Below are 57671 nucleotides of genomic sequence, written 5' to 3'. Positions count from 1 at the left end.
AGAAGGAAGACGCCGAGAAGGCCAAGTCCCAGCTGGAAGAGGCTGGCGCCACCGTCGAGCTCAAGTGATTGTCGCGGCTTGAAGCCGCACATCATCGCTCTACCTAGCGCAGGAAACCCCGCATCCGCTTCGTGCCGATGCGGGGTTTTTAGTTGATTCATGGGTGGATACTGCATCAAATGCGGCAAATGCCGGTGCGGCATGACACAATAAGAAATAGTGTGTGGATGCAGTCCATGCCTGCGCATACCCGTACGTGCCTGCACGAGCGTGCCTGTGGACGTGATTTAGGCGTGTGCGCCAACGCATGTGCCGTGAAGATGCAAGAGGAAAGGAAGGCCGACACCGTGAGTGACCATACGACGAGCCAGTGGCGGGTGAAGGTCAGTGGCGGCACCCAGGTCGGCGTCCGCCCGGGAGAGAGCCTGGAGATCGGCCGTAAGCCGTTGCGTCCGTTGCCGGATACCGGCGTCGCACGCCTTGAGGTGGAGGATTCGGCCAAGTCCATGTCAAAGCGGCACGCGCTGCTCACCGTCACCGCCGAGGGTGACGCGCTGCTGCGCGATCTCAATTCCACGAACGGCTCCTATGTCGTCAACCCCGATGGCGAGCTGATGCGTCTTCCCGCGGGGCGCGACTTCCCGCTGCCGACGTCTCCGATCCGTCTGCAGTTCGGTGACGTGCCGGTCGATTTCGTGCGCGTCGACAAGCCCGAACCCGCGGTCAAGCCGTTCACGCCGCATGTGCCGAATCTGTTCGACTATTCGTCGCCGACGGCCACGCATCAGGAGCCTGATGCGGCCGATATGTCCGTTGCGGACATCCTTGATCTGCGTGCCGGCGAGCCGACCGCGGTGTTCGATGCGCAGTCCGCGCGTCCGGCCGCGCCGCTGACGCCGCTCAAGTCGTTGGCCGGTGTCGGCCCGGAGCATGACGAGCCTGTTCAGCAGGCTCCGTCCGATGCGTCCTCTTCGTCAGCCTCCGATGACGAGCCTGCGTCCGATTTCCATATCGATATCGATTTTCCGACGATCGCGTCCGGTCCGGTGATCGCACCCGCATCCGGTGACGGCGACGCCAGTGACGCCGGTGACGTCGATGCCGCCGCGCCCACGGCCGAGAGTGGCGTCGCGTCCGTCTCCACGTCCGAGACGCCTTCCCTGTCCGATCAGGACGACGACCATGCCTCCGATTCGATGCCGCTGCGGTTGGGCGACGCACACGGCGGATCCGCGCCCCGCGATCTCTTCGCCGATGCCCGCGGCGTGGAACAGACTGTGGAACATGCCGTGGAACAGTCCGCTGAGACTTCGGAGACCTTCACCACACAGGACAACACGATGCCGCTGGTCAATCAGGTGGTGAACCAGAACGTCGTCGCCGACAACGCCTCCACCTTCGAGCCGGAGCCGGGCTCCGTGTTCGAGAAGGTCTCCAACGGCGACTTCGACCGTCCGCAGCCGCGCATCATCGAGGCAGGCGGATACACCTCCGAGGACGCCCGGCACACCACCGACATGACCAAGCAGTTCGAGATGGCCCGTCACCGTGAACTGCTGCCGTTCCTTGCGATGAACCCCGCCCTCTACGACGACCTGTACGCATGGCTTGCGGCGCAAGGCAACGCCGACATCGACGAGGCGCTCGCGCACAACGCGGGCTACCAGGATTACCGTGAAGCGGTAGGAAAGTGAGCGCACGATGAGCACACAGCTGACGCTTGACCGTCTGCAGGAGTGGCACGACAAATACCGTGCCTCCCTGGTGCCCTCCCCGCTGGAGAACATCAACCAGCTCGCGGCGCAGCTCGACCTGACCCATGCGCATCCCTCCGGCATCGCGCAGCTGTTCGCGTCCGGACATGTCACGCTCGAATCGCTGTTCCGCGACAACGGCATGCTGCGCGCCGCCGAGCGTCGTCTCGGTCGCGTGCTCGACGATCGCGCCGCGAAGAAGCGCGTCAGCGGCGTCGCCGAACTCTCGCTCGTCGTCGGTGTGGCCACGTGGAAGGGCAACGCCCTGCCAGTGCTGCTCTACCCGGTCTCCGCCGAGGCCAGCGATACGCTCGGCCATTCGTCGATCACCTTCACCGGCAACGTCGCGCTCAACGCGTCGTTCGTCTCCGTCATGCATTCGATCGGCGTCGATCTCGACGAGGACTATCTGTTCGACGGCTCCCACTACGCGTCCGGCACGCCGGAGACGTCGGCCGTGTTCGCCGCGATCACGAGCCAGATCAAGTCGCGTATCGCCGACTTCTCGATCGAACGCCACATCATCCTCGGCTGCTTCATGGAGCCCGCCGCGCAGATCCTCACCGAGACCCAGCACATCATCGACGATCTCGGCGACGGCCCCAGCGGCAATACGCTGCTCGACGCGATCGCCGGCGACGAGGACGCCGCCAAGACGCTGCGCAATGCCGCCATCCCCGAATACAGTCCGTTCGATGCCGATCCGCACACCGAATACGAGATCGGCGACGTCGACAACACCGTGCGCTATGCCGCGCAATTGGCCGCATCCGGCCATTCGATCAGCGTGGATGGCGCGCTCGGGCGCGACACCGCGGAGCAGGCGGCCGCCATCGCCTCCCGTTGCGTGATGAACGGACGCTCCGTGCTGTACGTGCCGGGCGTCGCCGAGCAGAAGCGCCGCTTCACGCAGGTGATCCGATCGAACGAGATGCAGGGCATGCTGCTCGACATCGCCGACGAGAACGCGAACGCAAGCATCGACCGTCAGCTCATCACCGCCGTCGGATTCCAGGAGGGCGTCGCCACCCAGCATTTCGACCAGCTGGCAGACGAGCTGGTCGGCGTGCGATCCCGCCTGACCCGCTATCTGGGCGACCTGCACGGCGTGAGCGACAAATGGGGCGTCTCCGCCTACCAGACCATTCAGAACCTCGCCGCGATCTCCATCGCACCGACCCATCCGGCCACGCGCGTGCGCCTGACCGAGGCGGCCGCGCGCGGCATCAGCGGCCATCTGGATGAGTGGACCGCCAAGCTGCAGCGTGCCGGCGAAGTCGGCGAGTACACGATCGGACCGGACGACACCGCCTGGTACAAGGCGTCCCTCACCAGCGAGAAGGATGCCGTCGCCACCTACCAGCGTGTCATGGATCTGCTGCAGAAGGTGCTGCCGGCCGTGCGCGAGCATGTCGCCTCCACGGTGCAGACCTGCGGATTCCCGGTGCCCGAGACCGCCCGCGACTGGGGTCTGCAGATCATCGTCCTGAAAAACCTGCGCCGTGTGCTCGACGTGTTCCAGCCGGAGATCTTCGAGCGTGACGTCGATTCGATGATCGAGGCCACCAAGTCGAAGGCCGACCGCAAGGCCGAAGGCACCACGATGGGCTTCTGGGAGCGCCGCCGCCATGCGCGCGAGGCCAAGTCCCTGCTACGCGTCGGAGCCCAGGTCGAGGACATGCACGCCGCGCTCGTCATCGTCAAGAAGCAGGCCGAGCAGTGGCATTCCCTGGTGCCGCACGGCGGATGGCCGGTGCTGCCGCCCAAGCTCGATCAGATGATCGCCGCGCAGGAGACCATGGCGCAGGACATGGTCGCGCTCGACGCCGTGCTGAGCACCACGCCGGCCGGCGGCGAACTCGAGACCCGCAACTTCAACGACGTCGAGACGAGACTCAAGGCGCTGCTCGACGATCGCAAGGCGCTGGATACGCTGCCGGAGCGCTGCCGTCTCGAGAACGAGTTCCAGTCCGCGGGGCTCAACGATCTGGTCGCCGACTTCACGAACCGCCACATCTCCGGCGAGGCCGTCGGCGCCGAACTGCAGCTGGCCTGGTGGACCACCGTGTTCGAGGACATCGTGCGTTCCTCGCCGATCATCTCGAACCAGGACGGCTCCGTGCTGGCCAACGCCACCGAGCGGTTCGAGCAGGTCGACGTCGAGCACGTGCGCTCCGTCGGCCCGATGGTCGCCCAGGAGTCGATGCGCAGGCTGTGCGACATGCTGTTCGCCCGCACGCAGGAGGCGAATCTGCTGCACACGCAGCTCGCCGGCCGCGGACACGTCACGCTCGACCACATCCGTCGTGACCATCCGGCGATTCTGGCGGCCGCCAAGCCGATCCTCATGGCGACTCCGGACACGCTCGCCTCGCTCACGCATCCGCATCTGCTCGCCGACGTCGCCATCGTCGACGCCTGCGCGCACATTCCGGCGATCCAGCTGCTGAGCGTGCTGGTGCGCGTCAAGCAGGTCGTCGTCATCGCGCATCGCGGCACCGTCACCTGCCCGAGCCTGAAGCAGCTCATCGACATGCTGCCCGCCGTCGAGGTCGGCTCGCATCCGGTGCGTCGCGCGCCGCGTCTGACCGCGTTCCTCGAGACCGAGGGCTACGGCGCCGTGCGCTACGACGTGACGACCGAAGGCGCGGTCGGACGCGTGGCCTACCACAAGGTCGAGGCCAGCGGCACCCCGGTCTTCGCCAGTGGTCTGGTCGAATCCAGCCAGACGGAGATCGACGAGGTGGTGCGACTCATCACCGAACGTGCCGCCAGCTTCACGATCGTGCCGGCGGGCTACATGCTCACCGTCGTGACGATGACGGAGGGATTCCGCGTCCGTCTCGGCTCCGAGCTGAAGGCCCTGGCCGGCAGGAACAAGTCGATGGGCAGCTTCCTGCGCCACGTGCGCATCGTCGGCATCCGTGAGGTCGCCGGAGCGCAGGCCACCGATGTGATCTTCTCGATGTGCTATGCGAAGACCGCGTACGGCAAGCTGCTGCAGCAGTTCGGCGCCATCGAGGAGCCGGGCGGCAGGAACCTGCTGCTCGACGCGCTGGCCCTCGCCGATCGCAACGTCGACATCGTCTCCGCGTTCACCTCGGACGAGATGCTCGACGAGCGCATCCACTCGGCCGGTCCGCAGCTGCTCAAGACCATGCTCAAATGGGCCGAGCAGCTCACCGACGACAACGTGCGCCCGAGCGAGACCCAGAGCGGCAACAACACGCTGTTCAACGATCTGGCCGATCGCATCCGCTCGCGTGGTCTCAAGGTGGCCATCGACTATGGCTTCGACAAGGGCCTCAAGATCCCGATGGTCGTGGGATTGAAGGACCAGCCGTATGCGCTGGCCGTGCTGACCGACGACGCCGGATACATGTCCATCCAATCCACGAGGGAGCGTCACCGCATGCTCGCGGCCGACCTCATGACCCTCGGCTGGTCGGTTACCACCGTGTGGAGCGTCGGCGCGTTCGTCAACCCGGAGAAGGAAGTCGATCGCATCGTCGCCAAGCTCGGCGAGATCTACCGGGAGATCAAGTGATGGCCGAATATTCCGCGCAGCGACGCACGCCGCGCAAGCACAGGCGCGTCGTGCGGGAGGGCACCGAACGCTTTGACGCCGACGGCGTCAAGCTGGAGTCCTCGGACATGATGACCGAGGGCCAGCGTGACGCCGATGACGACAAGCGGATTCTTGGGGAGCTGCCGCCTCACTGGGCGGTGTTCAACACCAACCAGTGAGGCGGCAGTGAGGAGCCCGTCTCTCGCCGCTTCACTGCTCCACCGCGACGATGGCACCGGCCTCGGCCGATTCCATGATGCGCAGTGCCGCATCCGGTTCCACCGCCACCTCGATCGTCGTGACGCCGGAACTCTCGGTGACGGCCCGTCCCATCACCAGCGCCTGATTCGTCAGCGTGCACAGTTCCGGCTGATCATCGGGCGAATCGAGGATGTCCGACTGTCCGGCGGCACAGCCGACCGCGGACACCAATGAGACCACGTCTCCCGGCAGCAGCATCGACACGTCATTGGAGACCTCCACCTCGAGGGCGCTGCGGCCTCGGGGAATCACCGGGGCGTCGCGGACAAGCGGGGCATACAGCGGCTGATTGGTGCCGATATCGACCTGAGCGACCAGACCGACCGCATCGTCGGTTCTTGTCATCGCATCGGCGAAGGCCTGGGACGCGGGCACTTCGAGTATGGTCACGTCCTTGCGGCCGATGACGCTGCCGCGTTCGATCGATCGGGACGCCACGACCACGGAGACGGTGACGGTGACGGCCTTGAACGCGGACAGCGTGACGAACACGGCAAGCCCGACGCACAGCGCCGCGGCGAGCCGCACCAGACGCACGCGAATGCGGCGTCCGTATAGAGTGGGGCGCATAAGCCGCGCCCAAGGCGGGGTGTTCTTCGTCATACCCGCCATCGTCCGAGCGGCGTCGACTCCCCGTCAAGCCGAACGGACGATGTGGACGAAACCCCTCGGAGTCTTCACACAAGGCTTCGCGACAGGCGAAGCGAGGCGGCGATCACTTCTTGCCCGAGTCGGTGCGGTAGAAGCCGCTGCCCTTGAATTCGATCGGCACGGCGGAGAAGATCTTGCGCACCTGCTCCTCATGGCATTGAGGGCACACGGTGATCGGTGCGTCATCGAACGACTGGTGCTCGGTGAAATCGTATCCGCAGTTCTTGCAACGGTAATGATAGGTAGGCAACGTGATCCTCCTGAATAACTGAAATAGCAGCGTCTGGCATGACGGCGCGGATGGCGTCCGTCGCGTGCGATGGCAACCGTACATATCCTAATCGCCGTCCGGACGCGTCGGGCCCTGCTGTTTCACATCACTCTTCGACTAATGCGTCCATGTCATTTGAAGCGTCTTGAAGTACCTCAATCGAACAGCATGATCCCGCCCGGAGTGAGCGCTCCGTCCACCGGCAGATCATGCGCCTCTCTCGGCAGCGGATCCGCGTCGAGGGCGCGCACCTCCCAATCCCAGCACACCGCAAGCACAGGGCAACCGGGGGAGCGGTATCCGAGCGCCCGGTCGTACCAGCCTCCGCCGCGGCCCAGCCGGGTGCCGCAGCGATCCACCGCCAGCGCCGGAACCAGCACCAGCGAGGCGTCTTCCAGCGACTGCGGCGGCAGCGTCTCCCCCTCGGGCTCGTCGGGGCGATGATGTGTCGGCGAACCCGGCGCGTCCATACGGGCGAGCAGCCCGGTTGCGGCGAGCTCGCCCCAGCCTACGTCGAGCCCCGCGCCCAGTCGCGGCACGAGCACGCGGTATCCGGCCGAGAGCAGCGCGTCGAGCAGCGGCCTCGTCTCGATCTCCGACCCCATCGACACGTATGCGGCCACCGTCACGCGTGTATCCGGCCCCGCAGGTGCCGGCAGCGGCAGCCGGTCGGCCAGTGCGGCGAGCCGTTCGCCCGCCGTCATGCGTGCGGCGGGATCCACCAGCTTGCGACGTGCGATCGCCTCGCGACGCAACGTCCGTTTACTCTCCTCATTCATGCGTCACAGCATACGCATCCGTCGTTGCCCATCGATGTCGGAACGCGCGTCACTGAACGCGCGTCACCCCCGTGCGGTGGCACAATGGATCCGTGTCAGTATTCCAAACGCTCCGTGAAGTCTTCGCCCCGGACGACCCGCACGCGATCCGCACCCCGATCACGCTCAGCGCGCCGATGGGGGCGGTGCCGATCACGCTGCGCACGATGAGCCTGGACGATGCGGACGCATGGAACGAGGTTCGCTGGAGCAACGACGGCTGGCTGCGACCATGGGAATCGGGCGACCCGATGCACGGCCCGGGCATCACATTCAACCAGTGGATAGCGGGCCAGCGGCGCAACGAGCAGCGAGGCGTCGGCATCGTCTTCCTCATCGAGCTCAACATGCGCGTCGTCGGACAGATCTCCCTCGGCGCCATCAGCTACGGGGCGATGCGCACCGGCGTCGTCGGCTACTGGGTGTCGCAGGATCACGCGGGCCGCGGGATCGCCCCCACCGCGCTCGCGATGCTGGCCGACTGGGCGCTCGCCGACCCCACCGGGCCGCGTCTGCACCGTCTGGAGATCGCGATCCTGCCGGAGAACGAACGGTCGCTCGCCGTCGTGCGCAAGGTCGGCGCCCGGCATGAGGGATTGAGGCCGAACTACATGTACGTGGCCGGACGGTGGCGCACGCATGAGACGTTCTGTCTGCTGGCCGAGGATGTGGGTGAGGGGTTCGCCGCGCGACTGGTCTCTCGCCTCTCCCGCAAAGCGGCCTGATTCGTCCCTGATTCGTCCGATGGTGGACAGTCCGATGGTGGTCGGATAATGGTCAGGTTTGGGTGGATTTGGTGATGATCGTGTGATGTCCGTTCGGCGGGGCCGAGGATTCGATGCGAGGCGAGTCGCGGCGTCGCGTCGACCGACACGCCGAATTTCAATCTGGTGAATGTGACGGGCGTCTCCTATTGTATGTGCATATGGGTTACGAGCAGTTGAGCACCGTCATCGTGCTGATCATCGTACTCATAGGAGTCGTGGTCTGGCTGCCCATTCGTACGTCCAACAGCATGCGGCACGTGGAGGAACACCGTGATGATCGGTATTCGACGTCGCTGCATCTGGTCGACGAGCACAGCGGGACTCGATTCAGTGACGACACGACCTTTGCGAAAGGGGTACAGATGCAGCCGAGTGAGAGGCGCGCGAGCAAGCTCACCCCGGAACGTATAGCCGAGGTGCGGCGCTTGCGTCATGCCGCCGTCCGTCGTCGTCAGATGATCGTAGCCGCGTTGCTGGTGATCACCGTCGTCGTGCTGGTGCTTGCCGTCACGCTGCATTTCAGCACGCTGTTCGCATTGATTCCCGCCGCCCTGACCGCCGTTGTGCTGGCGTTGGGCGCGCATGCCGCAAGTCAGGCCCGCGCATGGGAGCGCAAGGTGGCCGAGGCGAAGGCCCGGGAACGCAAATCGAAGGCCGCGCGCGCCAAGGCTCGGAAGGCGGCTCAGGCGCAGGCGGCTCAGGTCGGGTCGTCGCCGAAGGGCGAGTCCGCGGGCGATGCCGCCCCGACCGACGAGATGACCAGCCTTGAGATCCGCAGGGCGTTGCGTCAGGCGCAGATCGAGCAGAAGCGTGCGCTGGCCGAACGCGCCCGCAAGATCGCCGAGGCACAGGCGCGTGTGGAGGCCGAACAGGCCCGTCTGGCCGCGGCGCAGGCCGAGGCCGAGGCCCGCGCGGCCGCGCAGGCTCAGTCTGTTGCGCAAGGTCAGCCCGCTCATGTTGTGCAGGACCAGCAGACGTCTGCCGCTCCGGCTGCATCGGCGGAATCCGCCGCCCCGCAGGCGCAGTCCGTGCCCAACGTCGGTGCCCCCGTCATGGTGGCACCGCAGCAGGCGGTCTCCGGTGCCACCGGTTCCCCGGTCGTCTCGAAGAACACGTCGAAGACGAAGGATGCGGCCGCCGCGCAGCCGGATGCCTCCGATCACACCACCGAACTCGCCGAGGTGCATCCCGCCCGTGCGCTGGACGCCTATGACATGGCCACGAGTCAGGACCTCATCTCCTTCTCGCTGGGCGAGGCGCGTAACGTCGAGGCCGAGCCGGTGGCTCCCGAGAGCCGCGAGATCAAGTCGATGCGTCAGGTCGCCAAGGCTGAGCCGGTCGACGCCGAGCGCGAGCGCGAGCTCGCCGAGGAGGCCAAGGTCGAGACCGCGCCGGCGCGTCAGGCTGATGCCCATGTTGAGCATGAGGGCCAGCAGCCGGCCGAGGAGACTCAGTCGGCCGAACCGGTCGCCGAGACGAACGGCGTCGGCGCGAACGAGTCCGATGCCGGCATGAGCGATGTCGAGGCGTTCCACGAGTCCGAGGAGCAGGCGAAGGTCGCGGTGCCCGCGGCCACCTCCGATTCGCTGGGTAACAACCTCGCCGCCATCCTCGCGCGTCGTGGGGCGTGAGCCGGCGTCGGTGAACCGGTTGGGCCGGTCACGGTCTTTTCTCTCACAGCGTTAGCACTCGAGTTGGCAGAGTGCTAAAAAGCGCGCTACCATGTGAACCAGTGCTTGGGATCGCGCAAGTGATCGTCAGCCTCTTGGGCAGTCCTGGCGCAGAGACATCGAACTACGAGAAATACGAGGTGACCCACAGTGTCGATTAAGCTCACACCGCTGGAAGACAAGATCATCGTCAAGCAGGCCGAGGCCGAGACCCAGACCGCGTCCGGTCTGTACATCCCGGACAACGCCAAGGAGAAGCCGCAGCAGGGCGAAGTCCTGGCCGTCGGCCCGGGCCGTCGTGACGACAAGGGCGAGCGCATCCCGGTCGACGTCAAGGTCGGCGACAAGGTGCTGTACTCCAAGTACGGCGGCACCGAGGTGCACTACGAGGGTGAGGACTACCTCATCATCGGTGCTCGCGATGTCCTCGCCATCCTCGGCTGAAATCCAAACCTCACGGACATATCGGAAACCCCGTACGCCATCAGCGTACGGGGTTTCCCGTCTTTTCCGCTAGACTGTGCGCGTAGAGGGAACTCATCACATTCGTTGAAATGAGGCATCATGGCGATCGCACCCGAGTCCGCAGGCATCGACGAGATCGCGCGCGTCCCCGCCCGCATCGCCGATGAACTGGAACGGGCGCTGTCATGCTCCCGTGAGGTCGTCGACCTCGCCGTCACCACGTTCGCGGCCGGCGGACATCTGCTGCTCGAGGACGTGCCCGGAGTCGGCAAGACCACGCTGGCGCGAGCCCTCGCCCAGGCCGTAGGCGGACAGGTGCGCCGCATCCAGTTCACTCCGGACATGCTGCCCAGCGACCTGACCGGCGTGAACGTTTGGTCTCAGGCCGAGAACCGATTCGTCTTCCATCACGGTCCGCTGTTCGCCAACGTCGTCATCGCCGACGAGATCAATCGCGCGAACCCCAAGACCCAATCCGCCATGCTGGAGGCGATGGGTGAGGGCAGTGTCAGCGTCGACGGCGTCTCCTACGACCTGCCCGACCCGTATTTCGTCGTAGCCACGCAGAACCCGATCGAACTGGAGGGCACGTATCCGCTGCCCGAAGCCCAGCTGGACCGTTTCATGGCGTGCACGAGCTTCGGATACCCCAGTGCCGAGGCCGAGTCCCACATGCTCACCGCGGCGGACTGGTCGCGCCCGTTGGATCGAGTCGAACAGGTCTGCAGCCCGGACATCGCCATCCGCATCCGTGGGGCGGCACGGCACGTCACCATCGCCGAGCCGGTCGCCGACTATATCGTCGCCCTGACCCGCGCCACGCGCGAGCATGACGGCGTGAGGTACGGCGCATCCCCGCGTGCCAGCCTGTTCCTCGGGGCCATGGCGCGTGCCCGAGCGATGTTCGACGGGCGCTCCTACGTGCTGCCGGACGATGTGCAGCAGCTTGCCGTGCCCGTACTCGCGCACCGTCTCGTCCTCGACGATGCAGGCTATGGCAGCGAGACGCTTGCCACGGCCCGTGCGTTGATCGCCGAACTCGTGCGTACCGTTCCCGTGCCCAGGGTGTAGACGCATGGCCGGCGCAACGGGGATGTCGACGAAGACGTCGGCAACGAGGTCTCAATCGACGGCGGCGTCCGCGACGGCGTCGGCCGCCGCGTCGCCGTCACCCCGATTGCGCAGGCACGGGCTGATCCGTCCTGCCCTGCCCATGCTGTGGCTGGTCCTGATCGGCGGCGTCCTGTGCTACATGGGGATGCTGCTCGACGAACGGACCCTGATGGCGGCGACCGTCGCGCTGTGCGCCATGACCGTTGTGTCCCTGATCGGCGCGCTTGCGCAATGGCTGTGGGGATTCCCCACCGGCGAGCGAACCGTCACCGCGCAGTACGAGCGTCTTGATCATCACGGCAATGTGGTCTCTCATGTGATCGGCAAGCTTCCCGACCGGCGCGGTCTCTACCGCACGCACAGCGTCGTCGTGCGCTGGTACTCGCCGTTCGGCCTGTTCGCTGCAAGCAAGGTGGAAAAGGCGGCGGGGGAGACCCTGATCCTGCCCGATGACGAGCGGTCCGTTCCCGCGGACGCGGCACGGGCGATCGGCAGACGCGTGGCGGGGTTGGCGCAATCCGAACAGATGGGTAGCGTGCGCGGCTATACGCCCGGAGATCCGATCAAGCTCATCTCCTGGAAGCACACCGCGCGACGCGGCAAGCTGATGACCCGTGAGACCGGCCGGGATGAGCGTGCCACGCTGCTGCTGGCCGTGAACACGCGCGGTGCCGACGGTCTGGACGCCGAGCGCATGGACAGTGAGGTCGCGGCATTGATGCCGTTCCTTGCAGGTATGGGGCCGGGTATGGTGCCGGGGACGGTGTCCGGTGCCGGCATGCGCGTGGTCGTCACCGACGGCGTCACCTTCCATGAGGGGGAATCCGCGGCAAGACGGTTTCTCGCCGCCGTATGCGCAGATGGCGATGCCGCTTGCGCACCCACCGACACCGCTTGTGCGGCAGGGGTCAGTAGATTCGCCCAGAATCAGAGCGGCCCCGTCACGGTCGTGATCTGCGATGCCAGTGGTTCCAAGGGTTTTGAGCATGCGCTGGAATCCACGCCGATCGCCGATCGGCTGCGGATACTGACCCCCATACGTCAGGCGCCGGAACGATTCGCGCAAACGGTCATCCCCGGCGCGCAGGCGTCCTCGTTGAGTGCGCAGACGGCACCGCGAACCGTGCAAACGCCGGTTCGGATCGCGCAGGCATTCGCCCGGATCGGGCGTCTGGCAGACAAGGTGCGCTCGATGGAGGCCGGCCCGATACTGCCGATCATGACCTGCGCGCTGATGCTGCTCACCGTCTTCGCCCTCACCCTCAAAGGCCTGAGCGGCCTCGTCTCGCCGAGCGGAGCATGGATCTGGTTCGCGGGCGCGCTGCTGGCCGTCGCATCCATCGAGGCGAGCATCCCATGGAGCGCATTGCGGGTACAGCGCACATGGCGCAGCCGCCTCCGTCTCGAGCTGATCCGTATAGGTGCGTACACGCTGCTGACGGCGCTGGTCACCGCGATCCTGCTCGTCGTCCGTCTGCACGATCTCACCGGCGAATGGCCGTTCAGTCGGGAGCAGGGTATCGGCGGCAGCTGGGCGATGGTCAAATACTCCGTCCTCGGAGGATTCAACGAACTGAACCTGCAGCTGCCGCCGCTCAAGGTCAGCATCCTCGGCGACATATTCCTCATCCTCGTCGTGGCCATCTCGGCCATCGTCATCCGCTGCCTGCTGACCGTCAGAGCCCTCATGCCGGCGATGGGCCTGCTGGCCGTCACGGCGCTCGCCGCCGACTATGCGATCGTCGGACACGTGACGCCATGGTGGCAGATCGCCGTGCTCGTCATGGCGTTTGCGATGGGCGTGTGGGCGCTTCGCCCGCGCCGGATGCGTCCGCCTGCGGCGATCGTCGCATCCATCGTGGTCGTCGCCATCACCTTGGCCGGCGGACCGAGCGCCGAGACGCTCGCCTATGACGTGCCATTGTCGATCGGCGAAGGCGGCGGCATGTTCACGTCGAACACCGTCAGCCCGATGATCGACCTCAAACGCAATATCGCGGCCGGCTCCGACACCACCGTGCTGCGCTACCGCTCCTACCGGCGCATGTACCTGCGCATGACCACGCTCGACCAGTTCGACGGCGACACGTGGGGCTACAACAAGGATCTCGCCCTCGACGCGGGACTCTACGGCGCCGGCATCCAGCTCGGGCGGAACGCGTCGGACGATCTGCGCATCGAGCAGCGCCGGGTGAACTCACCGCTGGCCGCATACATGCAGCTGCTCGGCTACTTCGGCTACGACGTGGCCGGCGTCAGCCAGGACACGCTCGAACGGTTCATGGGGTATGCGCGGGTGCGTGTCGACACGCTCAGATCCCGGTTCCTACCGATGCCGGGATTGACCACCGACGTCGACGGACTCGGCTCCGACTGGCTCAAGTATCAGGACGGCAGCGTCTACAACCGGTCCGGATCCACCTCCTCGGACACCGCGTACACCGCATCCGGCTCCTATATCGACCCGATCCGCTCGTCCTCCGGGTTCAGCGAGCTCAACGTCATCGACGACACCGTCGCCAAGCTGAACAGCCAGAACGCGAACGAGGAGGCCAATACGCAGCAGTGGCTTCAGGCGCGCAGCGCCCTGCCGGGAGCCGGTCTGGGCGAGATCCGGCAGGACAGCGTGCTCATCCACGCCACCATCGGCTCCGATGGCGTGGTGCGTGGGCCGAACGACTGGGAGCTCGGCAGGGTGAGCACCTACGACATAGTTTGGGGCGCCGATGCGGGCCCGAACGGTCAGGACGGTCAAAGCGGTCAGGACGGTCAGGACGGCGACGGCCACACCGTCATCGGCGGCGCCGGCCGTCCCAGTGACATCACCTTCAACTCCACCGTCATCGAACAGCTGGGCATCGGCGAGGACGGCGTCATGCTCGGTTTCTCCGACGACGGCAGGAGCGTGACCATCGCCATGCCGATCAAGCCGCTCGATATCGGCACGATATGGAGCGACGAAACCAGCGAATACTATTCCTCGGGCGAGGACGGGCTGTCCCAGTGGATGGGGGAGACCTCCCAGCTGCTGGCGTCGATGGGTCTGAACAACATCAACGGCCGCTCGGAGAGCGGCCGTGCCGACGCCACCAACCGCATGCTCAGGTGGATTCGCGACGCCGTCAAAGAGTCCGATGAGCGGGCGCACTCCTCCCAGTACACTTCGTTGCCGAAGAGTCTGCCCGCCAATGTGAAGGCGATCATCGCTCAGGCGCAGGCCGCCGGAATCCCGATCAAGGGCTCCGGCTACGACAACCAGATTCGCGTCATGCGCTGGCTTGTCGACTACTTCACCAGCGCCGACAACCACTTCACCTACTCGCTCGACGCGCCCGACGGCGACGGCCGGTCGAACATGGAGGTCATCAACGATTTCCTCGACCCGGACTCCGGCCATGCCGGCTACTGCCAGCACTACGCCTCCGCGCTTGCGGTGCTGGCGCGTGCGATGGGCGTGCCCACCCGCATCGTCCTCGGCTACAACTCCGGTTCCGACGACGAGAAGGACGCCGACGGCTATATTGCGGTCAAGTCCCGCCAGCTGCACGCGTGGGTCGAGGCCTACCTTGACGGCGTCGGCTGGGTTCCGTTCGATGTGACGCCAGCCAGCGAGCAGAACGGCACGCTCGGCGATGCGGCGTCCGCGACCACGCAGCAGTCTCAGTCCACCGGTTCCTCCGATCAGGCCACCACCGACACGCAGTCCGATCAGAGTGATGCGAACGATTCCTCCTCCCAGTCGTCCTCCGATGCGTCCTCGTCTGATTCCTCGGAGGAGACCGGTGATCAGGCGGAGGAACAGGCAAGCGGTCGGAAGAAGAAGGCCTCCTCTTCCTCAGCCGCCGAGAGGTCCGTATGGTCGCGGACGTCCGCGTGGTTCGGTTCTCTGCCGATGTGGGGGCGTGCGTTGTTCGGCACAGGTGCCGGCGTGGCGCTGATCGCGCTACTCGTGTTCGCGCCCCGTGGCGTGCGCTGGTGGCGTCGCCGGCGGTGCATCGCTTTGGCGCGCGCGTCCGCTAAGCAACCGGATGACGCGGTGTTGCGCGCCCGCGCGTGGCGTGCGGCGTGGGAGCAGCTCAAACGCGAGGGGCGGCGCCGTGGCGTGCGCTGGTCCCCGTCCGATACGGACATGGCGATCGCCGCCCGCATCGCCGATTCGTATGGGCAGCAGTCCGGTGGGCGACGGTCGGATGGCAGTGCGAATGGCAGCACCTCCGCAGGCGTGACCGGCGATGTGCCTGCCGGTGTCTCAGACGACACGCCGAAGACCGTCCTTCGCGTATCCCGAAACGCCGCCGCGGCCGCTTTCGGCGGTGAGACCGAACACGTCGGGAGGCTCCCGCATGATCTCCGACGCCTGTTCGCGGCACCGCGACACGCCGATGGGCGATGATTCCCGGTCCGATTTCAGCTGCTCATGAGGCGCGCATGAGGCCTCGAAATCCTGTTTTAAGGCCTCGCGACACGCCGATGGACGCTTTTCGCTGAAAATTCATCTTTCGTTGGAATTCCAACGATTTGAGGATGTCAAAATGATGTTTTTGAACCTGATTTGCCGACACCGACTTGCGCGCTGGGAAATCCCATGGCATGATGTTCGAGTTGCCTGACGAGGTCAAAACAAACAAGACCTCCGAGAGTGACGACTGGCGGGTTTCCCAAGCGGTCAAAGGGAGCTGACTGTAAATCAGCCGCTTCGTGCTTCATAGGTTCGAATCCTATACCCGCCACGCCCCGATAGCTCAGTGGTAGAGCACTTCCTTGGTAAGGAAGAGGTCGTGAGTCCAATTCTCACTCGGGGCTCTCTGGCGGGGTAGCTCAGCTGGCTAGAGCGTACGACTCATAATCGTAAGGTCAAGAGTTCGAGCCTCTTCCTCGCTACAAATGCGCCCGTCGGCTGACGGGCGTTCCTTTTAGACTACAGAGGTGAATGAACATGGCTAAGAGCGCCGACATCCGTCCCGGCATCACGCTGGCATGCACCGAGTGCAAGGAGCGTAACTACATTACGACGAAGAACCGTCGTAACACGCCCGATCGCCTCGAGCTGAAGAAGTTCTGCCCGCGCTGCGGCAAGCAGACCGTGCACCGCGAGACCCGCTGAGCACGCTAAGACTTTCCCAAGGAACCCGGCCCCAACAGGCCGGGTTCCTTGCGTTGTATGGGCGGTCGTCTCATTCACGTTCGCAACCAACGAGTGGAAGGGGCGGTCCATGCGGCGCGACCGTAGGCTTGGCCGAACGGCCTTGAGTGTGTCGAGTCGCATGGACCGCCCCTTCCACGGTCCGCGGGGTTGGTCCGTGATTCCCCAGCCACCCCGCGTGTTCACGAAACCATAAGTACGATAGTCAGTTATGACCAGCTTTGCAGAGATCACCACGATCGGAGTGGGCGGGCACATCGCCCGTTTCGTAGAGCCGACCACCCGCGTCGGCGTCATCGAGGCCGTTGAGGAGGCCGATTCCAAGGGACTGCCGCTGTGCGTCATCGGCGGCGGCTCCAACATGCTCGTTTCCGATGAACCGTTCGAAGGCGTCGTCGTGCGCGACGCTCGCCGACGCATCACCGTGCCTGACGAGGCCGCGCCCGTCGAGGGGGAGGACCGCACCGTCCACGTCAACGCGGAAGCCGGTGCCAACTGGGACGATTTCGTGGCGTTCACCGTTTCGCTCGGCCTCGAGGGCGTCGAGGGCCTGTCCGGCATCCCCGGCACGGTCGGCGCCTGCGTGGTGCAGAACATCGGCGCATACGGTCAGGAGGTCGCGACCTGCGTCGAATCGGTCGAGGTGTGGGACCGCGAGACCAAGACCACCTGCGAGCTCACGCCCGAGGACCTTCACTTCGGATACCGCTCCTCGGCGCTCAAGACGAGCATGTATGCCGCTCCGGCGACGCCCGCCGACCGGTTCTTCCCCACGCCACGCTACGTGGTGCTGTCCGTCACGTTCGCGCTCAGGCATTCGGCGAACGGCACGGTCGGTTTCGGACAGCTCGCCAAGGCGCTCGGCGTCGATGTGGGGGCGCGGATGAGGACGACCGCGATCCGCGACGCCGTGCTCGCCGTGCGTGCTTCCAAGGGCATGCTCGAGGATCCGACCCGCTATGTCGAGACGGCCATGATCGGCACCAAACGCGAGGAGAACATCATCGCCGACCTGAGACGTCTCGCCGACGGCGCCGCGTCAGACGGCCATGACGGCCATGACGGTCAGAACGGCCAGAACCACTCCGGACTGCCTGCGGCCGACTACGACCGCCACAGCTGCGGCTCGTTCTTCATGAATCCGATACTGACGCCCGAGGAGGCCGCGAAGCTGCCCGAGGACGCGCCGCGGTTCGCGGCGACGCTGCCCGACGGGGGCGAAGGCGTCAAGACCTCCGCCGCGTGGCTCATCGATCACGCCGGATTCCACAAGGGATTCGCGCTCGCCGGTGCATCCGGGAGGGACGGCGTTTCCGCCAGCCTGTCCACGCGGCACACGCTGGCGCTGACCAATCGTGGTGACGCCTCCTCGGATGACATCGTCGCCCTCGCCAAGGCCGTGCAGGCGGGCGTCAGGGAGCGTTTCGGCGTCGCGCTGGTCCCGGAGCCGGTGTGCGTGGGCATCGATCTGCGCCCGTGACATCGTGATCGTCCGTGGATCGCCCGTGAACGCTCATGGACGATCCACGGCGTCCAGCATCCGGAAGGCTTGACACATTCCCGTAACGTTGTCTTCCGAAATGGACGGTTTTCGGCCTATACTCTCTTCTCGAACAAATTCCGGAGAGCAGAAGGCCATAACCAACATGCAACTATTCCGAACCAAATCCGTCGAGCAGACCATCGCCGAAACCGGCGAGGAGGGTCGTACGCTCAAGCGCAACCTCACGTGGTGGGATCTGTCCATCATGGGCGTCGCCGTCGCCGTCGGCGCCGGCATCTTCTCGGTCGGCGCGCAGGCCGCCGCGTTCCACGCCGGCCCCGCCGTCATCATCAGCTTCCTGATCGCCGGCATCGTGTGCGGCGCGGCCGTCATGTGCTACGCCGAATTCGCCTCGATGATCCCGGTGGCGGGCTCCGCCTACACCTTCACGTACACCACGGTCGGCGAGATCATGGCGTGGATCATCGGCTGGGACCTGATCCTCGAGATGCTCATGGCGGGCTCCGTGATCTCGAAGTACTGGGGCGTCTACCTCAACGACTTCATGCGCCTGATGGGCTGGGACTTCAACACGAACATCGCCATCGGTTCGTTCAACCTCGACATCGCCCCGATCATCATCGTCGCGTTCTTCACCACGCTGCTCGTGTTCGGCACCAAGATCGGCGCCCGCGTCGACGGCGCGATGACCGTGCTCAAGATCGCGATCGTGTTCTTCGTCGTGATCGTCGGCTTCTTCTACGTCAAGGCGTCCAACTTCACGCCGTTCATCCCGCCGAGCGAGCCCGCCTCCAGCGTGCAGAGCTCCGCGGCCGTCGCCGGCGTGATGGGCCAGCCGCTGTGGCAGTGGGCCACCGGCATGACCCCGTCCATCTACGGCGTGCCCGGCATCCTGTCCGGCGCGGCGCTCGTGTTCTTCGCGTTCATCGGCTTCGACGTCGTGGCCACCGCCTCCGAGGAGACGAAGAACCCGCACAGGAACGTGCCGCTCGGCATCGGCGTCGGCATGGCGTTGATCATCGTCATGTACATGCTCGTCGCCGTCGTCACCACCGGCATGGTCTCCTACAAGGATCTCGCCAAGCAGGACAGCCCGTCGCTCGCGACCGCGTTCGAGCTGGTCGGCGCCAACTGGGCCGCCAAGATCATCAGCTTCGGCATCGTGCTGGGGCTCGCCACCGTCGTCATGGTGCTGCTGCTGGGCCTGACCCGCATCGTCTTCGCGATGAGCCGTGACGGCCTGCTGCCGCGTAGCCTGTCCAAGACCGGCAAGCACGGCACCCCGGCCGGCCTGCAGATCGGCGTCGGCGTGGTCGTCGCCCTCGTCGCCGCATGCTTCGACATCGGCGTCCTCTCCGACATGGTGAACATCGGCACGCTTTCCGCGTTCACGCTCGTCGCGATCTCCATCCCGATCATGCGAGCCAAGCGCCCCGACCTGCCGCGCGCCTTCAAGATGCCCGGCAATCCGTGGATCCCGATCCTCATCGGTCTGGCGAACCTGTGGCTCATGCTCAACCTCACGGTCCTGACCTGGATCCGTTTCGTCGTGTGGCTCGTCGTCGGCTTCGCGATCTACTTCGGCTATGGCTACTGGCATGCGCGACTCGGCAAGGGCGACCTGACCGACAAGCTCTCCGCCGAAACCGACAAGGCGGTCAACGGCTGAGTCAACGGCTGACGCGGCAAGGGACGCGGCGAATGCGGCACAGCGAGTCCGCGCGCGAGACTATCCTTAGAGCAGTTTGATCTAAGGAGGATCCGATGCCATACGTTGTCGCCCAGCCTTGCGTTGACGTCAAGGACAAGGCCTGCGTGGACGAGTGCCCGGTCGACTGCATCTACGAGGGCTCCCGCTCGCTGTACATCAACCCGAACGAGTGCGTCGACTGCGGCGCGTGCGAGCCGGTCTGCCCGACCGAGGCCATCTTCTATGAGGATGATCTGCCGGACGAGTGGGCCTGGTACAAGGATGCCGCCGCCAACTTCTTCGCCGAGGTCGGCGATTTCGGCGGCGCCTCCGCACACGGCCCGATCGGCAAGGACCCCGAGCAGGTCGCGGCGCTGCCCCCGCAGAATCAGGACTGATCGCCTCCGATCGCAAGCGGGTACGGGCGTTTCCGTATCGAAATCCTCCCCACCACGGGGAGGATTTTTCGTAAGACGGCTATCCTTGTTGCACAACCGTTCCCGCTTTTCCGGTCCCGGCGCTCCATCGCGAACGCCCGGCAAGCCGGCGAGGCGGGACAAGCAGAGAGAAAGGCTTCACGCCCATGGGCTTCCACGCGTATTCATCGCCGTATGACTGGTCCCGCATCGCGGGCTACAAGAAGACCGCGCAGACGGTCGAAGGCGGCATGATCGACCTGTCCGTCGGCTCCCCGGTCGATCCGGTCCCGGCCTCCGTGCGGGACGCCCTCGCGGGCGGATCCGACGCGGCGAACGCCCACGGATACCCCGTCACCGCAGGCACCGTCGACCTCAAGGGGGCGATCGACTGGTGGTTCCGCCACCTGCGTGGCGTGGACCTGAAGTCGATCAACGCGGCCGTCGTCCCCACCGTCGGCTCCAAGGAGGCCGTCGCGCTGATGGCCTCGCTGCTGCATCTGGACGAGGGCGACGTCGTCGTCCAGCCGAAGGTCTCCTACCCGACGTACGAGATCGGCACCCAGCTGGCCGGGGCGACGGTGCTCAAGGTCGACGACATGGCCGACGTGGAGTCGTGGCGGCACGTGCCGAACGTGAAGGCCGTATGGGTCAACTCGCCGTGCAACCCCACCGGCGAGGTGCTCGGCGCCGACTGGCTCGCCGACATCGTGGCGGCCGCGCGTTCGATCGGCGCGGTCGTCCTGTCCGACGAATGCTATGCGCTCATGGACTGGCGGTCGGCCACGACCGCCTCGATCGCCCCGGCCGCGGAATCGAACGAAACCACTGCGGCCGACGCGTTCAACCTCTCCGCCACGCCCTGCGCGCTGAACCCGCGCGTGTGCGAGAACAGCGCCGACGGCGTGCTCGTCCTCTATTCGCTGTCCAAGCAGAGCAACATGGCCGGCTATCGCACCGCGCTCATCGCCGGCGACTACCGGCTCGTCACGGACATGGCCGAATACCGCAAGCAGATCGGCCAGATCATCCCCGGCCCGGTGCAGGCCGCCATGGCCGCCGGCCTGCGTGACGTCGAATCGGTGCGCGAGCAGTGGCGCCGCTACCATGATCGGCTGATCCGACTCGTCGACGCCCTGCGCGCGCACGGCTACGATGCGACGATGCCGTCCGGCGCGCTGTACGTGTGGGTCAGGGCCATCACCGGCGACTGCTGGGCCGACATGGCAGACCTCGCCCGGATCGGCATCATCGCCAGCCCCGGCGAGTTCTACGGCGCCCCTGCGTACCTGCGTTTCTCCGCCACCGCCACCGACGAGGCGGTCGACGCCGCCTGCGCCCGTCTGCGTTCCGCGTGATTGCCTTGTCTGCTACGCGCCGAACTTGACCGCTTGATTGCCGAACCGCTGCCGCACCGCATCCAGTGCGGCCTCGGCCCGGCGTCTTCGATCGCTCGTCGTGCTCGCATCGGCGCTTTCCGCCTCCTCGATCATGTCGTCCAACGACGGCTGCACCGCCGTCGCAGCCGTGTCCGACAGACCGCTGGCGCTCATCCCCGCCAGCCGGATCAGCTTCGGCAATGGGGTGTCGCCCGCATCCATATCCATCCCCAGCATCTCATGCAGCAGACGCACGCACTGCGGGTACAGCGCGCTCGCCGTATCCACCGGACGCTGCAGCGTCCGAGACCGCGTGCGATAGCTCAGGTCAGCGAACCGCAGCTTCACCGTGACCGTGCGCGCCACGAAGCCTCGGCGGCGCAGCGAGCCGGCCACCTCGTCGCACGCCTCGCGCAGCAGACGGCACACCACACGCTGATCGGTGGTGTCCTCCAACAGCGTCTCCTCCGAGCCGATCGACTTCTCCACGCGAACCGGCGTCACCGTGCGATCATCAAGACCGCGCGACGCCATCCACAGGCCGTGCGCGGCCGCCGGAGAGCCGGTCGCCCGTTGCAGCGTCTCCATGCTCGTCGCCGCCAGATCGGCCACCGAATCGATGCCCCACGAGTTGAGCCGCTTCTCCAGCGACGGACCGATGCCGGGAATGCCGCGCAACGGCATCAGCTGCACGAACTCGGCCGACCGGGCCTTCGGGATCAGCAGCATGCCGTTCGGCTTGGCGTTCGTCGACGCCATCTTCGCGATGAGCTTGTTCGCCGCAACGCCCACAGAACAGGTCACATGGAACCGGCGCCCCACCTCGGCGCGGATCCATGCGCCGATCGCGCTCGGCCGTTTCCAGGCGAGCAGCGCGCCCGAGACGTCCATATACCCTTCATCGACCGACACCTGCTCCACCTGATCGGTGACGGCGTGGAAGACGGTGGTCATGATCTCGCGTGACACCGACCGGTAGTAGCGCATGTCCACCGGCAGGAAGACGCCGTCCGGGCACAGCTGACGGGCGCGGGCCGAAGGCATCGCCGAATTGATGCCGTACCGTCTCGCCTCGTAGCTGGCGGCGGACACCACCGAGCGCGGGCCCGTGCCGATGATCACCGGTCTGCCCTTGAGTTCCGGGTGACGCGCCACCTCGAGCGAGGCGTAGAACGCGTCCATATCGATATGCAGCACGGTGCATCCGGTCTCGTCGTGCCCCCAATCGCGTTTGGCGGCGGCCAGTCTCGGTGCGGTGCTCATATCGCCGATTGTAGCTGTATGCTGAGGCTCCTCTCTTCGGATCTCGGTACCGCGGTCGGCCATGCCGTCCTGTTCACGACACGCTCAAGGCCGCTCGGCCAGGCATACGGTCGTGAACAGGACGGCACGGCCGACCGCTCGTGTGTCTGGATTTTCTACCTTCCTACGTGGTTCGATCGTGGACTTCGTCCACTTTTCTGTCCGTATCATGACTGCGTATCGTGGGGGATCGGTGGTATTAGGCGGGGGAGCGTGGCTCGTGTAGCGTTGACGGGTATGAAGAGAGCTGTGGTCGATGTGCTGAACCGTGTGCCTGTTGTCGTGATCGTCGTATGCGAGGCGATCATCATCTACTCGGCGACCGCCATCGCCAAACTCGCGTTCACGCAGCTCGACCCGCTGTACGCGGTGTGGTATCGCGTCGGATTCATGGCGGTGCTGTTGCTGCTGTGGCGGCGGCCCTGGTCCGCGGCCAAGCGCGCACACCTGTTCCACCGCGATGCGCGCAGCTGGGGCTGGGTGGTGCTGCTCGGCGTGTCGCTCGTACTCATGAACACGATGTTCTACGTCGCGATCAGCAACATGGACATGGGCATCGCCGTCGCGATCGAATTCGTGGGTCCTCTGTCGGTCGCCGTGATCACCGGACACAGCTGGCGCGAACGGGTCGGCATCGCCATCGCGGCAGTCGGCGTCGTCCTGCTCGCGGGCATCTCGCTCGCCAACCCGGACGGCAACGGCAACTTCCTCATCGGCCTGATCGCCATCCTCATCGGCGGATCGATGTGGGGCGTGTACATCGTCACCGGCCGACACATCGCCTCCGGCGGCAACTCGCTCGACAACCTGTGCATCGCGATCGCGATCGGCTGGGCTTTGCAGTCGCTGTTCCTCGGCGTTCCAGCAGTCCGGCATCTGGTACATCCCAAGGCGAGCGCCACGTGGGCGCTCGAACCCGCAGGTCCGCTGAAGCTGTTCGGGCTGCTGTTCGTCGTCTCGCTGCTCGCCTCGTTCTTCCCGTACGTCATCGAACAGGTCACGATGCGTCGCGTGACTCCGGCCGCGTTCTCCGTCATGCAGTCGATCAACCCCGCGGTCGCGATCGCGGTCGGACTGTTCCTCGGCGAGATACCGGGCGTCGCCGAGATGATCGGCGTCGGACTGGTCATCCTCGCCGTGATCGTCACCTTCTCCGGTGACAACACCCCGGCTCCGGGCGACTGATCACATCCTGGGAGATTTCAGGGTCGTCATCCCCTGAAATGAGGGTCGTCATCCTTGGAACGGGGCGGCCATCCGCTCGGACTGGACAACCTGGACAGCAGGGGATCCCGGTGTCCTGAGCGTCACTTATTTCCGAAATACGTCCATTGCTCGGGAATAAGTGACGTTCAGAAATCGCCAGCGTCACATATTCCCGAGCAATGGGGTGATTTCGGAAAAATGTGACGCTGAGGAGTGAGAGAGGTGTGAAGGGAGCGTTATGACGATCGATTGAACCGGTGTCGGTTGGGTTTGACGGGTGTCGGTTGGTTGAAAGGTTGAGCCATGGGAACTTTTGTGGTGCTTTTGGCTCCGTGGCGAGTGCTCGGAAGCCTTGAAACCGTTGGAATACCGCCGTTTTCGGCATGAAAAAAGGGATTCGCGGTTTCCCGTGAATCCCTTGATTGCGGAGTGAGGGGGATTCGAACCCCCGAGCCGCTAACGCAACTAACACCTTAGCAGGGTGCCCCTTTCGGCCACTCAGGCATCACTCCGTGTTGCATCAGACAGGTGTTGTCGCAGTCTGAAGCGCAACAGCATGTAACTATACACCATGATCGAGGTGCGACCCGCCAAATCGAAGAAAAAACAAAAAATCCGTCAGACGAATCAGAAATACATGCGTCTGACGGCGAGCGCCATGAAGCTCTCCGGCACCGCCCTGTGTAAACACGTGTAGGCGGAGCCGGAGGTACGCCATTGTCCGTCCGTCTCCGCGGACTATTCTAGACCTAAACAACCGACGACACCCCCCGAATCGCTGTGATCGTCATGACGCAGTCGCATATCGGAGCGGAGCCGTGAGGGCAGAGAGAGCGGGAGCCAGAATGGTCCGGAACAGTCGCCATAGCGGAAGATACACCGGTCGTCATACCGGTGAATACGGTCGTCACGCCCGCACCGGAGGCGGGAGCAGAGCGGCATCGCGCGCGATCACCATATTGGCGGCCGTGCTCGCCGTCGCGCTTGCGGTCGCGCTCGGCGCCGGGGCGAGGGCGATGATCGAACGCTCCGGAACCGCATCCGCGCCGAGCGCCGCGAACGGGGCTGGATCCTCCGCCGGCACACTCGACCGCACTCAAACCGCGCCCAAGCCGGTCGTCGTCGAACATCACGGCAATTCGCCCGACTGCCCCGATCAGGACTGCATCGCGATGCTCGTCAACGGCGATCTGCTCTTCCATCCCAACCTGTGGAAGCACTTCGCCTCCGCCAACACCGCGGCGACCGACGGTACGGCGTTCGACTTCACCCCGCTGTTCGAGCCGATGCGCAAGTACATCCAGGCCTCCGACATCGCCGTATGCGAGTTCGAGACGCCGATCGCACAGCGCGGCGGCCCCTACACCGGATACCCGGTGTTCAACATCCCGCCCGAAGTGGCCGACGCGGCGAAGCATGTCGGCTACCACGCGTGCACGCATGCGACCAACCACTCCTGGGATCAGGGCGCCGCCGGCATCGACCGGTTGTGGGACACACTTGCGGCGAACGGCATCGCCCAGACCGGCTCCTACAAGACCGAGGAGGACTCCCTCAAACCTCTGGTCATCGACTCGCCGACCGGCGGCGGCAAGCTGGGACTCGTCACCGGCACCGTCTCGCTCAACGGCATGACCGCGGACGCCGATTGGCGCGTGGACCGTCTGCGTCAGAGCGGCGACCCCAACCACGATTCGGACATCCGCCGGCTCGTCGACAAGGCGAACAAGGCGCGCGAACAGGGCGCCGACGTGGTCGCCGTCGCCATGCACTCCCTGCAGGAGTACCTCGACTATGCGGACTCCTACCAGCAGTCCGAGGCGCACGCGCTCGCCGACACCGGCGCGTTCGACGTCATCTACGGCGCAGGATGCCACTGCGCACAGCCGATCGAGCATTACAACGGCACCTGGATCATCTACGGACTGGGCAATGCTGTGAGCGTCGTCAGCACGATCCCCGGCCATGACGTCAACAATCAGGGCGTCACCGCACGCATCCAGTTCGCGGGCCGCAAGGGCGTGAAAGGCTCATGGCGGGTCAATCGCATCGACTGGGTGCCCAGCGTGAGCATGCGTCAGAGCTCCTATGCATGGTGCCCGATATCCTCCGACAAGCCGGACGGCGTATGCAATTCCGAAGCAGCGGACACGGCGCAGCGCCAACGCATCTCCAAGGTGATCTATTCGATGGGCGCCGATCCGAACGTCGTACGCGAATGGCGCCTCACTGACGAAACGTCGCCGACATCGACCAAGTAGTCCAAATAGGCCGGATGAAAATACTAAGGTGGAGACCATGACCGAGAAAACCACGATCACACAGAGCAACGGCATACGGAGCAACGGCATCGGTGGCACCGCAACGGCGTCCGCTCCGAGGGTATTCGAAACGCAACCCGAACGCGACGACCTGCCGCTGGTCGTCATGCCGTCCGCCATCGTCTCGATCATCGCACCGTTCAAGGCAAGACTGGAGGCGCTGCGTGACATCGCCCGGGTGCGTATCTTCGAGGAGTTCACCGAGGACGCCGACACGATCGCGCGACGCGTGGCCGACGCCGACGTGATGATCAACGCCGGTCCGCACATCTCCGACGATCTGCTGCGCCGCATATCGGCAGGCGTCCGCGCAGGCGGCGAGCAGGGCGGCCATGTCAGGTGCATCGTCTTCTCCGGGACCGGCGTCGCCAGCTACATCAACCTCGCGCTCGCCCGCGAACTCGGCGTACGCGTCTGCAACGCCGAACACTACGGCGACAACGCGGTGGCCGAACACACGTTCGCCCTGCTGTTCGAACTGCTACGCCACGTCGGCGAACTCGACGCCCGCATGAAGCGAGGCGGTTGGGGAGGTCCCCACGCCGACGGCCTCCAGCTCGCCGGCCGCAGACTCGCCATCATCGGACTCGGCGGCATCGGCTCCACCGTGGCGCGCATCGCGAAGGCCTTCGGCATGGAGGTCACGGCGTGGAGCAGCGGTCACACGCCCTCCGCCCGGTTCGCCGAACTCGGCGTCACCCCGATCGCGGATATGAACGAGCTCATCGCCGCGGCCGACGTCGTCTCCATCCACCTGCCGCTCATCGACGGCGCCACGCGCGGACTCATCACCGCCGACAATCTCGCGCATCTCAAACCCGGCGCGATGCTCGTCAACACCGCCCGTGCCGAGGTCGTCGAACCCGGCGCGCTCGCGGCCCGTCTCGCACAAGGCGACGTGGCCGCGGCGCTCGACGTGTACGATCAGGAGCCGCTGCCGGCCGACGACCCGCTGCGTGCGATGCCCGGGGTCGTACTCACCCCGCACGTCGCATGGCGCACCGACGGCGCGTTCTCGGACCTCACGCGTCAGATGGTCGAAGCCACGCGCGCCTTCCTCACCGGCGGCGAGGTCAACGTCGTCGTCTCCGAGCGCGACGCAGAGCATGACGCCGTCGAATCCGGCGCACGGCGGAACTGAGCCGGACGATGCAGACGATCCTCGACCCCGTGAACGAACCCGCACATGACGCGTTCGTCGAGAAGAAGTCCGAGTTCATCGGCGACGCCGCGCACGTCGACACGCTCGATGAGGCACTCGCCTTCGTCGAGTCGATCCGCGAGCGCCACCCCAAATCCCGTCACGTCGCCTACGCTGCCGTCACCGGCGGTGCCGACGGGCGTGTGGCCGAGCGCATGAGCGATGACGGCGAACCGTCCGGCACCGCCGGAAAGCCGATCCTCGACGTGCTGCGCGCCAACGACCTGACCGACTGCGTCGTGACCGTCACCCGCTATTTCGGCGGCATTTTGCTCGGCTCCGGCGGACTGATCCGCGCGTACTCGACCGGCGCCTCGATCGCCGTCAAGGCCGCGCGCAAGGCCGCGATCGTGCCGTGCCGACGCTATCTCGTCTCCCTTGAGTACCCGCAGCTCAAGCGATTCGGACAGATCCTCGCCGCCGTCGACGGCACGCAGTCCGACGAGACATACGCGGCCGACGTCACGCTCGTCGCCTCGATGCCGCTCGACAACGCCGCACGCTTCGAGGAACTCGTCACGGAGACCTTCAACGCGACCGTGACCCCGGAGCCGATGGACGTGGTGAACCGTGCGGTCGCCCTCGACTAGGAACTAAGCTGATACCCATGACCGATCAACAAGCCGACCAATCGACCGAGCAGCAGTTCGAACCGCTGACCGTCACCTACGAGCATCTGCGCCATTCCACCGATGCCGTCGAACTATCCGAGTTCGCACGTCGCGACCTGCCGGACCGGGCCGATCAGGCCGCGTTCTCCCGCGCTACCGCACTGCTGGAGGCCGTGGGCGGCAATCCGAACACGCCGGTCGAGGACCGTGTCTTCCTGGCGCAGACCATGCCGTTCCCGAACGTGCTGGTCAAACTGGCGCAGGACCCCGATCCGGCGGTGCGCAAGGCCGTGGCGGGCAATGCCGACGACAAGAACTGGCTGGTCGGACGCCTGACCAAGGACCCGGTGCCCGAAGTGCGCGACACCGCCCTGCGCAACAAGAAGACCTCATGGAAGATGCGTCTCGAAGGCGCGCAGAACCCCGAGGTCGACGCCGCCACGCTCGCCTTCCTCGCCACCCTCGGCACCGAGATCGAGGAGGGGGCGCCCGCGGTGCTCTCCTCGATGGTGCGCCGGGCGGTCGCGCTCAACCCGAACACCACCGACGAGACGCTGAACAAGCTCGCCGACGATCCTTCCGCAGAGGTGCGTCACGCCGTCGCCAAACGACGTAACGCGTGACCGTCTCGCCATAGTGCATCGCCAAGTTTCACGCGGTGTTTCACGCCGGTTCATCTGCCGTCCAGCGGAGTGTTTCCAAGACGTTTCCGAAGGCGTTTCTGCGGTCTTGCACACGGTCGTGGCATAGGGCGTTTTTTCCGTGCGGGCGCTACACTTGGAACCATGACAGAGAGAACGGAAAGTGCGGAACGTCTTGAGCGCCCGCTCATTCAGCTGGCCAAGCTTGTGGGCATCGGCACCAGTTATGTCGGCATGAGCAACGATTACCACGAGATCGATGATGACGTCCTCGTGGCGGTGCTTGCCGCCCTCGGCGTCGACGCCTCCAACGACGAGGCGATCGCGCAGTCGAGCAAGCGCATCCGTGATGCGCGTCGCACCCGACTGGTCGCACCGACGCTGCTGCACACGGTGGGTGAGGAGACCCGCATCCCGGTGAATGTCGGCGTGTTCGACATCCCGTCCGCCAAGATCACCTTGGAAGACGGCACGCGCTACCCCGGCAGGATCGCCTACGGTCCCGGCGACGGCTCCAAGGCCTACGTGCTCAACGACAAGTTCATCACCACCGCGGCGCTTATCATCCCTGCGGACCTGCCCGCCGGATACCACACGCTGCACGTCAGCGTGGCCGGTCGCAAGCAGGACGCCACGCTGATCAGCGCCCCGGCGCGAGTCGAGCTGCTCGACCAGATGAAGTACGGCCACCTGTGGGGATGGATGGCCCAGCTGTACTCGATCCGCTCCGCGAACTCGTGGGGCGTGGGCGACTTCGAGGATCTGTCGAATCTGCTGGTGGACTCCAAGAAGCACACGGGCAGCGACTTCATGCTCATCAACCCGGTGCACGCCGCCGAGCCCGTCTCTCCGCTCACCCCGTCCCCGTACCTGCCGATCTCCCGCGGTCTGGTCAACTTCACCTACATCCGTCCCGAGGCGATCGAGGAATACCGGCTGCTCGGCAAGGAGAGCCTTGACCAGATCAACCAGCTGCACGCCACCGTCGAACCGCTCAACGGCGATTCCCAGCTGATCGATCGCGATGCGATGTGGCGCGCCAAGATGCACGCCCTGTGGATCATCTTCAAGGTCGGCCGCAGCCCGGTGCGTCAGCAGGAGTTCGACGATTTCGTGCACGAGGGCGGCGATACCCTCGAGGGCTACGCCACGTGGTGCCTGTGCTACGACAAGTGGGGCGCACCCAGCCGTGAATCGACGAACTGGGAGCAGCGTCTCGACAAGAACTCCGCCGAGGTGGCCGCGCTGCGCCAGCAGTTCCCCGACACGCTCAACTTCTACCGCTGGCTCGAATGGATCGCCTCCCAGCAGCTTGACCGCGCCCAGAAGCGCGCCCGCGAGAACGGCATGCGCATCGGCATCATGGCTGATATGGCCGTCGGCGTCCACCCGCTCGGCTCCGAGGTGTGGTGGAACCCGGAGAGCTTCGCCAAGGGTGCCACCGTCGGCGCTCCGCCGGACATGTTCAACCAGCAGGGCCAGGACTGGAGCCAGCCTCCGCTCAACCCGATCGTGCTGGAGAACACCGGATTCGCCGCCTACCGCAATCTGGTGCACAACATGTTCTCCCACGCCGGTGCCGTGCGCATCGACCACATCCTCGGCCTGTTCCGCCTGTGGTGGGTCCCGGCCGACAAGAAGCCGATCGACGGCGCATACGTCTACTACAACTCCGACATCATGCTCGGCATCCTCGCGCTCGAAGCGTCCCGTGCCGACGGCGTGGTCGTCGGCGAGGATCTGGGCGTCGTGCCGGATTACGTGTCCGATTCGCTCAAGAAGCACGGTCTGCTCGGTTGCGCGGTCGAATGGTTCGAGCAGTTCAACGGCACCTTCCGTGCCCCGGCCGACTGGCGTCCGTACGCGCTCGCCTCGGTCAACACGCACGATCTGCCGCCGGCAGCCGGCTATCTGGAGTTCGAACACGTCAACATCCGCGAACGCCTCGGTCTGCTGACCGGCCCGAAGGAGGACTTCGAACGTTCCGCCAAGGCCGAGCAGGACGCGATGCTCCGCATGCTCGTCGAACAGGGATATCTTGAGGACGCGCTCGCCGAGGACGTCAAGACCAATGAGGCCGCGGTCATCGAGGCGCAGTACCGTGCGCTCAAGGGCTCGCCGTGCAAGCTGCTCGCCGCCTCCATCACCGACGCGGTGGGTGAGAAGCGTGCGCAGAACCAGCCGGGCACCAACAACGAGTACCCGAACTGGCGTATCCCGCTCGCCGACGGCAACGGCAACGTGGTGCCGGTCGAGGGCCTGTTCGCCCGCGTGTCGGTCCAGCGCATCGCCAACATCATGCGCGACTAGCGTCTGCCCCGCCGTCCGGGCAGCTTCGTCCCGGAGCCAGACGGACAAAGGAAAACGGAAACGGAAAACGTCCGATCCTATAGGGTCGGACGTTTTTCGTTCGTCCGGACTTCTGTCCTGCGTCCGATTCTGCGGTATCGGACGTTTCATGTCACGTGCAGAGCCTCTTTTCGTCCGATTCTGCAGGATCGGACGCGCTTCGGCGTGTGTGGCACGCCTCGACACGCCCGGTGCGATGTCATGCCCGGCGATATACTAGTGGATTGTTGTGTTTCCCTAAGGGGTCCTTCAAAGCGCTTTCCCACTCGCCATCGAGGACTTTCAGGGAGCCCACGGATAAAGAGGTCTGAGGCCTCTCGGGCCGCGCGTCTCCTACACGCACGCCGAGCAGCCGAAGCCCGGAACACAATATAGAAAAGGTAGAACAGTGAAGACTTTCACTCCGAAACCAGCCGATCTGACTCATGACTGGTACGTCGTCGACGCCACCGACGTGGTGCTCGGCCGTCTCGCCTCCCAGGTTGCTACCCTGCTGCGTGGCAAGAACAAGCCGACCTTCGCGCCGCACGCCGATTCTGGCAACTACGTTATCGTGATCAACGCTGACAAGATCGCGCTGACCGGCAACAAGATGGGCAAGGAACTCTACGCGCACTCCGGTCGCCCCGGTGGCCTGCGCCGTGACACCTACGCCCAGCTGCTCGCCAACAAGCCCGAGCGCATCATCACCGCTGCCGTCAAGGGCATGCTGCCGAAGAACCGTCTGTCCAAGGTGCAGCTCACCCGCCTGCGTGTCTTCGCCGGCGCCGAGCACCCGCACACCCCGCAGAAGCCGCAGGTCTTCGAGATCCAGCAGGTTTCTCAGCAGGCTAAGTGAACCGAAGGGAGATAGAGAACATGGCTGAAAACACCAACAACTCCGCGGTTCAGGAAACCGAAGAGGAGCTCACCAGCTACACCACCGAGACCAACGCCGGCGCTGGCACCGGCACCTGCGCGATCGAGCCGGGCTACGGCACCGGTCGTCGCAAGGAGGCTGTCGCCCGCGTCCGTCTGGTTCCGGGCTCCGGCAAGTGGACCATCAACGGCCGCACTCTGGAGGAGTACTTCCCCTCCAAGCTGCTGCAGCGTGAGGTCAACTCCCCGATCGTCCTCCTCAAGCTTGAGGGCAAGTTCGACGCTATCGTCCTCGTCGACGGCGGCGGCACCACCGGTCAGGCCGGCGCCATCCGTCTCGGCGTGGCCCGCGCGCTGAACGCCATCGATCGCGACGCCAACCGCGCCGCGCTGAAGAAGGCCGGCATGCTGACCCGTGACGCTCGCGTCGTCGAGCGCAAGAAGGCCGGTCTGCACAAGGCCCGTCGCGCTCCGCAGTTCTCCAAGCGTTGATTTTCGCGCTTGTCGCTGCACACGATACGAAACCCCGTCACCGTTCGTTCGGTGGCGGGGTTTCGCCGTATCAGGGCCCGCGAGATTCGGCGGGCGGACCCGTCTAGTTCAGAAGCTGCTTCATCAGGGTGATGCTCAACGCCGGGAACGTCCAGACATTGTCGTCGGGAATCTCCTCGGGGACCTCTTCGAGGGACTCCTCGGACGCGGAATGCACACTGAGATCGCCCACAGTGGTGTCGTCGGCTTCGACCGAAGTCTCGTCCGAGGCTTCAGCGGCACTTGCACTCGTGGCTTTCACCGGCGTCATGCCGGCATTGCCGCCAGCATCGACGGCCTCTCCGCGAGCCGCCGTCTCGGAACGTTCACCCGATTCATCGTCCGATTCATCGCCCGCAAGCGTGGCGTTTGCGTTCTCTGCGGCCCGCTGCGCCGCTTCGGCCAACGCCACCGCCTTCATATCCGCGTCGAACGCGTCGGTTAGATCTTGCATCTGCTTGGTGGACGGATCGGACTGCATGCGTTCCACCAGCTCGTGAATGTTGCTATCCTCCGGCACGTTGCTCGCCCAGGTCGACTGGTGTTCGCTGAGTCGAAAATCCTGCACGCGCAATCCGTGCCCGGGCAGGTGTCCGGTGCTCTCCGCGGAGCACCACGCCGGAGTCCACGAACTGTCCGACGGCAGGCGGAACTGCCTGTCCTCCGGAACTCCGTTGATGACGATGATCACATCGGTTTCGCTCGCGTCGAGCAGCTGCATCGCGAAGCTGCGCTGCCCCAGATCGAACCAGTCGCGTTCCATCGGCGTCGTACCATCCGGCAGGAACCATTGGATGCGGCTGGACGGCTTGAGCAGTCCCAGCTGGGTCAGACGCGTGAAGAACCCCTCCTGATGGTAGAGATCCAGCGACTTGCGCAGCGAGATGAGCTTGGAGACGGTCTCGAGGCGATGCATGTGCCAGTTCTTCTCCGGCGTGTACAGCCAGTCCCATTTCAGATAGCTGATCGGGCCGTCCTGACAGTACGCGTTGTTGTTGCCGGCCTGCGAATTGCCGTATTCGTCTCCGGCGAGCATCATCGGCGTGCCGAGGCTCAGCAGCAGCGTGCCGAGCATGTTCATCGCCGCGCGTTCGCGCCGGGCGATGATCGTCATGTCGTCCGTGCGGCCCTCCACGCCGAAGTTCGTGGAGTTGTTCACGTTCGAACCGTCGTTGTTGTTTTCGCCGTTCGCCTCGTTGTGCTTGTTCGTGTAGCGGGTCAGATCGGTGAGCGTGAATCCGTCGTGGCAGGAGACGAAGTTGATCGACGATGCGGCGCCACGCCCGGGATCAGTGGCGAACAGGTCGGCCGATCCGCACAGTCGGGTCGCCATCTCCTGCATGCCAATGCGCCCGACGCGGCCGCCGCCAGCTACGTCGGTGAGCCAGAACTGTCGCGTGGTGTCGCGGAACCGGTCGTTCCATTCGGCGAACGGCAGGGAGAACTGTCCGGTGCGCCAGCCGAGATTGCCCAAATCCCACGGCTCCATGATGAGCTTGAGATTGCCGAGCAGCAGGTCGGAGCGCAGCGCGTACAGGAACGGGTGATGCTGCGTGAACTCGCCATTGAGTCTCGCGAGCGAGACGCCCAGATCGAAGCGGAATCCGTCGATGCCGATGCGCTTGGCCCAATAGCGCAGCGAGTCGATGGCGAAGGTCACGACGTGCGTGTTCGTGAAGTCGAACGTGTTGCCGCAGCCGGTCGTATCCTCCAGCCGGCCGATGTTGTTCTTCTGCCGGCGATAGTAGGAGATCGCGTCGAGGCCGCGCCAGCACACGGTCGGCCCCTCGATGCCGCCCTCGCACGAATGGTTGTAGACGACGTCCATGAGCACTTCGAAACCGGCTTCGTGCAGTGCGCGCACCATGTGCAGCACCTCCTCGCGCACCGCCTCGGCGCCCTTCTCCTGCGCCGCCTTCGTGGCGTAGGACGGTTCCGGCGCGAAGAATCCGAGCGTGTTGTAGCCCCAGTAGTTGACCCGCCCACGCTCCTGAAGGAAGACCTCGTTCTGCTTGGCCTGGATCGGCAGCAGTTCGATCGAGGTGACACCGAGACCCTGCAGATAGGCCAGCGTGGTCGGATGGGCGAGTCCGGCGTAGGTGCCGCGCAGCTCCTCGGGCAACCAGGGAGCCTGCGCGGTGAAGCCCTTGACGTGCAGCTCGTAGATGACGGTCTTGCTCCACGGGATGTGTGGATGCTCGGGATCCTTGTCGTGCTTGCGCTCGTCGCGGTCGTCGATGGCCACGGAGATCGGCATGTGTCCCAGCGAATCGACGGTGCTCATCGCGCCGAAGGCGGATCCGTTGACGCGATCGTCCTTGATCTCGCATTCATAGGAGAACGCGGCGGGGGAGAGCTCCATCTTCCCGTCGATGCCCTTCGCATACGGGTCGAGCAGCAGCTTGTACGGGTTGAATCGCACGCCGTGACGCGGATCCCACGCGCCGTCGACGCGGAAGCCGTAGTGCATGCCGCTCCACGCCTTGGGAATGTGCACGTACCACAGGCCGTAGTTCGGCCCCTCCATGCGGAAGAGGGTCTCGCGTACGTACTGGTCCTCGATCAGACGCGTGCAGACGGGGAATTCGTGGATCTGATCGACGAACGACACTCCCGGCATGTCGAATAGACGGATCGAATCCTGATAGAAGGCGGAGGGATCATCCAACGACTCGATGACGCTCAACCAGACCTGATCGGCGGTTTCGGAACGGACGATGACGTCCGCGCCGCCGTCCTCAGTGAAGTAGAAGCCAGGGCGGGTGGCGAAACGATGCAGCGATGGATTTCTCATACAGCCATTGTAGACGTGACCATTTACTCCCGATCGTTTCCCCCAAAATCCGGTGGGACCGCCCGGAGTCGTCCCCGTGAAATCGTCATGAGGGATACGGGGTCGTCGGATGAATGTCTGGTAGATTGAGCCGTTGATCGTTTTGTTGTTCGGTTTCATCGTCTGCACGGCGTTGCGCACGAATCGCGCGTTACACTGGAACCGGCCAACGATGCAAAGGAGAATCATATGGCAAAGAAAATGACCGAATTCACCACCGACCTCCAGCACTCCGGCATGATCGCCAAGGATCTGGACGAGACCATCAAGTTCTACACCGAGGTGCTCGGCTTCGAACTGGTCGGCGTCTATCCGAACGGCGAGAACCGTTGCGCGTTCCTGCGCTACGGCCACCTGACCATCGAGACCTGGGAGGGTGAGGAGGCGCCGATGCAGGCTGGTGCCATCAACCACTGGGCGTTTGACACCCCGGACATCGAGGCCGCGTGGGCCAACGCCAAGGAGCTGGGTCTCGAGACCCGCGAGGACGAGATCGCCTCGATCCCGACCTTCTGGGACAAGGGCATTCGCTACTTCAACGTCTTCGGCCCGAACCGCGAGACCATCGAGTTCTGCCAGATCGTCAAGTAGCTTCGATTCACTCCCCCATCGACTGATCCTTCAACCAACAACGGCGGACGGCCGGCATCCCCACACTCTGGGCATGTCGGCCGTCCGCCGTTTAGTCATACTCCTTTCTGTGATTCCGGCTTACAAGAAAGTATCAATTGTTGCCGATTGTCACGGAGAAAGACCGTGATTATTCGCTGGAAAATATAACTAACGCTCCAAAGACGAGCGGAAGTTGACAGTGATGTTGTATATGTTCTTGCAGGTAAGGAGAACGCATGGCACAGGGGCTTATGCGAAAGCTGTTGCCGGGATTCTTGGCGATAGCGGTATTCATGACAGGCGATGGTTTCGAATTGACGTTCCTGTCGAAATATGTGGTGGATCAGGGGTTCTCATCGGCGCAGGCGTCATTGATGTTCACCCTGTACGGTCTGGTGGCGGCGCTTGCCGGCTGGTCGTCCGGCGTGCTGGCCGAGTTGTTCGGAGCTAAGCGCATCATGATCGTCGGCGCTGGATCCTGGATCCTGCTGCATCTGGTGTTCATCAGCGTCGCCCTCCCGAGCCACCTCTATCCGTTGATGCTGGGTACGTACATGCTGCGCGGCATGGGGTATCCGCTGTTCATCTACTCGTATGTAGTGCTGTTGGCGCAGACCGTCGATCCAGGCAAACTCGCGTCTGCCATGGGATGGTTCTGGACTGCCTATTCATTCGGCATCGGTGTATTCGGCGCTTACCTGCCTGCATTCATCACACCGGTGATCGGTGAGTACTACTCGCTGTGGTTGTCTCTGCCGTTCGCCATCGTTGGCATGCTGATCTGCATCATGTTCGTGCCGACGACAGCCAACGTCGAACTTGAGACGATGAGCACGGCCGATAAGCTGCGTGAACTTTCCCGCGGTGTGACCATCCTCAAGGACAATCGTCAGATTGCCTTCGCCGCCGTGCTACGTGTCATTTGCAACTTGACTTTGTACGGATTCCCGGTCATCATGCCCCTCTATCTCTCCACTCACACCAATGGTGGTGGCGCATGGTTCAAGGTCACCGAATGGTCGACGATCTGGGGACTGCTGTTCGTGGTCACCGTATTCGGCAACGTGTTCTGGGGTCGTATGGGAGACCGTTTCGGATGGATGCGGCAGATGCGTTGGTGGGGATGCTGGCTCTCCGCGATCGGTACCCTTGCCATGTACTACGTTCCACAGTTCCTTGGACATAATCTGCCGGCGATGTACGCATGCGCGGTCGTACTTGGTCTGGGCATTTCGGCGTTCGTTCCCATGGGAGCTGTATTCCCTGCATTGGAACCCGACCACAAGGGTGCCGCCGTTTCCGCCCACAATCTCGCGTCGGGTCTGACGACCTTCTGCGGCCCGTTCATCGCCACGCTGCTGCTGGAAACCGTGGGATTCGCCGGAGTGTGCTGGGCGTATGCGATCTGCTATATCGGAGGATCCGCTATTTCGCTGTGGATTCGCCCCCGGCAGCCTGGGTTCGATGAACGCGGCCGTCGCGTCGCGGTCAAGGAGCCTGTGGCCGACGCCGACCCGATGATCATGGTCGCGGCTCCGCAGACCGTCTGACCTCGCGTATAGGCGCGGATGGTCAAGTCGACGAGCCGATACTCAACGAAGCTAATACTCGACAAACCAACAACCAACAAACCAACAACACAAGGAGAAACATCATGAAGGCAGTGGTTCTGGAGAAGAAGGGCGTGATCAACGTTCGCGAGGTCCCGGATGTGCAGGCGCCCGGCCCCGGTGAGCTGCGCATCGCACCGCATACCGTGGGCGTGTGCGGATCCGATCTGCACTACTACACGCATGGCCGAGTCGGCAAATACGTTGTCGAGAAGCCGATGATCCTTGGACATGAGGCCGCGGGCACCGTGTTGGAGGTCGGTCCCGGCGTCACTGGATTCAAGCCGGGCGATCGTGTCGCTCTCGAGCCGGGCATCCCGGATATGACCTCGCGTGCGAGCCGTCTGGGCATGTACAACGTCGATCCGGCCGTCCGTTTCTTCGCCACTCCGCCGATTGATGGTTGCCTGTGCGAGGAGGTCGTCCACCCCGCCGCCTTCACCTACCATCTGCCTGATACCATGAGCTACGGCGAAGGCGCCCTGCTCGAGCCGACCGCCGTGGGTATGTGGGCTGCCACCAAGGCCCGTATCAAGCCTGGTGATGTGTGCGTGGTCACCGGTTCCGGCACCGTCGGTATGCTGACCGCGTCCGCGGCGCTCGCCGGTGGCGCGTCCAAGGTGCTCGTCTCCGATGTCTCTGCCGTCAAACTCGGCATCATCGGACAGATTCCCGGCATCATCCCCGTCGATCTGACCAAGGAGGATCTGGTCGAACGGGTCCGTGAGGAGACGGCCGGATGGGGTGCCGACGTGGCGTTCGAATGCTCCGGCGCGCCGAAGGCGTATGAGACCTTCTGGAAGCTCATCGCTCCTGGTGGCTGTGCCGTCTTGGTAGGCATTCCAGTCAATCCGGTGTCCATCGACATCACCGAGTTGCAGGCCACCGAGGTGCGTATCGAGAACATCTTCCGCTATGCGAACGTGTATCAGAAGGCCATTGATCTGGTCGCCAGCGGCAGGTTGAACCTCAAGCCCTTTATCACCGACACGTTCGCGATGGACGATGCCAAGGCGGCCTTCGATCGCATGGACGAGGGGCGTCCGGGAGACATCAAGCTGCAGATCACGGTCGATCATCGTTGATGTGTCGAATGTCGTCCTTTTGGGCGCTGTCTCTTTGACGGTGGGTGAAACGGAGTCCGAGTGTCCATTCGGTTGACGGTGATCACCAAAAAGATTCCAGTTGGTGTTCGCCGTCGCCGGTCGACGCTCGAACTCCGTTTCGTCATATGCAGGGCGTACGCCGACAATATATAAGCTGTGGATCAGCGGAGTGAGGAGGTTGGCTGTGACTGGTTCGGAAGGATTCGTCTCGTCGGGTACAGGTGCGGGTGCCGGTTCTGGTTCCCTGGAGGTCATTGTTCCTGATGCCGGTGCGGCGATTCGATGGGCGTGCCATGGCTATCCGAATTCATTGGCGAAATGGCATTACCATCCCCAATTCGAGATCCACCTGATTCGTGAGGGGACCGGTCAGCTGATGGCCGGTGACGGGCTGTTGCCATTCGAGCCGGGGCATGTGGCGTTGATAGGCTCCAATTTGCCGCATAATTGGCTTTCCGATCTCATGCCAGGGGAGCGGCTGGTGAACCGTGATGTGTTATGCCATGTCAGACCGCAGACCATTCGTATGCTGTCGTCGGCGTTCCCCGAAACCTCCGGTTTCGAGCAGGTGCTGCGGCGGGCGTCCCACGCGCTGGTCCTTTCCGGGGGATCGGCCCGTGACGTCGCTGATGTGCTGGTGGGGATGGGTGATCATTCGCCATCTCGGCGTGTGGCCGATTTGATCACCATGCTTTCGGTCTTTGAACAGGCTCCTGCGGGTGAGAGCCGAACCGTGGTCACTCCGGAATACAACCCGGCAGTGGCGGTGGGCGCCGAAAGCGGCGTCAATGCCGCGATCACTTATATTTCAGCGCATCTTGACGATGTGAGTCTGGAAGGTGCCGCCAACGCCGCATCGATGAGCGTGTCCACGTTCTCACGCTTCTTCAAACGTGTGGCGGGTGTCGGGTTCGCCGACTTTGTACGACGTCTGCGGGTCGGTCGCGCCTGTCGCATGCTGATTTGCACGGACATGCCGATCTCTCGTATCCAGCGGATCAGCGGCTATGACAACGCCTCTAATTTCAACCGTCGTTTCCGTGATGAAACCGGCATGACCCCTTCAGCGTATCGGAAGATGCACGCGATGCGGTGATGGATTTCTCATGCAGCCGTTGTTGGTGTGACGTGGTCAGTGGTACGTCACGCCCGAACGGTGAAGTGCGGGGTGCATTGAACTTACGACACGCCGGTGTGAACTTGTTTTAGAAAATAGATTTGCAAAACAGTGCTAAGGAAGTTATAGTATGAATCAACACCCCGCAAGGAAAGCGGGATGACAACCGAACGTCGCACCATATTCGACAACACGTCTTCGTAGTGGAAGGCGGTAGAAAGGAACCATCATGAAGGCACTCGTGCTCACCGGCGTCAAGCAGTTTGAGATCCAGGACCTGCCCACCCCCGAGATCGCCCCGGACGAAGTGCTCGTCAACACCGCGTACGCCGGCGTGTGCGGCACCGACCACGACCTGTATGCGGGTCGTCCCGGTTCCGCGGCTGCCGTCCCGCCCATCGTCCTTGGCCATGAGAACTCCGGCATCGTCGCAGCGGTCGGACCGGACGTGACGAACGTAAAGCCTGGTGACCGCGTCGCCGTAGATCCGAATATCTACTGCGGGCAGTGTGACTACTGCCTTACCCAGCGCCCCGAACTGTGCGACCATCTCTCCGCGGTCGGTGTGACCCGCGACGGCGGCCTCGCTGAGCAGTTCACTGCCCCGGCTTCCGTGGTCTACAGGTTGCCGGACAACGTCTCCCTCAAGGACGCCGCCGCCATCGAGCCGATCTCCTGCGCCGTGCACGGCGTCGATCTGCTCAAGCTGCGTCCCTACCAGAAGGCGCTGGTCATCGGAGACGGGTTCATGGGCCAGCTGTTCGTCCAGATCGTGCAGGCCTACGGCGTACATCAGGTTGACCTCGCGGGTATTTTCGACGATAAGCTCAAGCGCAATCAGGAGCTGTTCGGCGTGAAGACCGTGTACAACACCACGCGCGAGTCCATCCCGGAGGAGTCCTACGACGTGATCATCGAGGCCGTGGGCCTGCCGACCACGCAGGCGCAGGCTGTGGCGGCTGCGCGCAAGGGCGCCCAGGTGCTCATGTTCGGTGTCGGGCCGCAGGAGGCGCACTTCGAGATGAACACCTATGACATCTACAAGAAGCAGCTGACCATCCAGGGTTCCTTCATCAACCCGCTCACCTTCAAGGACGCCATCAGCCTTCTCGAATCCGGCAAGGTGGACGTCGCGCCGCTCATCAGCCACGAGCTCGGGCTCGGCGAGGTCCAGGACTTCCTCGACGGGAAGATCAAGGGCGTTTCCAAGGCCGTCGTCAAGCTGGGCGACTGAGCTCCATCATACTTGGCCGCCGGTTTCCCTTTCCCGGCGGCCATCGCTCCCTGTGAGAGACCCACATTCGACAATGACGTTCCTGTAAGGGTTATCTATGATTCAGTTCTTTGAACAATTCGGAATTCCTCGTGCGCTGCTGCTTGGATTCCTCGCCGTGGCCATCTTTATGACAGGTGATGGATTCGAGCTCACCTTCCTGTCCAAATACATGGTCGATCAGGGCTTCACCGCCGCGCAGGCGTCCGGTCTTGTCACTGTTTACGGCCTGTTTGCCGCACTTGGCGGATGGACGGCCGGCGTGCTTGCCGAGATGTTCGGCGCCCGTCGCGTCATGATGTTCGGCGCCTGCTGGTGGATCGGCGTCCATCTGGTGTTCCTCGCCTTGGCGTTGCCGAGCGGCGTCTACCCGTTCATCCTGTCCGTCTACGCGGTGCGTGGTATCGGCTACCCGCTGTTTATCTACAGCTTCGTGGTACTCATGGCGCAGTACATCAGTCCCTCGCGCCTCGCCTCGGCCACCGGATTCTTCTGGACGTGCTTCTCGTTGGGCATCGGCGTGTTCGGCGCTTACCTGCCGAGCTTCATCATGCCGCACTTCGGCGAATACCGGACCTTCTGGTTCGCGCTGCCGTTCTCCATCGTCGGCACCGTCATGTGCTTCCTGGTCGTACCGAAGAACAAGATCGTCAAAGGAGAGGGGCTGAGCACCAGGGAAAAATTGAAGGAACTTACCGACGGTGCCACCATCCTGTTCACCAACCGCAAGATCGCCGTCTGCGCCATCATCCGCATCATCAACAATCTGCTGCTGTATGGTTTCCCGGTCATCATGCCGCTCTACCTGTGCACCACGAAGTATGGCGGCATCAACATCTTCAAAACCGAGGAGTGGATGCGCATCTGGGGCTTTGTGTTCGTCGTCACCCTGATCTTCAACACATTCTGGGGCTGGTTCATGGATCGCTTCGGATGGGTGTGGCCGATGCGCTGGTTCGGCTGCGGCGTGCTCGCCGTCGGATCCGTCGCCTTCTACTACATCCCGCAGTGGTTCGGTGCGAACGCGGCGATGATGATCGTCGCATCCATCATCGTCGGCATCGGCACCTGCGCGTTCTCCTGCCTGCCGACCATCATGACGCTCGAGGCCCCGGGCAAGCAGGGCGCAGCCCTTTCCGCCTACAATCTGGCCGCAGGCCTGACCACGTTCGTCGGTCCCGGCATCGCCACGGTTCTTCTGCCGTCGATCGGCATCGAAGGCATCTGCTGGACGTATGCAGCGCTGTACGTGGTGGCGTTCCTGCTCACCTGCACTCTGCATCCGAAGCAGCCCGGCTTCGACGAGAAGGGGCATCGCACCACGGACGAAGAATCGGCCGATGATGAGACGGTGGAGACATCCGCCGACCTCGTCTCCGATATGCGTCCGGTCGAGGTGACCGTGGCGGCAAGCCGTTCCACGGTGGACCTCGTCTGAACACGGGACCGGTGCGATATTTTGGACCTATCGATTCGATCACATTCAATTCAAAGGAGAACTATCATGACCAAGCCTATGACCGCATTCACCACTGATTTCCAGCATTCCGGCATGATCGCCCGGGATCTGGACGAGACCATCGCCTTCTACCGTGAGAAGCTCGGCTTCGAACTTGCCGGTCTTTATCTGAACGGCGGGAACCGCTGCGCGTTCCTGCGCTACGGCCACCTGACCATCGAGACGTGGGAGGGTGAGGAGGCCCCGATGGCCGCCGGCGCCATCAACCACTGGGCGTTCGACACCCCGGACATCGAGGCAGCGTGGGAGAACGCCAAGGAACTGGGGCTCAGATTCAAGGAGACCGGGATCCAATCGATCCCCACGTTCTGGAAGAAGGGCATCCGCTACTTCAACATCTACGGTCCCAACGGCGAGACCATCGAATTCTGCGAGATCGTCAAGTAGACGTCAAGTAGATTTGTGAGGCTTCTGCTGTTTTCGTGGGTTGGTTGGTGGGTTGGGGTAGTCGGATGTCGAGGCCGCCGCATCTGAGCGTGGCTGGGGCAATAAGGTTGCCAACGTGGCGGATGCCGTAGGCCATGTGGATGATGACCTTGATCCGGTTGCCGGACACACCGAACATCCAGTGCTTCAACTCGGCCCCGGCCCGCACGATGGGGGTGTTCGAGCGGGTTGCGCAAGAGTTGCCTGAGCTGCCGAGCCCAGTAGAGCCGTCCCCTGTCACGTCTGGTGCGTCCCCCCGTTCGCCTTGCCCGCCCGCCTCGCGGGGTTCAACGCGAAAACCATGGGGAATCATGCTGAGTCCCCCGGATTCGCGGGACTCAACGCGATTATGGGCGATTTCGTCGCTGAGTCCCGCGGGCTTGAACGCCCGCCCTACGCCCGCCTGTCGGCCGCGGAAGAGGAATCATTGGAATTCCGCCGTTTTGAGGCGATGCTGACGTGTCGCTTCCGGCCCGGTGCCGGTGTGGGAAGGTGTGGCCGCGGGACTCAGCGCGACAATCGCGGAAAATCGCCCTGAGTCCCTCGGATTCGCGGGACTCAGCGCGACAATCGGCTTTCGCTGCGCTGAATCCCCCGCAGACTGTCGAAACGGACCACAGGGGAGCGCGCAGATCGGCGGAACAATCCGGGAATCAAGCATTGGATGCCGCCGTTCGGCAATGAAAAGATTTGTTGGTTGCACATGTCGGCCGGTATGCGCCTCACGCATGCCGGCCGTTTCGCGTGAAGTGGCGTGAAACGGTTCGAAATAGGTGTTCGGGATAAGCTCGGGGTGTGGCGCGTGGTGTGGAAAGTGAGACCGGACGCCATTGTCCGATTCTGCTGTGCATCGTGATCGATCGCGGTGGTGCCGCGGTGGTGTCGGGTCGATGCAGCTCCCGATGCCGGCTTGTTATGTGTGATGATGAATCGATCAGATCGATGGTGTTTTCTGACGTCTTTCGGGACTCAGCGCTTCTCGATGGCCTCGATGGCGTTGAGGGTGGACTCGCTGTAGCCTGCCTGGGCGAGGGCGTTCACGCCGCTGACCTCGAGTCCGCGAAGCACGGCCGCCATGATCTTCTTCTTGTTCAACATGATTGGTTCCTTTCCGTTGTTTGCATCCTAGGATGTGATCGGCCGGTGTCTTCGGTCGTCGGTGACAGCGTAACGCTTGACCGCGACTTATATGAATTGTTTTTCAAAAACGTAATTGCATTACTAATCGAATCTATTCGCTGCAGATTCCGTCCAGATAGGTCTCGACATAGCGCAATGCCGCGCCGATGATGTTCTGATCCTCCGCGCAGTGGCTGCGGCGTAACGTGAACCGTTCGGTGCCGAACGGTGTGTGATCGACGACCCGTCGTTTGAGATCGTCGATGTCATCGTCCTCCAGATACTGTGCCGCCTCGCCGCCGACGATCACATCCCCGGCGACGACCGACCGCGCGTTGACGATCGCCTGCGTCACATAGTCGAGCCATTCGTCCATGCGCTCGCGGTGATGCCGTTCGCCCTGTTCGAGCACGCTGAAGAATCCGGGAATGGATTCGTGGTCCTCTGGCAGCGATTCCGGTGAGCAGTAAGGGTCCATGCACCCGCGCTGGCCGCAGTAGCATTCGCGTCCTCCCGGCACGAGCGTCATGTGCTCGATCGCTCCGTTGCACAGGTTCGGTCCCTGGTTCAGCTTGCCGTCCACGATCACCGCGCCACCGGGGCGTCGTTCGAGGTAGATGCACACGGCGTCGGTGATCGTCTTGTCGAACCACAGTTCCGCCATGGCGGAGGCGTCGGAGTCGTGAATCATCATGCATGGACGGTGTATGGACTGTGCGATGGTGTCGAGCGTAAGCCCAGTGTTGTGCATGATATTGCCGAAGACGATCGTGCTTCCGTCGTGGCAGATGATGCCTTGAATCGCAAAGGATACGCCAAGCACGGGGCCGTGCCGCTTCTCGACATCCGCCGCGAAGTTCTCGATGATGCCGCCGATGCGCTGGTAGTAGGCGTTCATGTTGCGGTAGGGGAGTGTGCGGCTGAAACGCTCGACGACGGTGCCGGCGAGGTCCACTGCGCACATGCGTACCTCGTTTGCCCGCATGGTCACGCCGATCGCGGTACGGTGGTCCGGATTGAACTCGTACGCCTGCGCCTTTCTACCACCTGTCGACTCGCGAAGGTCGCCTTTGCGGATGATATCGTCCTGTTCGAGGGCGCGCAGGTTCTGCGTGATGGTGGGCAGGCTCAGTCCCAACTCGCGTTCCAGCTCCTGCTTGGTGACGTGATTGTGCGCGTACAGGTATTGAGTCATCGCCTTGCGGTTGTGCGCTTTGACCGCCGTCGATGGCATCGCCCTCATGTGGTGACCTCCGCTGTGATGTCGTTCTATCCTTCGTTGGTGCAGCCATTATACAAGATTACTTTGTAAAAGCGTGTTCTCGTTCGTTGGAAGGGGATGTTCGGGGTGCAGGGCGGTAGGTGTAGGTTTCGATGAGTCGGGGACTGTGAGTCGTCGTTGACTGCCTAACTTTTTGCAATTGGCTTTCTTGAATTGTGAATGAACTGTATACATTTAGAAAACCTTTTTCTAAAAGATGCCGTGGGCAATGTTTGTTTCTTGTGGTTGAATTATCAAAAAATGAACAAAAGGCATCAATATGGAGCTGTTTTTTTGATTTTGTGAGGCTTTTAGAACAGGAAATAACAAAATTCTCTCATAAACTCCCATGAAACGCCGACGATTTTGTGCGTATGCGCCACTGCGTGGTCTTCGATATATTGTGACCTAGGCCACATGCGGATGGTCGTGCGCCGGAATCGACGGGCGAGACCCGCATGCTGGAGATGTCCATATACATGACATGTTGTGCAAATACCACCGATCGAGGAGGATTCATGGCAGACGCTAAGAAGGCCGACACCCCCACCAAGCCGACTCCGGAGGAGAAGCAGGCGGCGGCCGAGGCTGAGGTTGATGCGCTGGTGAAGAAGGGCCTGAAGGCCCTGGCGGAGTTCGAGAAGCTGGATCAGAAGCAGGTCGACCACATCGTCGCGAAGGCGTCGGTCGCGGCGCTGAACAAGCATCTGGTGCTGGCGCGCATGGCGGTCGAGGAGACCGGCCGTGGTCTGGTCGAGGACAAGGCCACGAAGAACATCTTCGCGTGCGAGCACGTCACGAACTACATGGCGGGTCAGAAGACCGTCGGCATCATCCGCGAGGACGACGTGATGGGCATCGACGAGGTCGCCGAGCCGGTGGGTGTGGTCGCGGGCGTGACCCCGGTGACGAACCCGACGTCGACCGCGATCTTCAAGTCGCTGCTGGCGTTGAAGACCCGTTGCCCGATCATCTTCGGCTTCCACCCGGGCGCCCAGAAGTGCTCGGTCGAGGCCGCGCGCATCGTGCGTGACGCCGCGATCGAGGCGGGCGCTCCCGCGGACTGCATCCAGTGGATCGAGCACCCGTCGATCGAGGCAACCGGCGCGCTGATGAAGCATGACGGCGTGGCCACGATTCTGGCGACCGGCGGCCCGGGCATGGTCAAGGCCGCGTACTCGTCCGGCAAGCCGGCCTTGGGCGTGGGCGCAGGCAACGCGCCGGCCTATGTCGACTCCGACGTGGACATCGTGCGCGCCGCGAACGACCTGATCCTGTCCAAGCACTTCGACTACGGCATGATCTGCGCCACCGAGCAGGCCATCATCGCCCGCAAGGACGTGTATGCGCCGCTCGTCAAGGAATTGAAGCGCCGCAAGGCCTACTTCGTGAACGCCGACGAGAAGGCCAAGCTCGAGCAGTACATGTTCGGCTGCACCGCGTTCTCCGGTGGCACGCCGAAGCTCAACTCCGTGGTGCCGGGCAAGTCCCCGCAGTACATCGCCAAGGCCGCCGGCTTCGAAATCCCCGAGGACGCGACGATCCTGGCCGCCGAATGCGCGGAGGTGTCGGATAACGAGCCGCTGACCCACGAGAAGCTCGCCCCGGTGCAGGCCGTGCTCAAGGCCGACAACAAGGAGCAGGCGTTCGAGATGTGCGAGGCTATGCTCAAGCTGGGCGCCGGCCACACCGCCGCTATCCACACCAACAACCAAGACCTCGTGCGCGAGTACGGCCTGAGGATGCACGCGTGCCGCATCATCTGGAACCAGCCGAGCTCGCTGGGCGGCATCGGCGACATCTACAACGCGATCGCCCCGTCGCTGACCCTGGGCTGCGGCTCCTACGGCGGCAACTCGGTGTCCGGCAACGTGCAGGCCGTGAACCTGCTCAACATCAAGCGCATCGCCCGGAGGAACAACAACATGCAGTGGTTCAAGATCCCGCCGAAGACGTACTTCGAGCCGAACGCCATCAAGTACCTGCGTGACATGTTCGGCATCGAGAAGGCCGTCATCGTGTGCGACAAGGTCATGGAGCAGCTCGGCGTCGTCGACAAGATCATCGACCAGCTGCGCGCCCGCGCGAACAACGTGACCTTCCGCATCATCGACTACGTCGAGCCGGAGCCCTCGGTCGAGACGGTCGAGAAGGGCGCGGAGATGATGCGCGAGGAGTTCGAGCCGGACACGATCATCGCGGTCGGCGGCGGCTCGCCGATGGACGCGGCCAAGATCATGTGGCTGCTCTACGAGCACCCGGAGATCAGCTTCGGCGACGTGCGCGAGAAGTTCTTCGACATCCGCAAGCGCGCGTTCAAGATCCCGCCGCTGGGCAGCAAGGCCAAGCTCGTGTGCATCCCGACCTCGTCCGGCACCGGCTCGGAGGTCACGCCGTTCGCGGTGATCACGGACCACAAGACCGGCTACAAGTACCCGATCACCGACTACGCGCTGACCCCGTCGGTCGCGATCGTCGACCCGGTGCTTGCGCGCACCCAGCCGCGCCGTCTGGCCTCGGACGCCGGCTTCGACGCGCTGACCCACAGCTTCGAGGCGTACGTGTCGGTGTACGCGAACGACTTCACCGACGGCATGGCATTGCACGCGGCCAAGCTGATCTGGGAGAACCTGGCCGAGTCGGTCAACGGCGAGCCGGGTCTGGCCAAGACGGTCGCGCAGGAGAAGATGCACAACGCGGCCACGATGGCCGGTATGGCGTTCGGCTCCGCGTTCCTGGGCATGTGCCACGGCATGGCCCACACGATCGGCGCCCTGTGCCACATCGCGCACGGCCGTACGAACTCGATCCTGCTGCCGTACGTGATCCGCTACAACGGTCAGGTGCCCGAGGAGCCGACGAGCTGGCCGAAGTACAACAAGTACGTGGCCGACGAGCGCTACCGCGACATCGCCCGCAACCTGGGTGTCGACACCGGCAAGACCCCGGCCGAGGCCGTGGAGAACCTGGCGCGCGCGGTCGAGGACTACCGCGACAACAAGCTCGGCATGAACAAGAGCTTCCAGGAGTGCGGCGTGGACGAGGACTACTTCTGGAGCGTGCTCGACCAGATCGGCATGCGCGCCTACGAGGACCAGTGCACGCCGGCCAACCCGCGCATCCCGCTGATCAACGACATGAAGGACATCGCCATCGCCGCCTACTACGGCGTCAGCCAGGCCGAAGGCCACAAGCTGCGCGTCGAGCGCGAAGGCGAAGCCGCCACGGAGGAAGCCTCCGAGCGCGTCTGAGTCGAGTCTGCCAGATCGCAGGCTGAGATGAGCTGATCATCGGATGAGCTGATCATCCACCGAAACAGGGTCGGTTCCCGAACATCAATCGGGAGCCGACCCTGTTGCCGTATGGTTGCCGTAAGTCCGCGTGCTTCTAGCGGTGCGTGTCGCCCTCCGCGTGCGTGATCGCCTCGCCGATGTTGTCCTGACTGAAATCGTGATTGCGGTAGTCGGGATTGTCCACCGGCAGGTGCGTGACCAGCGTGTCGAACACCTGACTCAATATCTCACCGCGCTCCAGCACCGCATCGAGCACATGTCCGCCGATCGAATGGTCGTCGGCGAGGAAATGCTCATGGAATCCGGCCACCGCGGCGCCATGGAACATGACGGGGGAGAAGTAGCCGAGCATCACGCCGCGCACGTCATGGCCCAGGAAGATCGCCTGACGGTCGGCCACCTCCTCCAGCGTGGGGTATGGGGCCTGCTGCTTGATGACCGCGCGTGTCTTGATGAAGCTGAACGTGCCGCGCACGATCACCGAGAAGAACGTGTTCGCGCGTCCGTTCGCCTCCACGATGCGCCGGTTGAGCTCCTCCAGACCGATATCGCTGCGCTCGCACTGGTATTGGAACGCCGCGCGATGGATGTTCGCGAACGGCAGCGTCAGGTCATCGGGAACCGCTTCGACCGCGCCGGTGCGTCCGACCTTCCACGCCTTGCCGTCAAGTACGATGATCTCGCCGTCGAGTCCCTCGCCGGTGCCGATACCGGTGTCGCCATGGGTGAGCAGTTCGCCCATCGTGGTGGTGCCCTCCAGAAGGCCCGGCACCAATAGCGCCAGTGTACCGTGCTGATAGAGGACGTTCGCCCTATGCTCGTGGATCGGCTCGATGGCCTTGCCTTTGAGTTCGCTCACAATTCGTAATATAAAGGTCTCGCGATTCGTCCCTCAAGACCTCGCGCAACGCAATGGACGTGACTTGTCTCACATGCTTGTCCGCACTCATGCCCGTGGCGTAATCCCCTGTAACGGTACAGAGGTGGGTATAGCGTATCCGAGTGCTTTTGAGGGGTGTCCGACAAGAACGTCGGTGCAATCCCGGTGCGGCACGGGAAGAAGTATGCGGCATATGGCAACCAAGCGCGGTATCGATACGGTGCTCACCAGCGAGGAATCGTACGTCGACGGCAAACTCACGCACACGGCGTTCGTCTCCCTCGCGATCCTCACGTTCATCACGTTCGTCGGCAACTTCACCCAGCTGCAGCTGAGTGCGGCCCTGCCGTCGATCGTCGACGAGTTCGGCGTCAACGTCACCACCGGCCAGTGGCTCACCTCCGTCTTCCAGCTCGTGATGGGAGTGATGGTGCCGCTGACCGCGTTTCTGACCCGTCGCTTCTCCACGCGTCAGATCGTCATCGTGTCGATGGCGGTGTTCACGCTCGGTTCGGTATGCGCGTGGCTTGCCCCGTCCTTCCTGATCCTGCTGCTCGGCCGTGTGCTCGAGGCGATAGGCACAGGAGTCATGTGGCCGGTGCTGCAGATCACGGTCTTCTCCATCTATCCGCTGTCCCGCCGCGGCGCCGCGATGGGCATGGTCGGCATCGCGATGAGCGTCGCCCCGGCCATCGGACCGACGCTCGGCGGCCTCCAGACCGACGCGAACGGATGGCGTTCGATCTTCCTGACCCTGACTGCCATCGGTGCGATCTCCCTGATCGCGGCGTGCCTGTGGCTGCACAACTTCGGCGAGCACGACGCGGCCGCCCGCGCCGACTTCTTCTCCGTGGCCCTGTCGATCTTCGGTTTCGGTGGATTGATGTTCGGCTTCACGAACATCGAGAACTATCCGTTCAACAACCCGATGGTGTGGGGGTCGATGCTCGTCGGCGTCATCGGCATCATCTGGTTCGTGGTACGCCAGATCCGTCGCGCTCATATATATAAGGAGTACGCCAAGGAGTACGCCAAGGAACACGTCACGCGGGAAGCCGCCGCGTCCGCCGGCGCACGTTCCGCAAACACTCCCGAACCGCCGCTGCTTGACCTCGGCGTCCTGAAGAACCGCTCGTTCACCGTCGGCACGGTGACCGCCTCGCTCGCGTTCTTCGCGTTCAGCTCGATTCTGGTCATCATGCCGCTGTACATCCAGAACGATCGCGGCTTCTCCGCGACGATGAGCGGACTGATCATGCTGCCCGGTGCGATCGGCCAGTGCATTTCCCAGCTGTTCGGAGGCAAGGCCCTCGACCGTTTCGGCGCACGCCCGGTCGCCCTGTTCGGCGCGATCGTGCTCACCCTCGGTACCATCGGCATGAGCCTGATCTCCTCCGATACGTGGATCTGGTGGGTATCGATCTGCCAGTTCATCCGCCAGATCGGCATGGGATCGCTGCTGATGCCGATCACCACCTGGTCGCTCAACTGCCTCGAGCCCGGGGAGATCTCCGCGGGATCCTCCGTGACGAACACGGTCCGACAGGTCGCCGGCGCGATGGGCGCGCCGATCCTCATCATCCTCATGGAGACGTTCACCGCAGTCCGCCACGCCGCGGGCGTCGACGCGGTCACCGCCAACATCTTCGGCATCCAGTGGGCGCTGCGCATCTCCGCCGCGATCTGCTTCGTCATGGTGATCCTCGTGCTCGTCGGCGTGCGAGGCGACGGCGCCGGCTCCACCCGCGAAGCCACCCGCCGCGCCCTCTCCCGCATGCGTCACTAGGTCACTGTGATTTCGCGGAGCGGGTCTGAGGGGTAGTGCATGGTTGGAGCCTATGACTACCAGACACACCTATCGCACGCGACGCGCGTCGACCATCAGAACGTGGATCCCCGATCAGCCCGGCGCATGGGCCATGGTCTTGTCTCCTGCACTGTCCGGACTCATCGTGGGTGGCGCGAACATCGATTCCGTCTGGCTGTTCGTGGCATGGACCCTGTGCTACTGCGTGCAGTTCACCGCATCCCGGTGGCTGAAATCGCGGATGTCGCGCCGTTATCTCAAGCCGATGCTGGGATATCTGACGGCATTGGCCATCGTCGGACTGCCGTTCGTCATCACCCGACCGGGCATCATGCGATGGGCTCCCATATATATGGTGCTGGCCGCGCTGTCGCTCCTCGCCGCGTGGACGCGGCGCGAACGTTCGCTGTGGGGCAACGGCGTCGCCGTCACCGCCTCGTCGCTGATGGCCGCCGTCGAGACGTCGTTCGGTACGCGCAACATCGCCGGGGCGGCTTGCGCCGTCATCAACGGCTCCCTCAATCGGTTCCTCGGCGATGGCTCGTCGACGGTTGTGGCGGCGGCTGGCAGATGCGAGACGTCGATCAACGCGGGCATGGATGCCGTCCGTTCGCTGCCCGTGCCGGGGGATTGGTGGAACGCGTATTCGCTGCCGATCGTCGGCGTGCTGCTGGCGGCGCTGTTCGCCGTCGTTCAGTTCGGTTCGGTCCTGTTCGTCAAAACGATGATCCGCGAGCGTGGCAAGCGATCATATGTGACGGCGTCGTGGATCTGGCACGGCGTGATGCTGCTCGGGGCGGGTGGCACCGCTGGCGTCTCGGTCTCGCGGGGGTGGGATCGTCTCGACGCGGCGAGCGTGCTGCTGGTGGTGCTGGTCGTGTGGCTGCTCGCCCGCGCCGTTGTATTGCCGATTCTCGGTCGATTCAGGCCTCTGAAGCCGTTGATCGCAGGCGTCACGGAGATGATGTCGACGGTGCTGACCTTCGCCCTGTCGCTCACGCTCGGTCTGCCGTTGACCATGTGAATCGCGACACGCCGAGACATCCGTCCTGATGATTTAGTCCGGCCTCGATGCTTAGATAAACAAGTTGCCTGATTTGGGCTCGCACATTTGGAAATAACAAAGCGAGCACGGGGCCGGAACCATCCACTTGGTTTCGGTGGGCCGTGCACTGATGTCGGATGACCGCCAGAGGACGTATGTCCAAGGGAGGCCATGCGCGCCGGTGCCCTTAAGAAGCAGGCTGGTAAACAGTACACGAATCGCTAGAAAGGGCGGACGGCAATGGCGGGACAGAAAATCCGCATCAGGCTTAAGTCCTATGACCACGAGGTCATCGACCAATCGGCGAAGAAGATCGTCGAAACGGTGACGAACGCGGGCGCAACTGTTGTTGGCCCCGTTCCGCTGCCGACCGAGAAGAACGTTTTCTGTGTTATTCGTTCTCCTCATAAGTACAAGGATTCTCGCGAGCACTTCGAGATGCGCACGCACAAGCGCCTCATCGACATCGTGGACCCGACCCCGAAGGCCGTGGATTCCCTGATGCACATCGATCTGCCTGCGGACGTCAACATCGAGATCAAGCTGTAAGGGAGGAGGGAACCACTATGTCGCAAAGGAACGATTGCAAGGCTCTGCTGGGCAAGAAGATCGGCATGTCTCAGGTCTGGGACGAGAACGGTTTCTTCGTCCCCGTCACGCTGGTGGACGTTTCCACCAACGTGATCACGGCCATCAAGACCGATGAGACCGACGGCTACACCGCCGTCCAGATCGGCTACGGCCAGATCGATCCGACCAAGGTGACCAAGCCGCTCGCCGGCCACTTCGCCAAGGCCGGTGTCACCCCCCGTCGTCACCTCGTCGAGGTGCGCGAGGACAACGCCACCGAGTACACGGTCGGTCAGGAACTGACCGCCGAGCTCTTCGCCGAGGGTACCGAGGTCGATGTGACCGGCACCACCAAGGGCAAGGGCTTCGCTGGCACCATCAAGCGCTGGGGCTTCAAGTCCTACCGCCGTTCCCACGGCTCTCACAAGAACGAGCGTCGCCCCGGTTCCGTCGGCGCGTGCGCTACCCCGGGCCGTATCCTCAAGGGCAAGCGTATGGCCGGCCGCATGGGTCATGTGACCGCCACCGCGCAGAACCTCACCGTCGTCTCCGCTGATGTCGAGAACGGCATCCTCGCCATCAAGGGCGCCATTCCGGGCCCGAAGGGCGGCATCGTTCTCGTCCGTTCTGCGGTGAAGGGAGCCTGATAAACCATGGCAAACGTTACTCTGAACGTCACTGACAACGCCGGCCAGAACGCGGGCACCGTCGAGGCCCCGGCCGAGCTCTTCGGCATCTCCGCCGAGGACGTGCAGGCGCACGTCCCGCTGATCCACCAGGTCGTCGTGGCCCAGCTGGCCGCTGCCCGTCAGGGCACCCACGCCACCAAGACCCGCGCCAACGTTTCCGGCGGCGGCAAGAAGCCGTGGAAGCAGAAGGGCACCGGTCGTGCGCGTCAGGGCTCCATCCGCGCGCCGCAGTGGTACCACGGTGGTGTCGTGTTCGGCCCGCAGCCGCGCAACTACGCGCAGCGCACCCCGAAGAAGATGAAGGCCGCCGCTCTGCGCTACGTGCTGTCCGACCGCTTCAACGCCGGTCGCGTCGCCGTGGTCGACTTCGGCATCGGTGAGACCCCGTCCACCAAGGCCGCCGTCGCCGCTCTGACTCCGGTCACCAACGACAAGTTCACCACCGTCGTGTTCACCCGCGACAACGTGAACGAGTGGCTGTCCGTGCGCAACATCCCGACCGTTCATCCGATTTTCGTCGATCAGCTCAACACGTACGACGTGGTCACCGCGCAGTACGTCGTCTTCACCAAGGAGGCCCTCGAGGCCTTCGTCGCGGCGAAGACCGAGCCGAAGGAGGCCTGATTTTCATGGTCGCTATTCACAAGCCGGCACACGACGTCATCCTTAAGCCCGTCGTCTCCGAGAAGAGCTACGCCAACTCCGATCGCGGCCAGTACACCTTCGTGGTGGCCCCGTCCGCGAACAAGGTGCAGATCAAGCAGGCTATCGAAGAGATCTTCAATGTCAAGGTGACGAGCGTCAACACCCTCAACCGCGCTGGCAAGAAGCAGCGCACCCGCACCGGTTTCGGCCGTCGCGTCAACGAGAAGCGCGCGATCGTGACCGTCGCCGAGGGCCAGACGATCGACATCTTCGGTAACTGAAGGCTAGCCGAGAAAAGTTAAAGGAAGAACTATATTATGGCTATCCGCGTTTATAAGCCGACGACCGCAGGCCGCCGTAACGCGTCCGTCTCGGACTTCGCCGAGATCACGCGCTCCACGCCTGAGAAGTCGCTGGTTCGCAAGCTGTCCAAGACCGGTGGTCGCAACTCCTACGGCCGCATGACCTCCCGCCACCGCGGCGGTGGCCACAAGCGCCAGTACCGTCTCATCGACTTCCGTCGTTGGGACAAGGACGGCGTGCCCGCCAAGGTCGCCCACATCGAGTACGACCCGAACCGTACCGCCAACATCGCCCTCCTGCACTACGCCGATGGCGAGAAGCGCTACATCATCGCGCCGAAGGGTATCAAGCAGGGTGACGTCATCGAGACCGGTGCCCAGGCCGATATCAAGCCGGGCAACAACCTGCCGCTGAGGAACATCCCGACCGGTACCATCGTGCACGCGATCGAGCTCCGCCCGCTGGGTGGCGCCAAGATCGCCCGCTCCGCCGGTGCCGCCGTTCAGCTCGTCGCCAAGGACGGTGCGTTCGCCCAGCTGCGTATGCCGTCCGGTGAGATCCGCAACGTCGACGCGCGCTGCCGCGCCACCGTCGGCGAGGTCGGCAACGAGGACCACGCCAACGTCCAGCTCGGCAAGGCCGGTCGCGCTCGTTGGATGGGCAAGCGCCCGATCACCCGTGGTGAGTCCATGAACCCGGTCGACCACCCGCACGGCGGTCGTACCCGCGGTGGCAAGCCGCCGGTTTCCCCGTGGGGCAAGGGCGAGGTTCGTACTCGTCGTCCGAAGAAGGCCTCGAACAAGATGATTGTTCGTCGTCGTCCGAATGGCAAGAACCGCAAGTAAGGAAGATTCGAAGAGATGACTCGTAGCATCAAGAAGGGCCCCTTCGTCGACGCCCACTTGCAGAAGAAGGTCGACGAGCAGAACGAGAAGGGCACCAAGAACGTCATCAAGACGTGGTCCCGCCGTTCGATGATCACCCCCGATTTCATCGGCCACACGTTCGCTGTTCACGATGGTCGCAAGCACGTCCCGGTGTTCGTCACCGAGGCGATGGTCGGCCACAAGCTCGGTGAGTTCGCCCCCACGAAGACCTTCAAGGGTCACGTGAAGGACGACAAGAAGGCCCGCCGCTAAAGGAGAGCATGACTTATGGAAGCTAAAGCAATCGCTCGTCACGTCCGCGTGACGCCGCGCAAGGCTCGTCGCATGGTCAACCTCATCCGAGGCAAGCAGGCGACCGAAGCCGTCACCATTCTGAAGTTCGCCCCTCAGGACGCGTCCCTGCCGGTTCGCAAGGTCCTCGAGAGCGCGATCGCCAACGCTCGTTTCCAGGCCGATAAGGCCGGCGAGCCGTTCCGCGAGAACGACCTGTACATCAAGGAGACCTACGTGGACGAAGGCGTGACGCTCAAGCGTTTCCGCGCCCGCGCCCAGGGCCGTGCCGCTCGCATCAACAAGCGCACGAGCCACATCACGGTCGTCGTCGCCAACAAGGAAGGAGCCCGCTAAAGATGGGTCAGAAGATCAATCCGTTTGGCTACCGTCTTGGCATCACTGAGAACCACCGCTCCAAGTGGTTCTCCGACTCCAACAAGGCCGGCGAGCGTTACTCCGACTTCGTGCTTGAGGACGACAAGATCCGCAAGGAGATGAACAAGGACCTCGAGCGCGCCGGTGTGAGCAAGATCGTCATCGAGCGCACCCGTGACCGCGTCCGCGTCGACATCCACACCGCCCGTCCGGGCATCGTGATCGGTCGTCGTGGCGCCGAGGCCGAGAAGGTCCGCGCCAAGCTCGAGAAGCTGACCGGCAAGCAGGTCCAGCTCAACATCTTCGAGGTCAAGAACGCCGCGCTGGACGCCCAGCTCGTCGCTCAGGGCATCGCGGAGCAGCTGACCAACCGCGTCACCTTCCGTCGCGCCATGCGCAAGGCCCAGCAGGACGCCATGCGCGCCGGTGCCAAGGGTATCCGCATCAAGCTCTCCGGCCGCCTCGGCGGTGCGGAAATGAGCCGTTCCGAGTTCTACCGTGAGGGCCGCGTTCCGCTGCAGACCCTCCGCGCCCTGATCGACTACGGCTTCTTCGAGGCCAAGACCACCTACGGCCGCATCGGCGTCAAGGTGTGGATCTACAAGGGCGATATGACCGAAAGCGAGTTCGAGGAGCAGCAGGCTCAGCAGAACAACCGCCCCGGCCGTCGTGGCGATCGTCGTCCGCGCCGTGGCAACCGTAACGCTGGTGCCGGCCGTCAGCAGGCTGAGGCTCCGAAGGCCGAAGCCGCCGAGGCTCCCGCCGCCACGGAAACGAAGGAGTGAGCAAGAATGCTTATCCCAAAGAGGACCAAGTACCGCAAGCAGCATCGTCCGGTCCGTTCTGGCATGTCCAAGGGCGGCAACGAGATCAACTTCGGTGATTACGGCATCCAGGCGCTGGCCCCGGCCTACGTGACCAACCGCCAGATCGAGGCCGCGCGTATCGCCATGACCCGCTACATCAAGCGTGGTGGCCGCGTGTGGATCACGATCTTCCCGGATCGCCCGCTGACCAAGCACGCCCTCGGTGCCCGAATGGGTTCCGGTAAGGGTACGCCTGAGTTCTGGATCGCCAACATCCACCCCGGTCGCGTCATGTTCGAGATCGGTGGTGTGTCCGAGGATGTCGCACGCGAGGCTCTTCGCCGCGCCATCGATAAGCTCCCCATGAAGTGCCGTGTGATTGCTCGTGAAGGCGGTGACATCTGATATGGCAGTCGGAACCGAAGAGTACTCCATCAAGAACCTCAATGAGAAGACCAACGCGGATATCGAGGGCTTCCTGAAGAAGTCCAAGGAAGAGCTGTTCAACCTGCGCTTCCAGCACGCGACCGGTCAGCTCGAGAACACCGCCCGCCTCAAGGCTGTCAAGCGTGACATCGCCCGCATGTACACCGTGCTGCGCGAACGTCAGCTCGGCATCACCGTTGAGCCGGCCGCCACTGAAACCGCTAAGGAGAAGTGATCATGGCTGAAGAGCGTAACTTCCGCAAGGTTCGTCGCGGTTACGTCGTGTCCGATACCATGGACAAGACC

Annotated in this window: 51 protein-coding genes and 4 tRNA genes (2 of these 55 cut by a window edge); 46 read left to right on the top strand and 9 right to left on the bottom strand. The window is 63.7% G+C overall.

The features are described 5' to 3' along the window. The 4 genes from rplL to EMB92_RS05145 form a co-directional block, all read left to right on the top strand. On the top strand, positions 1 to 68 hold the final stretch of the coding sequence (gene rplL / locus EMB92_RS05160; RefSeq protein WP_043164607.1) for a 50S ribosomal protein L7/L12. It extends 316 nt beyond the left edge of the window; the window shows 68 of its 384 coding nt (coding positions 317–384); its start codon lies beyond the left edge, outside the window; its stop codon occupies positions 66 to 68. Between the two features lie 279 nt (positions 69 to 347). Further along, positions 348 to 1694: a variant leucine-rich repeat-containing protein gene (locus EMB92_RS05155; RefSeq protein WP_190973565.1), complete on the top strand. Its 1347-nt coding sequence runs from the start codon at positions 348 to 350 to the stop codon at positions 1692 to 1694. 7 nt (positions 1695 to 1701) lie between these two features. Continuing rightward, positions 1702 to 5301 carry a PDDEXK-like endonuclease domain-containing protein gene (locus tag EMB92_RS05150; protein ID WP_140444536.1) on the top strand — a complete coding sequence of 1200 codons (3600 nt, stop codon included), beginning with the start codon at positions 1702 to 1704 and terminating at the stop codon, positions 5299 to 5301. Beyond that, a complete protein-coding gene (locus EMB92_RS05145) occupies positions 5301 to 5501 on the top strand; it encodes a hypothetical protein (protein ID WP_150394010.1) in 201 nt (66 codons plus the stop codon). The genes EMB92_RS05150 and EMB92_RS05145 overlap by 1 nt, the downstream gene beginning before the upstream one ends. 31 nt (positions 5502 to 5532) lie before the next feature. On the opposite strand, the gene EMB92_RS05140 is transcribed toward EMB92_RS05145, so the two are convergent. The 3 genes from EMB92_RS05140 to EMB92_RS05130 all read right to left on the bottom strand — a co-directional run bounded on the left by EMB92_RS05140 (position 5533) and on the right by EMB92_RS05130 (position 7284). Continuing rightward, positions 5533 to 6186, bottom strand: coding sequence for an SAF domain-containing protein (locus EMB92_RS05140; protein ID WP_190973564.1), 654 nt, complete (start codon positions 6184 to 6186; stop codon positions 5533 to 5535). A 112-nt stretch (positions 6187 to 6298) separates the two neighbouring features. Then, a complete protein-coding gene (locus EMB92_RS05135; protein WP_107043970.1) occupies positions 6299 to 6484 on the bottom strand; it encodes an FmdB family zinc ribbon protein in 186 nt (61 codons plus the stop codon). Between the two features lie 176 nt (positions 6485 to 6660). Beyond that, entirely contained in the window at positions 6661 to 7284 is a 624-nt protein-coding gene (locus EMB92_RS05130; RefSeq protein ID WP_150394008.1) for a 5-formyltetrahydrofolate cyclo-ligase, read from the bottom strand. Positions 7285 to 7376: 92 nt separating this feature from the next. On the opposite strand from EMB92_RS05130, the gene EMB92_RS05125 reads away from it, so the two are divergent. From EMB92_RS05125 to dapC, 13 genes are all read left to right on the top strand, one after another. Next, complete coding sequence (locus EMB92_RS05125) at positions 7377 to 8048, top strand: GNAT family N-acetyltransferase (RefSeq protein WP_223847586.1); 672 nt, start codon at positions 7377 to 7379, stop codon at positions 8046 to 8048. 200 nt (positions 8049 to 8248) lie between these two features. After that, entirely contained in the window at positions 8249 to 9721 is a 1473-nt protein-coding gene (locus tag EMB92_RS05120) for a hypothetical protein (protein WP_150394007.1), read from the top strand. 189 nt (positions 9722 to 9910) lie between these two features. Beyond that, complete coding sequence (groES, locus tag EMB92_RS05115) at positions 9911 to 10204, top strand: co-chaperone GroES (RefSeq protein WP_034527158.1); 294 nt, start codon at positions 9911 to 9913, stop codon at positions 10202 to 10204. 120 nt (positions 10205 to 10324) lie between these two features. Beyond that, positions 10325 to 11296, top strand: coding sequence for an AAA family ATPase (locus tag EMB92_RS05110; protein ID WP_150394006.1), 972 nt, complete (start codon positions 10325 to 10327; stop codon positions 11294 to 11296). 142 nt (positions 11297 to 11438) lie between these two features. Beyond that, positions 11439 to 15731, top strand: a complete 4293-nt coding sequence (locus tag EMB92_RS05105; RefSeq protein ID WP_190973563.1) for a transglutaminase domain-containing protein — start codon at positions 11439 to 11441, stop codon at positions 15729 to 15731. Between the two features lie 255 nt (positions 15732 to 15986). After that, positions 15987 to 16068 (top strand) — tRNA-Tyr (locus EMB92_RS05100). Between the two features lies 1 nt (position 16069). Continuing rightward, positions 16070 to 16141 (top strand) — tRNA-Thr (locus EMB92_RS05095). Positions 16142 to 16145: 4 nt separating this feature from the next. Continuing rightward, a tRNA-Met gene (locus EMB92_RS05090) sits at positions 16146 to 16219 on the top strand. A 55-nt stretch (positions 16220 to 16274) separates the two neighbouring features. Continuing rightward, positions 16275 to 16442, top strand: a complete 168-nt coding sequence (rpmG, locus tag EMB92_RS05085; RefSeq protein WP_007053013.1) for a 50S ribosomal protein L33 — start codon at positions 16275 to 16277, stop codon at positions 16440 to 16442. A 250-nt stretch (positions 16443 to 16692) separates the two neighbouring features. Beyond that, entirely contained in the window at positions 16693 to 17961 is a 1269-nt protein-coding gene (locus tag EMB92_RS05080) for a UDP-N-acetylmuramate dehydrogenase (protein ID WP_150394004.1), read from the top strand. Positions 17962 to 18127: 166 nt separating this feature from the next. Then, positions 18128 to 19654, top strand: a complete 1527-nt coding sequence (locus EMB92_RS05075; protein WP_150394003.1) for an amino acid permease — start codon at positions 18128 to 18130, stop codon at positions 19652 to 19654. Positions 19655 to 19749: 95 nt separating this feature from the next. Further along, positions 19750 to 20073 (top strand): ferredoxin, encoded by a 324-nt coding sequence (gene fdxA, locus EMB92_RS05070; protein ID WP_043164583.1) that lies wholly within the window; start codon positions 19750 to 19752, stop codon positions 20071 to 20073. Between the two features lie 185 nt (positions 20074 to 20258). Beyond that, the gene (gene dapC, locus EMB92_RS05065; RefSeq protein WP_150394002.1) at positions 20259 to 21449 is read left to right on the top strand and encodes a succinyldiaminopimelate transaminase; all 1191 of its coding nucleotides are present in this window, start codon (positions 20259 to 20261) and stop codon (positions 21447 to 21449) included. A gap of 12 nt (positions 21450 to 21461) precedes the next feature. Here the strand turns inward: dapC and dinB are convergent, their stop codons facing one another. Beyond that, a complete protein-coding gene (dinB, locus tag EMB92_RS05060) occupies positions 21462 to 22733 on the bottom strand; it encodes a DNA polymerase IV (RefSeq protein ID WP_150394001.1) in 1272 nt (423 codons plus the stop codon). A gap of 276 nt (positions 22734 to 23009) precedes the next feature. Between dinB and EMB92_RS05055 the strand changes: the two genes are divergently transcribed. After that, positions 23010 to 23957: an EamA family transporter gene (locus EMB92_RS05055; RefSeq protein ID WP_150394000.1), complete on the top strand. Its 948-nt coding sequence runs from the start codon at positions 23010 to 23012 to the stop codon at positions 23955 to 23957. A 446-nt stretch (positions 23958 to 24403) separates the two neighbouring features. On the opposite strand, the gene EMB92_RS05050 is transcribed toward EMB92_RS05055, so the two are convergent. Next, positions 24404 to 24490 (bottom strand) — tRNA-Ser (locus tag EMB92_RS05050). Positions 24491 to 24823: 333 nt separating this feature from the next. Here EMB92_RS05050 and EMB92_RS05045 point away from each other — a divergent pair. From EMB92_RS05045 to rpsI, 7 genes are all read left to right on the top strand, one after another. After that, positions 24824 to 26239, top strand: coding sequence for a CapA family protein (locus EMB92_RS05045; protein WP_150393999.1), 1416 nt, complete (start codon positions 24824 to 24826; stop codon positions 26237 to 26239). 166 nt (positions 26240 to 26405) lie between these two features. Further along, positions 26406 to 27440: a D-2-hydroxyacid dehydrogenase family protein gene (locus EMB92_RS05040; protein WP_223847616.1), complete on the top strand. Its 1035-nt coding sequence runs from the start codon at positions 26406 to 26408 to the stop codon at positions 27438 to 27440. Between the two features lie 8 nt (positions 27441 to 27448). After that, complete coding sequence (locus EMB92_RS05035; RefSeq protein ID WP_150393997.1) at positions 27449 to 28090, top strand: IMPACT family protein; 642 nt, start codon at positions 27449 to 27451, stop codon at positions 28088 to 28090. A gap of 17 nt (positions 28091 to 28107) precedes the next feature. Further along, positions 28108 to 28734: a HEAT repeat domain-containing protein gene (locus tag EMB92_RS05030; protein WP_150393996.1), complete on the top strand. Its 627-nt coding sequence runs from the start codon at positions 28108 to 28110 to the stop codon at positions 28732 to 28734. 162 nt (positions 28735 to 28896) lie between these two features. Next, on the top strand, positions 28897 to 31062 hold the full coding sequence (gene malQ, locus EMB92_RS05025; protein WP_150393995.1) for a 4-alpha-glucanotransferase: 2166 nt from the start codon (positions 28897 to 28899) through the stop codon (positions 31060 to 31062). 427 nt (positions 31063 to 31489) lie between these two features. After that, complete coding sequence (gene rplM / locus EMB92_RS05020; RefSeq protein WP_043164549.1) at positions 31490 to 31939, top strand: 50S ribosomal protein L13; 450 nt, start codon at positions 31490 to 31492, stop codon at positions 31937 to 31939. 20 nt (positions 31940 to 31959) lie between these two features. Further along, positions 31960 to 32451, top strand: a complete 492-nt coding sequence (gene rpsI / locus EMB92_RS05015; RefSeq protein ID WP_150393994.1) for a 30S ribosomal protein S9 — start codon at positions 31960 to 31962, stop codon at positions 32449 to 32451. Between the two features lie 103 nt (positions 32452 to 32554). On the opposite strand, the gene glgX is transcribed toward rpsI, so the two are convergent. Further along, positions 32555 to 35284 carry a glycogen debranching protein GlgX gene (gene glgX, locus EMB92_RS05010; protein ID WP_150393993.1) on the bottom strand — a complete coding sequence of 910 codons (2730 nt, stop codon included), beginning with the start codon at positions 35282 to 35284 and terminating at the stop codon, positions 32555 to 32557. A 228-nt stretch (positions 35285 to 35512) separates the two neighbouring features. Between glgX and EMB92_RS05005 the strand changes: the two genes are divergently transcribed. The 7 genes from EMB92_RS05005 (at position 35513) to EMB92_RS04975 (ending at position 42947) form a co-directional block, all read left to right on the top strand. Next, entirely contained in the window at positions 35513 to 35914 is a 402-nt protein-coding gene (locus EMB92_RS05005; RefSeq protein ID WP_107043985.1) for a VOC family protein, read from the top strand. 257 nt (positions 35915 to 36171) lie between these two features. Further along, positions 36172 to 37485: an MFS transporter gene (locus EMB92_RS05000; protein WP_150393992.1), complete on the top strand. Its 1314-nt coding sequence runs from the start codon at positions 36172 to 36174 to the stop codon at positions 37483 to 37485. 104 nt (positions 37486 to 37589) lie between these two features. Next, positions 37590 to 38630: an NAD(P)-dependent alcohol dehydrogenase gene (locus tag EMB92_RS04995; protein WP_043164540.1), complete on the top strand. Its 1041-nt coding sequence runs from the start codon at positions 37590 to 37592 to the stop codon at positions 38628 to 38630. Between the two features lie 205 nt (positions 38631 to 38835). After that, the gene (locus EMB92_RS04990; RefSeq protein WP_190973561.1) at positions 38836 to 39747 is read left to right on the top strand and encodes a helix-turn-helix domain-containing protein; all 912 of its coding nucleotides are present in this window, start codon (positions 38836 to 38838) and stop codon (positions 39745 to 39747) included. Between the two features lie 250 nt (positions 39748 to 39997). Beyond that, a complete protein-coding gene (locus EMB92_RS04985; protein ID WP_150393991.1) occupies positions 39998 to 41002 on the top strand; it encodes a zinc-dependent alcohol dehydrogenase family protein in 1005 nt (334 codons plus the stop codon). A gap of 97 nt (positions 41003 to 41099) precedes the next feature. Then, the gene (locus EMB92_RS04980; RefSeq protein ID WP_150393990.1) at positions 41100 to 42479 is read left to right on the top strand and encodes an MFS transporter; all 1380 of its coding nucleotides are present in this window, start codon (positions 41100 to 41102) and stop codon (positions 42477 to 42479) included. 66 nt (positions 42480 to 42545) lie between these two features. Then, positions 42546 to 42947, top strand: a complete 402-nt coding sequence (locus EMB92_RS04975) for a VOC family protein (RefSeq protein ID WP_150393989.1) — start codon at positions 42546 to 42548, stop codon at positions 42945 to 42947. A 1008-nt stretch (positions 42948 to 43955) separates the two neighbouring features. On the opposite strand, the gene EMB92_RS11815 is transcribed toward EMB92_RS04975, so the two are convergent. Then, on the bottom strand, positions 43956 to 44084 hold the full coding sequence (locus EMB92_RS11815) for a hypothetical protein (protein WP_258184490.1): 129 nt from the start codon (positions 44082 to 44084) through the stop codon (positions 43956 to 43958). Positions 44085 to 44217: 133 nt separating this feature from the next. Next, entirely contained in the window at positions 44218 to 45348 is a 1131-nt protein-coding gene (locus EMB92_RS04970) for an ROK family transcriptional regulator (protein WP_150393988.1), read from the bottom strand. Positions 45349 to 45884: 536 nt separating this feature from the next. Here EMB92_RS04970 and adhE point away from each other — a divergent pair. Next, positions 45885 to 48617, top strand: coding sequence for a bifunctional acetaldehyde-CoA/alcohol dehydrogenase (adhE, locus tag EMB92_RS04965; protein WP_150393987.1), 2733 nt, complete (start codon positions 45885 to 45887; stop codon positions 48615 to 48617). A gap of 136 nt (positions 48618 to 48753) precedes the next feature. Here the strand turns inward: adhE and budA are convergent, their stop codons facing one another. Next, a complete protein-coding gene (gene budA, locus EMB92_RS04960) occupies positions 48754 to 49518 on the bottom strand; it encodes an acetolactate decarboxylase (RefSeq protein WP_043164528.1) in 765 nt (254 codons plus the stop codon). A gap of 214 nt (positions 49519 to 49732) precedes the next feature. On the opposite strand from budA, the gene EMB92_RS04955 reads away from it, so the two are divergent. From EMB92_RS04955 to rpsQ, 13 genes are all read left to right on the top strand, one after another. Further along, a complete protein-coding gene (locus EMB92_RS04955; protein ID WP_150393986.1) occupies positions 49733 to 51325 on the top strand; it encodes an MDR family MFS transporter in 1593 nt (530 codons plus the stop codon). Between the two features lie 52 nt (positions 51326 to 51377). Continuing rightward, the gene (locus tag EMB92_RS04950) at positions 51378 to 52370 is read left to right on the top strand and encodes a YwiC-like family protein (RefSeq protein WP_150393985.1); all 993 of its coding nucleotides are present in this window, start codon (positions 51378 to 51380) and stop codon (positions 52368 to 52370) included. 261 nt (positions 52371 to 52631) lie between these two features. After that, a complete protein-coding gene (rpsJ, locus tag EMB92_RS04945; protein WP_003827292.1) occupies positions 52632 to 52940 on the top strand; it encodes a 30S ribosomal protein S10 in 309 nt (102 codons plus the stop codon). Positions 52941 to 52957: 17 nt separating this feature from the next. After that, entirely contained in the window at positions 52958 to 53608 is a 651-nt protein-coding gene (gene rplC, locus EMB92_RS04940) for a 50S ribosomal protein L3 (RefSeq protein WP_043164521.1), read from the top strand. 6 nt (positions 53609 to 53614) lie between these two features. Next, on the top strand, positions 53615 to 54274 hold the full coding sequence (gene rplD, locus EMB92_RS04935; RefSeq protein WP_043164519.1) for a 50S ribosomal protein L4: 660 nt from the start codon (positions 53615 to 53617) through the stop codon (positions 54272 to 54274). Between the two features lie 5 nt (positions 54275 to 54279). Next, a complete protein-coding gene (rplW, locus tag EMB92_RS04930; protein ID WP_043164517.1) occupies positions 54280 to 54576 on the top strand; it encodes a 50S ribosomal protein L23 in 297 nt (98 codons plus the stop codon). Between the two features lie 36 nt (positions 54577 to 54612). Then, a complete protein-coding gene (rplB, locus tag EMB92_RS04925; protein ID WP_150393984.1) occupies positions 54613 to 55443 on the top strand; it encodes a 50S ribosomal protein L2 in 831 nt (276 codons plus the stop codon). A gap of 15 nt (positions 55444 to 55458) precedes the next feature. After that, positions 55459 to 55737: a 30S ribosomal protein S19 gene (gene rpsS / locus EMB92_RS04920; RefSeq protein WP_003814508.1), complete on the top strand. Its 279-nt coding sequence runs from the start codon at positions 55459 to 55461 to the stop codon at positions 55735 to 55737. A 15-nt stretch (positions 55738 to 55752) separates the two neighbouring features. Then, a complete protein-coding gene (gene rplV / locus EMB92_RS04915; RefSeq protein WP_107043735.1) occupies positions 55753 to 56112 on the top strand; it encodes a 50S ribosomal protein L22 in 360 nt (119 codons plus the stop codon). A 2-nt stretch (positions 56113 to 56114) separates the two neighbouring features. After that, entirely contained in the window at positions 56115 to 56918 is an 804-nt protein-coding gene (gene rpsC / locus EMB92_RS04910) for a 30S ribosomal protein S3 (RefSeq protein WP_043164511.1), read from the top strand. Between the two features lie 6 nt (positions 56919 to 56924). Then, the gene (rplP, locus tag EMB92_RS04905) at positions 56925 to 57344 is read left to right on the top strand and encodes a 50S ribosomal protein L16 (RefSeq protein WP_043164509.1); all 420 of its coding nucleotides are present in this window, start codon (positions 56925 to 56927) and stop codon (positions 57342 to 57344) included. Position 57345: 1 nt separating this feature from the next. Continuing rightward, on the top strand, positions 57346 to 57600 hold the full coding sequence (gene rpmC / locus EMB92_RS04900) for a 50S ribosomal protein L29 (RefSeq protein ID WP_043164506.1): 255 nt from the start codon (positions 57346 to 57348) through the stop codon (positions 57598 to 57600). Positions 57601 to 57602: 2 nt separating this feature from the next. Beyond that, on the top strand, positions 57603 to 57671 hold the beginning of the coding sequence (rpsQ, locus tag EMB92_RS04895; protein ID WP_043164504.1) for a 30S ribosomal protein S17. The gene runs 192 nt beyond the window's last position; only the first 69 of its 261 coding nucleotides appear in the window; the start codon lies at positions 57603 to 57605; its stop codon lies beyond the right edge, outside the window.

It is taken from the genome of Bifidobacterium callitrichos (assembly GCF_008698085.1).
GTDB lineage: Bacteria > Actinomycetota > Actinomycetes > Actinomycetales > Bifidobacteriaceae > Bifidobacterium > Bifidobacterium callitrichos.
Note: the sequence above shows the minus strand (reverse complement) of the source record. Positions and strands in the feature narration are given on the sequence as shown.

Bases quoted from the DNA above. Each gene is read 5' to 3' on its own strand.
- EMB92_RS04980 (WP_150393990.1), top strand. From the start codon at position 41,100: ATGATTCAGTTCTTTGAACAATTCGGAATTCCTCGTGCGCTGCTGCTT.
- EMB92_RS04970 (WP_150393988.1), bottom strand. From the start codon at position 45,348: ATGAGGGCGATGCCATCGACGGCGGTCAAAGCGCACAACCGCAAGGCG.
- EMB92_RS04955 (WP_150393986.1), top strand. From the start codon at position 49,733: ATGGCAACCAAGCGCGGTATCGATACGGTGCTCACCAGCGAGGAATCG.
- EMB92_RS05130 (WP_150394008.1), bottom strand. From the start codon at position 7,284: ATGAATGAGGAGAGTAAACGGACGTTGCGTCGCGAGGCGATCGCACGT.
- rpsC (WP_043164511.1), top strand. From the start codon at position 56,115: ATGGGTCAGAAGATCAATCCGTTTGGCTACCGTCTTGGCATCACTGAG.
- fdxA (WP_043164583.1), top strand. From the start codon at position 19,750: ATGCCATACGTTGTCGCCCAGCCTTGCGTTGACGTCAAGGACAAGGCC.
- EMB92_RS04985 (WP_150393991.1), top strand. From the start codon at position 39,998: ATGAAGGCACTCGTGCTCACCGGCGTCAAGCAGTTTGAGATCCAGGAC.
- EMB92_RS05140 (WP_190973564.1), bottom strand. From the start codon at position 6,186: ATGACGAAGAACACCCCGCCTTGGGCGCGGCTTATGCGCCCCACTCTA.
- EMB92_RS05005 (WP_107043985.1), top strand. From the start codon at position 35,513: ATGGCAAAGAAAATGACCGAATTCACCACCGACCTCCAGCACTCCGGC.
- EMB92_RS05075 (WP_150394003.1), top strand. From the start codon at position 18,128: ATGCAACTATTCCGAACCAAATCCGTCGAGCAGACCATCGCCGAAACC.
- EMB92_RS05055 (WP_150394000.1), top strand. From the start codon at position 23,010: ATGAAGAGAGCTGTGGTCGATGTGCTGAACCGTGTGCCTGTTGTCGTG.
- EMB92_RS11815 (WP_258184490.1), bottom strand. From the start codon at position 44,084: ATGTTGAACAAGAAGAAGATCATGGCGGCCGTGCTTCGCGGACTCGAG.
- rpsS (WP_003814508.1), top strand. From the start codon at position 55,459: ATGACTCGTAGCATCAAGAAGGGCCCCTTCGTCGACGCCCACTTGCAG.
- EMB92_RS05045 (WP_150393999.1), top strand. From the start codon at position 24,824: ATGGTCCGGAACAGTCGCCATAGCGGAAGATACACCGGTCGTCATACC.
- EMB92_RS04995 (WP_043164540.1), top strand. From the start codon at position 37,590: ATGAAGGCAGTGGTTCTGGAGAAGAAGGGCGTGATCAACGTTCGCGAG.
- EMB92_RS05000 (WP_150393992.1), top strand. From the start codon at position 36,172: ATGGCACAGGGGCTTATGCGAAAGCTGTTGCCGGGATTCTTGGCGATA.
- EMB92_RS05120 (WP_150394007.1), top strand. From the start codon at position 8,249: ATGGGTTACGAGCAGTTGAGCACCGTCATCGTGCTGATCATCGTACTC.
- EMB92_RS05110 (WP_150394006.1), top strand. From the start codon at position 10,325: ATGGCGATCGCACCCGAGTCCGCAGGCATCGACGAGATCGCGCGCGTC.
- EMB92_RS05040 (WP_223847616.1), top strand. From the start codon at position 26,406: ATGCCGTCCGCCATCGTCTCGATCATCGCACCGTTCAAGGCAAGACTG.
- dinB (WP_150394001.1), bottom strand. From the start codon at position 22,733: ATGAGCACCGCACCGAGACTGGCCGCCGCCAAACGCGATTGGGGGCAC.
- EMB92_RS05105 (WP_190973563.1), top strand. From the start codon at position 11,439: ATGCTGTGGCTGGTCCTGATCGGCGGCGTCCTGTGCTACATGGGGATG.
- rplC (WP_043164521.1), top strand. From the start codon at position 52,958: ATGTCGCAAAGGAACGATTGCAAGGCTCTGCTGGGCAAGAAGATCGGC.
- rpmG (WP_007053013.1), top strand. From the start codon at position 16,275: ATGGCTAAGAGCGCCGACATCCGTCCCGGCATCACGCTGGCATGCACC.
- dapC (WP_150394002.1), top strand. From the start codon at position 20,259: ATGGGCTTCCACGCGTATTCATCGCCGTATGACTGGTCCCGCATCGCG.
- rpsI (WP_150393994.1), top strand. From the start codon at position 31,960: ATGGCTGAAAACACCAACAACTCCGCGGTTCAGGAAACCGAAGAGGAG.
- rplP (WP_043164509.1), top strand. From the start codon at position 56,925: ATGCTTATCCCAAAGAGGACCAAGTACCGCAAGCAGCATCGTCCGGTC.
- glgX (WP_150393993.1), bottom strand. From the start codon at position 35,284: ATGAGAAATCCATCGCTGCATCGTTTCGCCACCCGCCCTGGCTTCTAC.
- EMB92_RS05080 (WP_150394004.1), top strand. From the start codon at position 16,693: ATGACCAGCTTTGCAGAGATCACCACGATCGGAGTGGGCGGGCACATC.
- EMB92_RS05145 (WP_150394010.1), top strand. From the start codon at position 5,301: ATGGCCGAATATTCCGCGCAGCGACGCACGCCGCGCAAGCACAGGCGC.
- EMB92_RS05030 (WP_150393996.1), top strand. From the start codon at position 28,108: ATGACCGATCAACAAGCCGACCAATCGACCGAGCAGCAGTTCGAACCG.
- EMB92_RS04975 (WP_150393989.1), top strand. From the start codon at position 42,546: ATGACCAAGCCTATGACCGCATTCACCACTGATTTCCAGCATTCCGGC.
- rplV (WP_107043735.1), top strand. From the start codon at position 55,753: ATGGAAGCTAAAGCAATCGCTCGTCACGTCCGCGTGACGCCGCGCAAG.
- rplD (WP_043164519.1), top strand. From the start codon at position 53,615: ATGGCAAACGTTACTCTGAACGTCACTGACAACGCCGGCCAGAACGCG.
- adhE (WP_150393987.1), top strand. From the start codon at position 45,885: ATGGCAGACGCTAAGAAGGCCGACACCCCCACCAAGCCGACTCCGGAG.
- EMB92_RS05035 (WP_150393997.1), top strand. From the start codon at position 27,449: ATGCAGACGATCCTCGACCCCGTGAACGAACCCGCACATGACGCGTTC.
- rplB (WP_150393984.1), top strand. From the start codon at position 54,613: ATGGCTATCCGCGTTTATAAGCCGACGACCGCAGGCCGCCGTAACGCG.
- rpmC (WP_043164506.1), top strand. From the start codon at position 57,346: ATGGCAGTCGGAACCGAAGAGTACTCCATCAAGAACCTCAATGAGAAG.
- rpsJ (WP_003827292.1), top strand. From the start codon at position 52,632: ATGGCGGGACAGAAAATCCGCATCAGGCTTAAGTCCTATGACCACGAG.
- EMB92_RS05150 (WP_140444536.1), top strand. From the start codon at position 1,702: ATGAGCACACAGCTGACGCTTGACCGTCTGCAGGAGTGGCACGACAAA.
- EMB92_RS04950 (WP_150393985.1), top strand. From the start codon at position 51,378: ATGACTACCAGACACACCTATCGCACGCGACGCGCGTCGACCATCAGA.
- rplW (WP_043164517.1), top strand. From the start codon at position 54,280: ATGGTCGCTATTCACAAGCCGGCACACGACGTCATCCTTAAGCCCGTC.
- malQ (WP_150393995.1), top strand. From the start codon at position 28,897: ATGACAGAGAGAACGGAAAGTGCGGAACGTCTTGAGCGCCCGCTCATT.